52 protein-coding genes (1 of these 52 running past the window's edge) are annotated in these 57,671 nt (G+C 61.8%); 27 read left to right on the forward strand and 25 right to left on the reverse strand.

From position 1 onward, the window contains the following. Positions 1-138: 138 nt before the first annotated feature. The 8 genes from rfbF (at position 139) to D618_RS0112770 (ending at position 7,905) form a co-directional block, all read left to right on the forward strand. Entirely contained in the window at positions 139-1,125 is a 987-nt protein-coding gene (gene rfbF, locus D618_RS0112735; RefSeq protein ID WP_275450222.1) for a glucose-1-phosphate cytidylyltransferase, read from the forward strand. 76 nt (positions 1,126-1,201) lie between these two features. Then, positions 1,202-2,434, forward strand: a complete 1,233-nt coding sequence (locus D618_RS0112740) for a class I SAM-dependent methyltransferase (RefSeq protein WP_026091643.1) — start codon at positions 1,202-1,204, stop codon at positions 2,432-2,434. Continuing rightward, entirely contained in the window at positions 2,431-2,970 is a 540-nt protein-coding gene (rfbC, locus tag D618_RS0112745) for a dTDP-4-dehydrorhamnose 3,5-epimerase (RefSeq protein WP_017671912.1), read from the forward strand. Before D618_RS0112740 ends, rfbC begins: the two co-directional genes overlap by 4 nt. Next, positions 2,967-4,214, forward strand: coding sequence for a glycosyltransferase family 2 protein (locus tag D618_RS0112750; protein WP_017671913.1), 1,248 nt, complete (start codon positions 2,967-2,969; stop codon positions 4,212-4,214). Before rfbC ends, D618_RS0112750 begins: the two co-directional genes overlap by 4 nt. A gap of 67 nt (positions 4,215-4,281) precedes the next feature. Then, positions 4,282-5,331: an SDR family oxidoreductase gene (locus D618_RS0112755; RefSeq protein WP_017671914.1), complete on the forward strand. Its 1,050-nt coding sequence runs from the start codon at positions 4,282-4,284 to the stop codon at positions 5,329-5,331. Beyond that, positions 5,328-6,152, forward strand: a complete 825-nt coding sequence (locus D618_RS0112760; RefSeq protein ID WP_202949958.1) for an NAD(P)-dependent oxidoreductase — start codon at positions 5,328-5,330, stop codon at positions 6,150-6,152. The genes D618_RS0112755 and D618_RS0112760 overlap by 4 nt, the downstream gene beginning before the upstream one ends. A 17-nt stretch (positions 6,153-6,169) precedes the next feature. After that, on the forward strand, positions 6,170-7,237 hold the full coding sequence (locus D618_RS0112765; RefSeq protein ID WP_017671916.1) for a class I SAM-dependent methyltransferase: 1,068 nt from the start codon (positions 6,170-6,172) through the stop codon (positions 7,235-7,237). Beyond that, positions 7,234-7,905, forward strand: coding sequence for a hypothetical protein (locus tag D618_RS0112770; RefSeq protein WP_017671917.1), 672 nt, complete (start codon positions 7,234-7,236; stop codon positions 7,903-7,905). Before D618_RS0112765 ends, D618_RS0112770 begins: the two co-directional genes overlap by 4 nt. Positions 7,906-8,034: 129 nt before the next feature. On the opposite strand, the gene D618_RS0112775 is transcribed toward D618_RS0112770, so the two are convergent. The 5 genes from D618_RS0112775 to D618_RS0112795 form a co-directional block, all read right to left on the reverse strand. After that, positions 8,035-9,531 (reverse strand): PepSY-associated TM helix domain-containing protein, encoded by a 1,497-nt coding sequence (locus D618_RS0112775; RefSeq protein ID WP_017671918.1) that lies wholly within the window; start codon positions 9,529-9,531, stop codon positions 8,035-8,037. A gap of 1 nt (position 9,532) precedes the next feature. Further along, a complete protein-coding gene (locus D618_RS0112780; protein WP_017671919.1) occupies positions 9,533-10,114 on the reverse strand; it encodes a hypothetical protein in 582 nt (193 codons plus the stop codon). A 12-nt stretch (positions 10,115-10,126) separates the two neighbouring features. Further along, entirely contained in the window at positions 10,127-12,304 is a 2,178-nt protein-coding gene (locus tag D618_RS0112785) for a TonB-dependent siderophore receptor (RefSeq protein ID WP_017671920.1), read from the reverse strand. Between the two features lie 391 nt (positions 12,305-12,695). After that, positions 12,696-14,333, reverse strand: coding sequence for an NAD(P)/FAD-dependent oxidoreductase (locus D618_RS0112790; RefSeq protein ID WP_017671921.1), 1,638 nt, complete (start codon positions 14,331-14,333; stop codon positions 12,696-12,698). Positions 14,334-14,480: 147 nt separating this feature from the next. Then, complete coding sequence (locus D618_RS0112795) at positions 14,481-15,272, reverse strand: alpha/beta fold hydrolase (protein WP_017671922.1); 792 nt, start codon at positions 15,270-15,272, stop codon at positions 14,481-14,483. A gap of 242 nt (positions 15,273-15,514) precedes the next feature. Between D618_RS0112795 and D618_RS0112805 the strand changes: the two genes are divergently transcribed. Continuing rightward, positions 15,515-16,177 (forward strand): dienelactone hydrolase family protein, encoded by a 663-nt coding sequence (locus tag D618_RS0112805; RefSeq protein WP_026091645.1) that lies wholly within the window; start codon positions 15,515-15,517, stop codon positions 16,175-16,177. Positions 16,178-16,182: 5 nt separating this feature from the next. Here the strand turns inward: D618_RS0112805 and D618_RS0112810 are convergent, their stop codons facing one another. Genes D618_RS0112810 through D618_RS0112820 form a run of 3 tightly spaced genes read right to left on the reverse strand, consistent with a single transcriptional unit; the run spans position 16,183 to position 20,448 of the window. Beyond that, a complete protein-coding gene (locus D618_RS0112810; protein WP_017671925.1) occupies positions 16,183-17,259 on the reverse strand; it encodes a lipocalin-like domain-containing protein in 1,077 nt (358 codons plus the stop codon). Then, complete coding sequence (locus tag D618_RS0112815; RefSeq protein WP_017671926.1) at positions 17,256-19,781, reverse strand: FtsX-like permease family protein; 2,526 nt, start codon at positions 19,779-19,781, stop codon at positions 17,256-17,258. The genes D618_RS0112810 and D618_RS0112815 overlap by 4 nt, the downstream gene beginning before the upstream one ends. Then, on the reverse strand, positions 19,774-20,448 hold the full coding sequence (locus D618_RS0112820; RefSeq protein WP_238550672.1) for an ABC transporter ATP-binding protein: 675 nt from the start codon (positions 20,446-20,448) through the stop codon (positions 19,774-19,776). Before D618_RS0112820 ends, D618_RS0112815 begins: the two co-directional genes overlap by 8 nt. A gap of 442 nt (positions 20,449-20,890) precedes the next feature. Here D618_RS0112820 and D618_RS0112825 point away from each other — a divergent pair, with 442 nt between their 5' ends. Continuing rightward, positions 20,891-21,097 (forward strand): cold-shock protein, encoded by a 207-nt coding sequence (locus D618_RS0112825; RefSeq protein WP_017671928.1) that lies wholly within the window; start codon positions 20,891-20,893, stop codon positions 21,095-21,097. A gap of 78 nt (positions 21,098-21,175) precedes the next feature. After that, positions 21,176-21,385, forward strand: a complete 210-nt coding sequence (locus tag D618_RS0112830) for a hypothetical protein (RefSeq protein WP_017671929.1) — start codon at positions 21,176-21,178, stop codon at positions 21,383-21,385. A 58-nt stretch (positions 21,386-21,443) separates the two neighbouring features. Here D618_RS0112830 and D618_RS0112835 read toward each other — a convergent pair whose 3' ends face one another. Next, positions 21,444-22,400, reverse strand: a complete 957-nt coding sequence (locus D618_RS0112835) for a stealth family protein (RefSeq protein WP_193746723.1) — start codon at positions 22,398-22,400, stop codon at positions 21,444-21,446. Between the two features lie 601 nt (positions 22,401-23,001). On the opposite strand from D618_RS0112835, the gene D618_RS19895 reads away from it, so the two are divergent. Then, positions 23,002-23,157 carry a hypothetical protein gene (locus tag D618_RS19895; RefSeq protein WP_017671931.1) on the forward strand — a complete coding sequence of 52 codons (156 nt, stop codon included), beginning with the start codon at positions 23,002-23,004 and terminating at the stop codon, positions 23,155-23,157. 116 nt (positions 23,158-23,273) lie between these two features. Here D618_RS19895 and D618_RS0112845 read toward each other — a convergent pair whose 3' ends face one another. After that, entirely contained in the window at positions 23,274-25,394 is a 2,121-nt protein-coding gene (locus tag D618_RS0112845) for a peptidase domain-containing ABC transporter (protein ID WP_017671932.1), read from the reverse strand. Continuing rightward, positions 25,391-26,635: an HlyD family efflux transporter periplasmic adaptor subunit gene (locus D618_RS0112850; RefSeq protein WP_017671933.1), complete on the reverse strand. Its 1,245-nt coding sequence runs from the start codon at positions 26,633-26,635 to the stop codon at positions 25,391-25,393. The genes D618_RS0112845 and D618_RS0112850 overlap by 4 nt, the downstream gene beginning before the upstream one ends. 205 nt (positions 26,636-26,840) lie before the next feature. Between D618_RS0112850 and D618_RS0112855 the strand changes: the two genes are divergently transcribed. Next, entirely contained in the window at positions 26,841-28,178 is a 1,338-nt protein-coding gene (locus tag D618_RS0112855; RefSeq protein ID WP_017671934.1) for an efflux transporter outer membrane subunit, read from the forward strand. Positions 28,179-28,309: 131 nt separating this feature from the next. On the opposite strand, the gene D618_RS0112860 is transcribed toward D618_RS0112855, so the two are convergent. Both D618_RS0112860 and D618_RS0112865 read right to left on the reverse strand, forming a co-directional pair. Then, positions 28,310-28,597, reverse strand: a complete 288-nt coding sequence (locus tag D618_RS0112860) for a UvrB/UvrC motif-containing protein (RefSeq protein WP_017671935.1) — start codon at positions 28,595-28,597, stop codon at positions 28,310-28,312. Positions 28,598-28,599: 2 nt separating this feature from the next. Continuing rightward, on the reverse strand, positions 28,600-28,779 hold the full coding sequence (locus D618_RS0112865; RefSeq protein ID WP_026091647.1) for a hypothetical protein: 180 nt from the start codon (positions 28,777-28,779) through the stop codon (positions 28,600-28,602). A 99-nt stretch (positions 28,780-28,878) separates the two neighbouring features. Here D618_RS0112865 and D618_RS0112870 point away from each other — a divergent pair, with 99 nt between their 5' ends. Continuing rightward, positions 28,879-29,199 (forward strand): hypothetical protein, encoded by a 321-nt coding sequence (locus tag D618_RS0112870; RefSeq protein WP_017671937.1) that lies wholly within the window; start codon positions 28,879-28,881, stop codon positions 29,197-29,199. A gap of 32 nt (positions 29,200-29,231) precedes the next feature. Then, positions 29,232-29,591, forward strand: a complete 360-nt coding sequence (locus D618_RS0112875) for a hypothetical protein (RefSeq protein WP_017671938.1) — start codon at positions 29,232-29,234, stop codon at positions 29,589-29,591. A 481-nt stretch (positions 29,592-30,072) separates the two neighbouring features. Here the strand turns inward: D618_RS0112875 and D618_RS0112880 are convergent, their stop codons facing one another. Next, positions 30,073-30,345, reverse strand: coding sequence for a metal-sensitive transcriptional regulator (locus D618_RS0112880; protein WP_017671940.1), 273 nt, complete (start codon positions 30,343-30,345; stop codon positions 30,073-30,075). Between the two features lie 74 nt (positions 30,346-30,419). Here D618_RS0112880 and D618_RS0112885 point away from each other — a divergent pair, with 74 nt between their 5' ends. Genes D618_RS0112885 through copD form a run of 4 tightly spaced genes read left to right on the forward strand, consistent with a single transcriptional unit; the run spans position 30,420 to position 34,524 of the window. Further along, positions 30,420-32,213 (forward strand): copper resistance system multicopper oxidase, encoded by a 1,794-nt coding sequence (locus D618_RS0112885; RefSeq protein WP_026091648.1) that lies wholly within the window; start codon positions 30,420-30,422, stop codon positions 32,211-32,213. Positions 32,214-32,218: 5 nt separating this feature from the next. Continuing rightward, complete coding sequence (locus tag D618_RS0112890; protein WP_343207533.1) at positions 32,219-33,190, forward strand: copper resistance protein B; 972 nt, start codon at positions 32,219-32,221, stop codon at positions 33,188-33,190. Between the two features lie 17 nt (positions 33,191-33,207). Next, positions 33,208-33,597 carry a copper homeostasis periplasmic binding protein CopC gene (gene copC, locus D618_RS0112895; protein WP_017671943.1) on the forward strand — a complete coding sequence of 130 codons (390 nt, stop codon included), beginning with the start codon at positions 33,208-33,210 and terminating at the stop codon, positions 33,595-33,597. Positions 33,598-33,600: 3 nt separating this feature from the next. Continuing rightward, complete coding sequence (copD, locus tag D618_RS0112900; RefSeq protein ID WP_017671944.1) at positions 33,601-34,524, forward strand: copper homeostasis membrane protein CopD; 924 nt, start codon at positions 33,601-33,603, stop codon at positions 34,522-34,524. A 73-nt stretch (positions 34,525-34,597) separates the two neighbouring features. Here the strand turns inward: copD and D618_RS0112905 are convergent, their stop codons facing one another. Next, a complete protein-coding gene (locus tag D618_RS0112905) occupies positions 34,598-35,320 on the reverse strand; it encodes a glutaredoxin (RefSeq protein WP_275450223.1) in 723 nt (240 codons plus the stop codon). A gap of 154 nt (positions 35,321-35,474) precedes the next feature. Here D618_RS0112905 and D618_RS18350 point away from each other — a divergent pair, with 154 nt between their 5' ends. Beyond that, complete coding sequence (locus D618_RS18350; protein WP_017671946.1) at positions 35,475-35,909, forward strand: MerR family transcriptional regulator; 435 nt, start codon at positions 35,475-35,477, stop codon at positions 35,907-35,909. A 150-nt stretch (positions 35,910-36,059) separates the two neighbouring features. Here D618_RS18350 and D618_RS20055 read toward each other — a convergent pair whose 3' ends face one another. The 3 genes from D618_RS20055 to D618_RS19900 form a co-directional block, all read right to left on the reverse strand. Next, positions 36,060-36,287, reverse strand: a complete 228-nt coding sequence (locus D618_RS20055; RefSeq protein WP_017671947.1) for a hypothetical protein — start codon at positions 36,285-36,287, stop codon at positions 36,060-36,062. Then, positions 36,211-36,702 (reverse strand): Gfo/Idh/MocA family oxidoreductase, encoded by a 492-nt coding sequence (locus D618_RS20060; protein WP_081590513.1) that lies wholly within the window; start codon positions 36,700-36,702, stop codon positions 36,211-36,213. The genes D618_RS20055 and D618_RS20060 overlap by 77 nt, the downstream gene beginning before the upstream one ends. A 112-nt stretch (positions 36,703-36,814) precedes the next feature. Beyond that, the gene (locus D618_RS19900; protein ID WP_193746718.1) at positions 36,815-36,979 is read right to left on the reverse strand and encodes a hypothetical protein; all 165 of its coding nucleotides are present in this window, start codon (positions 36,977-36,979) and stop codon (positions 36,815-36,817) included. On the opposite strand from D618_RS19900, the gene D618_RS0112925 reads away from it, so the two are divergent. The 3 genes from D618_RS0112925 (at position 36,978) to D618_RS18355 (ending at position 39,840) form a co-directional block, all read left to right on the forward strand. After that, complete coding sequence (locus D618_RS0112925; protein WP_017671949.1) at positions 36,978-37,346, forward strand: hypothetical protein; 369 nt, start codon at positions 36,978-36,980, stop codon at positions 37,344-37,346. The genes D618_RS19900 and D618_RS0112925 overlap by 2 nt on opposite strands. Positions 37,347-37,442: 96 nt before the next feature. Next, the gene (locus D618_RS0112930) at positions 37,443-38,780 is read left to right on the forward strand and encodes a hypothetical protein (RefSeq protein ID WP_152414717.1); all 1,338 of its coding nucleotides are present in this window, start codon (positions 37,443-37,445) and stop codon (positions 38,778-38,780) included. Positions 38,781-39,033: 253 nt separating this feature from the next. After that, a complete protein-coding gene (locus D618_RS18355; RefSeq protein ID WP_017671952.1) occupies positions 39,034-39,840 on the forward strand; it encodes a hypothetical protein in 807 nt (268 codons plus the stop codon). Positions 39,841-40,198: 358 nt separating this feature from the next. Here D618_RS18355 and D618_RS0112945 read toward each other — a convergent pair whose 3' ends face one another. The 7 genes from D618_RS0112945 to D618_RS0112975 form a co-directional block, all read right to left on the reverse strand. Beyond that, on the reverse strand, positions 40,199-41,707 hold the full coding sequence (locus D618_RS0112945) for a tryptophan halogenase family protein (protein ID WP_017671953.1): 1,509 nt from the start codon (positions 41,705-41,707) through the stop codon (positions 40,199-40,201). Further along, entirely contained in the window at positions 41,707-43,743 is a 2,037-nt protein-coding gene (locus D618_RS0112950) for a glycoside hydrolase family 97 protein (protein ID WP_017671954.1), read from the reverse strand. Before D618_RS0112950 ends, D618_RS0112945 begins: the two co-directional genes overlap by 1 nt. Continuing rightward, entirely contained in the window at positions 43,740-45,362 is a 1,623-nt protein-coding gene (locus D618_RS0112955; protein ID WP_017671955.1) for an alpha-amylase family glycosyl hydrolase, read from the reverse strand. The genes D618_RS0112950 and D618_RS0112955 overlap by 4 nt, the downstream gene beginning before the upstream one ends. Beyond that, a complete protein-coding gene (locus D618_RS0112960; protein ID WP_017671956.1) occupies positions 45,359-47,179 on the reverse strand; it encodes an alpha-amylase family glycosyl hydrolase in 1,821 nt (606 codons plus the stop codon). The genes D618_RS0112955 and D618_RS0112960 overlap by 4 nt, the downstream gene beginning before the upstream one ends. Then, positions 47,176-48,660, reverse strand: a complete 1,485-nt coding sequence (locus tag D618_RS0112965) for a tryptophan halogenase family protein (RefSeq protein WP_017671957.1) — start codon at positions 48,658-48,660, stop codon at positions 47,176-47,178. Before D618_RS0112965 ends, D618_RS0112960 begins: the two co-directional genes overlap by 4 nt. 110 nt (positions 48,661-48,770) lie before the next feature. Beyond that, positions 48,771-51,572 (reverse strand): TonB-dependent receptor, encoded by a 2,802-nt coding sequence (locus D618_RS0112970; RefSeq protein ID WP_017671958.1) that lies wholly within the window; start codon positions 51,570-51,572, stop codon positions 48,771-48,773. Between the two features lie 225 nt (positions 51,573-51,797). Beyond that, a complete protein-coding gene (locus tag D618_RS0112975; protein WP_017671959.1) occupies positions 51,798-52,490 on the reverse strand; it encodes a DUF6445 family protein in 693 nt (230 codons plus the stop codon). Between the two features lie 101 nt (positions 52,491-52,591). On the opposite strand from D618_RS0112975, the gene D618_RS0112980 reads away from it, so the two are divergent. The 4 genes from D618_RS0112980 to D618_RS0112995 all read left to right on the forward strand — a co-directional run. Further along, a complete protein-coding gene (locus tag D618_RS0112980) occupies positions 52,592-53,620 on the forward strand; it encodes a LacI family DNA-binding transcriptional regulator (protein ID WP_026091652.1) in 1,029 nt (342 codons plus the stop codon). Positions 53,621-53,748: 128 nt separating this feature from the next. Beyond that, entirely contained in the window at positions 53,749-55,275 is a 1,527-nt protein-coding gene (locus tag D618_RS0112985; protein ID WP_017671961.1) for an MFS transporter, read from the forward strand. Continuing rightward, positions 55,268-56,653, forward strand: coding sequence for an alpha-amylase family glycosyl hydrolase (locus D618_RS0112990; protein WP_017671962.1), 1,386 nt, complete (start codon positions 55,268-55,270; stop codon positions 56,651-56,653). Before D618_RS0112985 ends, D618_RS0112990 begins: the two co-directional genes overlap by 8 nt. A gap of 18 nt (positions 56,654-56,671) precedes the next feature. Further along, positions 56,672-57,671, forward strand: partial view of a sugar porter family MFS transporter gene (locus tag D618_RS0112995; RefSeq protein WP_017671963.1) — the 5' portion only. Its footprint extends 368 nt past the window's final position; only the first 1,000 of its 1,368 coding nucleotides appear in the window; its start codon is at positions 56,672-56,674; its stop codon lies off the right edge, out of view.

Here is a 57,671-nt window from a genome sequence, read left to right on the forward strand (position 1 = left end):
GGGGGGGGGGGGGGGGCGGAAACGACAGGTCCTGGGGCTTGGATCATTGCGCGACCTGACGGGGCGGGCTGCAGCACGGATGGAATCAGCAGTTTCGCGAGGCTGGACGAACCCGGCAGCGCTAGCGTATATTTGCTCTTGTTCTCAGTACGCATCCGGAAGGGAGTCATCGCCGCCTTGCCAAGCATCGGCCCGCGTTCGCGCATGCTGGTGCCACCACTCATTCTCGCATGCCAAGGCACACCCTCCGCTGGAACAGCCCCTGCATCATGGCACCCGATCGTCATCGCTCAGACTAAAACGCAGCCTCACTGGAATTCCGCCAATCTTTCGAAAAAGGACATAAAAACAATGAAGGTTGTGATTCTGGCTGGCGGCGTTGGCTCCCGTCTTTCTGAAGAAACCACGCTTCGGCCCAAGCCGCTGGTGGAGATTGGCGGAAATCCGATGATCTGGCACATTATGAACATCTATGCCCACCATGGCATGACGGACTTCATCGTCTGCGCCGGATACAAGGGCTATATGCTCAAGGAGTATTTCGCGAACTTCGTCCTGCACAACAGCGACTTCACGGCGGACTTTTCAGACAACAGCCTGCAATTCCACAGCCGGACAGCGCCCAGATGGCGGGTTACGGTGATCGATACCGGACAAGGCTCGATGACGGGCGGCCGCCTGCGCAACATCCGCCACCATCTGGATGCGGACGAGAGTTTCTGCATGACCTATGGCGATGGCGTGGGCGACATCGACCTGACCGCCGAACTGGCGTTTCATCGCAGCCATGGCCTCAAGGCCACGATGTGCGCCGTGCACCCCCCAGCGCGCTTTGGCGCCATCATCACCGACGGCATCCACGTCACCGCCTTTTCGGAAAAAATGTCTGGCGAAGGCCCCCGGATCAACGGCGGGTTCTTCATCCTCGAGCCATCGGTGATCGATCTGATCGAAGGTGACGATACCATCTGGGAAGCAGGGCCGCTGGAGCAGCTGGCAAGCGAAGGGCAACTGGCTGCCTATGAGCATAACGGGTTCTGGCAGCCCATGGACACGCTTCGCGAACGTCATCAGCTGGAGGAGCTCTGGCGATCGGGCGCGGCACCGTGGAAAGTGTGGCGGTAACGGAGCCATCACCCATGGCGCCGGACTTCACGAAGCGTTAACCATAATTTTAAGATCGTTAAGGTAGGTTCTGGCCATGACACTGCCTTCATGCCGATTTTGCGACGCGCCGCTGGAGCATATGGTCGTTGACCTGGGCTCCACGCCGCTTGCCAACAACTATCTCTCGCACGATCAGCTGCGCGAGCCGGAGGCCGTATATCCTCTTCGTGCGATCGTGTGCACCCAATGCTGGCTGGTTCAGACCGATGCCATGGTGTCAGCGGAAAGCATATTCAGCCACTATGCCTATTTCTCGTCCTACAGCGCAAGCTGGGTCGAGCATGCACGGCAGTTCACCGTCATGGCGCGCGAGCGCTTCAGCCTGACGAACGCCTCGCAGGTTGTCGAAATTGCCAGCAACGATGGCTATCTGCTGCGCCATTTCATCGATGCCGGAATACCCGTACTGGGCATAGAACCTGCAACCAATGTCGCAGATGTCGCGCGCGCCGCCGGCGTTCCCACCGAGAACCGGTTCTTCGGTGCGGAAACGGCACGGGACCTCGTCTCGCGCGGGCTGGCGGCCGATCTGCTGGTCGGCAACAATGTGTTCGCCCATGTCCCCGACATCAACAATTTCGTGGCGGGCCTGAGCACCGCGCTGAAGCCCGATGGTGTGATCAGCCTCGAGTTTCCGCATCTGCTCCAGCTGATGGAGAACAAGCAGTTCGACACCATCTATCATGAGCATTTCTATTATTTCTCGCTGCTCGCGGTGGAGACGGTGTTTGCCAGACATGGCCTGAAACTGTTCGACGTCGAGGAGCTTGCCACCCATGGCGGCAGCCTTCGAATTCTGGGATGCCGTGCAGACAGTCAAGCGCACCCCATCGGACCCGGCCTTGCCAAGGTGCGCGCCGATGAGGCCGCAGCCGGATTGGACCGCCTCGAAAGCTATGCGGCCTTCCAGGCCAGCATCGAACCGATCCGGCGTGATCTGAACGCCTTTCTGCAACAGGCCAAGACCGACGGCAAAAGCGTGGCTGCCTATGGCGCTGCGGCCAAGGGCAACACGCTGCTCAACTTCTGCGGCGTGACAACCGATCTGATCGCGTATGTCGTGGACAGCAACCCGCACAAGCAGAACCATTATCTGCCAGGCAGCAAACTGCCGATCCACGCTCCGCAAAAGATGGCGGAGACCCGACCTGACTATGTCCTGATCCTGCCATGGAACATCAAGGACGAGATTGTCGCGGCCCATGACATCAAGGCATGGGGCGGGCAGTTTGTCGTTCCCGTTCCGGCGCTGGCAATCCTGTCATGAAACTGCTCCCCACTGCGATCACCGGCGCGATGGTCGTGGAGGTCGATGCTCATATGGACGAGCGCGGGCTGTTTGCTCGGACATTCTGCGCGGACGTCTTCGGCGCGCATGGCCTGGCGACCCATTTCCCCCAGTGCAACACATCCCAAAATCCCCAGCGGGGCACGCTGCGAGGCCTGCATTATCAGGCTGCGCCCAAAGAAGAGGCGAAACTGGTGCGGGCCACGCGCGGCCGCGCGTTCGATGTCGCAGTCGACCTTCGGCCCGCGTCGGACAGCTATCTGCAATGGGTGTCCGTCGAACTGGATGCCGACCGGCGCAACGCCTTCTACATTCCGGCGGGGTGCGCCCATGGCTTTCTGACGCTGAGCGACGATTGCGAGATCTTCTACATGATGTCCGAAAGCCATGCGCCCGATCTGGGCCGCAGCGTGCGGTGGGACGATCCGGCATTTTCCATTGATTGGCCATCCCCTCCCCTGATCATGAACGAGCGGGACGCGATGTGTGAAGATTACAAGGGTGTCCTTCCATGACCGACATAAAGCTCAGTTTTTGCATTCCGACGTATAATCGTTCGGAATTCCTGGAAAAGGCACTCACCTATTTTGCCGAGGAATATGATATTCCTTACAGCTACGAGATCGTTATTTCCGATAACGCCTCGTCAGACAATACGCGCGAAGTGGCGGACCGCTTCATAACGGCGGGTCTGCCTATCCGCTATTTTCGGCGATCCGAAAACGGCGGTTATGAACCGAACCTCGCCAGCGTCTTCCGCCGTGCACGGGGCGAATACAGCATCTATCTGGCCGATGACGACATGCTGGTCATTCCGGGCCTGATCGAGGCGGTCGGCTATCTGGATGCCAACCCCGACGTTTCGGCTGCCTACGCGCCCTGGTATCTCCACAACGAGATCGAGAAGGTGGATGCCGGAACCTTCTATTCGGTGGAGGCCGACACGAAGTTCGACCAGGGACATTTCCACGATGCCTTCGTCTTCCTGATGACCCATCATGTCTTCCCCGAAGTCGCCATCACCCGCACATCGGCGCTGCGTGTCGCGTGGGCGCCGCGGCATTTTGCGTATTGGGCGTTCTCGCACCTTGCCCATTATCTGGACCTTGGCGCCGTCTCATTCCTCAAGACGCCCTTCTATCGGGCCGTGACGGTGTCCAATATCGTCCGCGATCGTCCGCAGGCGGGCAACGAGGAGGTGATGACCGCCTGGGATCGCTATCGCGGCGGGCTGGAATATTTCCTCTATATCGGCATGAAAAAGGGCGACATCAGCGATCATCCCGACGATCTGATCGATTACGATCAGGTGATAAGGGAATTCACGCTGCGTCGCATGGCGGTGGCGCTGCGCTTCTGGGTCGCAAAACAGGATTATATCCGAAGCTACGAGTTATATGCGCGACTGGTTCAGGGCGGAATGCAAGACCATCCCGATGTGCTCAGCGTCAAGGACACGATGCTTCTGTGCGCGGCGTTGCAGACATTGTCCTGGATGGTCAATGCAACGGCGGAGGTCGACCGTCTGATCCTGCATGGCGCCATGGACTTCGACGGCCTGGTCAGCGTCCTTCGCGAGACTGGATTGAACCCGGGCATCGCAGTCAGCCGCGATCAGGACGATTTGACAGCCCATGCGATAGACAGGACGGCGGTGTTCATAATGAACAGCGACGACAGGCAGGCGTTTCTCGCACGCGGCTTCTCGCCCAACCTGATCTTCAGCGATTCCGATCTCACGCGGTTCATCCTGCCCTGAACGTTACGGGCGCTCTGATGCATTGTGCACATTTCCTTCCTCCGGCGCTGTAGCAAATGGGTGATCGATGAAAATTCTCATCACTGGAAACATGGGGTATGTCGGGTCGGAACTGGTCCGCTATCTGCGCGATAGTCTGCCCGGCGCACAGCTCCATGGCTATGACAGCGGATGGTTCGCGCATGCCCTGACTGGCTCTGCGCGTATGCCGGAAACGCTGCTGGACCGGCAATATTACGGCGATGTTCGCGACATTGACCCCGATATCCTTGAGGGCGTGCACGCCGTGGTCCATCTTGCCGCCGTGTCGAATGACCCGATGGGTCACAGCTTTGAACAGGCGACGCACGACATCAACCAGATGGCGACGCTGCGGCTTGCAGAAATGAGCGCAGCAGCCGGCGTTTCGAATTTCGTCTTCGCGTCGAGTTGCAGCATCTATGGCTATGCTGAAACAGGCGCGCGGTCGGAACAGGATGCGACCAACCCGCTGACCGCCTATGCCCGGTCAAAGATTGGCGCAGAGCAAGGGCTGGCCGCGCTCGGCAGCGACGCCATGGCGATTACCTGCCTGCGCTTCGCAACGGCGTGCGGCATGTCGGATCGGCTTCGTCTCGACCTTGTGCTCAATGATTTTGTCGCCAGTGCGCTTGCCACCGGCGAGATCGTGGTGCTGAGCGATGGGACGCCCTGGCGCCCCCTGATCGATGTCGCGGATATGGCCCGCGCGATCCATTGGGCGGCCTTGCGCGCCCCTTGCGAGCCCTCTCCCTTCCTCGTCGTGAACGCGGGACGACCGGAAAACAACTACCAGGTCCGCGATCTGGCCAGCGCCGTGGCGCGCCACGTGCCGGGCACGTCGGTGAGCATCAACACCGACGCCCCGCCAGACAAGCGCTCCTACAAGGTCGACTTTGCGCTTTTCGAGCGGTTTGCGCCCGAACACATGCCGCAGGTGTCGCTGGACCAGTCGATCGCCCGGCTGATCGACGGCGTGAAGCGAACGCCGCAGATCGATGCCGGCTTTCGCACATCTGCCTTTTTGCGCCTCAGGGTGCTGGAACACCATCTGGCCAGCAAGGCATTGGACTCCGACCTGCGATGGCGCGTGCCGTGACCCTGGCACTGCTCACCGGCGCAACCGGCTTTGTCGGACGCCAATTGCTTGCCCGGCTGGGTGAGCGGGGCATAGCTGTCCGCGCGGTCGTGCGCGAAGGCACGCAGGACCGGCTGAGCGCATGTGACACCCTGCAGAACGTGATCAGCACGCCCTCGCTGTTCCACGAAAGCGCGCAATGGTGGGAAGAGGTAAGCCAGGGCGTGGACCTTGTCATTCATGCCGCATGGTATGCGCAACCAGGCCAATATCTCGTAGCGCCAGAGAATATGGAATGCCTGACCGGCACCATCACCATGGCGCAAGGATGCCTGCAATCCGGAGTGAAGCGGTTCGTCGGGCTGGGCACCTGCTTCGAATATGACGTGTCTCACGGATTGCTCGGAATCGACACGCCCCTGCGTCCCACGTCGCCCTATGGCGATGCCAAGGCCGCGACCTATCTGGCGCTGTCGCACTGGCTGCCGCAGGCCGGGATGGAATTTCTGTGGTGCCGCCTCTTCTATCTTCACGGAGAGGGCGAAGACGAAAGGCGCTTCGTCCCCTATTTGCGGGCGAAGTTGCAAGCGGGCGAGACAGCCGACCTGACCAGCGGGCAGCAGGTGCGCGACTATCTGGATGTTCGCGATGCTGCGGCGATGATCGTCGATCGGGCGCTTGGCCGCGCACAGGGTGCCGTCAACATCTGCTCGGGCATCCCCATCACCATCCGGGCGATGGCAGAATCGATCGCCGACGAAAATGGTCGCCGCGACCTGCTGAACTTCGGTGCGCGCCCCGACAATCTCGTCGATCCGCCACATGTTGTGGGCCAACCCTGATGACGGAGCTTCGTTGCATGACCCAGATCGCGGAATGCCGGCTGCTGTACGAACAGACGCAGTTTCCGATCTTCCAGAACCGCATGTATTCCAGTGTGGCTGAGGCGCGGGATTGCCAGCGGGGCGACATCCGTCTGGTCGAGGACCAGCGCAGCGGTCTGATCTACAATGCCGCCTTTCGCGCCGACGTCATGGACTATGACGAGAATTATCAGAATGAACAGGCGGTCAGCGCCCATTTCCGCGCTCATCTCGATATCGTCGCGGACATTGTGGAACGCAACATGGGCCTCGACGGGCTGGTCGAGGTCGGCTGCGGCAAGGGCACTTTCCTGGAAATGCTTGCAGAGCGCGGCGCCCAGATCACCGGCTTTGACCCCACCTATGAAGGCGACAGCCCGCAGGTGAAGCGGGAGTATTTCCGCCCCGGCGTCGGCATTCAAGGGCGCGGCCTGATACTGCGGCATGTGCTGGAACATGTCATCGACCCGGTCGATTTCCTGCTGGACCTGCGCAAGGCGAACAATGGCGGCGGCCTTATCTATATCGAAGTACCGTGTTTCGACTGGATCTGCGACCATCATGCCTGGTTCGACATATTCTACGAGCATGTGAACTATTTCCGGCTGGGTGACTTTCAGCGGATGTTTGGCGCGCTGATCGACAGCGGCCATATCTTCGGTGATCAGTATATTTATGTGGTGGCGGACCTTTCCACCTTGCAGCGCCCGGTTTTCAACGCGGCGCAACGCGCGGAGCTTCCTGCAGGTCTGTGCGATATCCTAGGGGACGCACAGGAGCTGGAAAATGCGCCGGGCGTCATCTGGGGCGGCGCGTCGAAGGGCGTGATCTTTGCCCTGATGCGCGAACGGGCGGGCAAGCCGGTGCAGGCCGTGATCGACATCAATCCGGCCAAGCAGGGCAGATATCTGGCCGCAACCGGCCTTCAGGTCCGCGCGCCGGATGAGGTGCTGCCCGGCCTTGCCGATGGCACGGTGATCTTCGTGATGAACTCGAACTATCTGGAAGAGATCAAGGCCAGCGCCGGGCCTCGCTTCCGCTATTGCGTGGTGGACCAGGGATGAGCAGCGGCGAACCGATCACGATCCTCAACCTCGAGGCGAGCCGGCTTGCCGCCTATGTTCAGGAACAGATCCGCCGCCTGATCCCATTGTGCGACGAGAGTGATTTCGGGTTGATCGACCGCTACCTGCCCGAAGCTCTGGCACGGCTGGACCATTGCATCGCGGCAGTCCGCATCTGGACACCGGGCGAGTTCGACATCCTGCACTCGACGCAATATTGCACGTTTCTCTACTATCTCGCCAACACGATCTGGCGGCGCGAGCAGGCCAAGACCTTGTGCACGAAGCTGTTTCTGCTCAACAAGCAGCTCAACGCCATCGACATTTTCTATGACATAGCACTGCCCGACATTTTCCTGATCGGACATTCGGTCGGCATCGTGCTGTCCAAGGCCGACTATGGCAATCATCTCGTCCTGTTCCAGAACTCGACCGTGGGCCGTCATGGTGAGGACAGGCCGGTGATCGAGAACGGCGTCATCCTCTATCCCAACACCGCCGTGATCGGAAAATCGCTGATCAGGGAGCGTTCGGTCATCTCGCAAGGCGTGCGAGTCATCGGCCGCGAAACAGCGGCGCGTCAGATCGCCTACCAGGGCGCTGCAAATACGCTGATGTTCAAGGAAGACCGCAACAACACGCTCGGGCTGTATTTCAGGGGCGTGTGAGCCAGGAGCAGGGCCTGCAAGCGTGGCACCTGCCTCGCTCGGGAAGCGCACAAGGAGCCCTCCGATGCCGATGTTGCGATCTTGCCGGTCGAGATCATCGCGTCAGCGAAGGGACTGGCCGGTTCGCTGTTATTCCGCAGGCTGCATCGCGCTGGCCGCTGAGCCCTGCTTCACCCGCATTGCGGCGAACCATTCCCATCCGGACCAGATGAGCATCAGGACCGAAACACAAATCCCGATCAATGTCACCGTCATGCCAGCGTTCGAAAACGCATCGGCGCCATAGCCAGCCACATACAGCACGACCGCGCAGGCCAGAGCGAGGCCGAGCAGCACCTTGCCAGCGAGTGCCACCTGCGCCTTGCCGTGTCTGCTGGCGGCAGCAAGCGCCACCACGAGCCCGCCCCAGAACAACGCAACCAGCCCCATGCCCTCTATCCCCGAAAGCGCCGCGACCAGGGTGACCGCAAGCATTGCCGGCGTAGCCCAGACCAGGCCAGTCCACACCGCTGCCAGCTTTGGTGCGGGGCGGCCATTGGCCTCGCGCTTGGCGAAATAGATGCTGAGGCCGCTCGAAACGATCGAGCACAGCGCGGTGCCAAACACCAGATAGGCCAGCTTGACGATCAGCCCGCCCCAGTTGCCGAAATGGACGTTATAGACAGCGCCGGTCACCTGCTGGCCGACTGTGCCGTCGGATATGCCGACATTGCCCTTGAATTCGCCTGCGGCGGTGAAGTTGTAATAATCTCCGAAGATCAGGCGGTCGGGGTGCTCGGCGATGACGTTGATGTGCTGCCCTGCCGTGCCGGGATCGTGGAGAATGAAATAGGTGACGTTGAGATCAGGATATTCGCGGGCCATATAGCCCAGCGGGCCGGCAATATCCGCTGGCTCCGCCTTGCCTGCCGCCATCTCGGGCTCTGCGCCAAAGACTGGCGCGAACAGCGCTTCGGTATCGTTGTTGAATCCGGCTGCGGCAATCGCGAAGGCCAAAATCGACGCCAGGCCCAGGATCGATCCGGTCAGCGCATTGGATAAGTGGAACGGCAGCGTCCACACGCCGAGCCGGTTGTGCAGATCGACGGTGGTCAGACGTCCGGCCTTGCGGCGGAACGTGAAGGCATCGCGGAAGATGCGGGGGTGCGCCAGCAGGCCGGAGAACGACAGCGCAATCAGCATTGCGCCAAGCGCGCCGACCACGGTCAGCCCCAGGGTCTGCGGCATGTGCAGGTAATAATGCAGATCGAGCAGAAACTGCGTCCACGGGAATGTCTCGCGCGATGCGATGGTCCCATCGGCATTGGCGAAAAACGCCTGGGTATCGGTGGTGATGACGGTACGCGGCAGGTCGTCCTGCGGAAAGTTGATGTACAGATGCGTGGTCGGCTTTGCCTCGCTCCTGAACACTGCCAGCGCGGCGCGCTCGGCCGCCTCGGGAGCGATCGCTGTCATTTCCGGCGCGTCGGGTCGCTCCCATCGCTGGAACTCGTGGTTGAACACCGACAGCGTCCCGGTCACGGCGAGGATATAGATCAACCCGCCGAAAATCACCGCGATCAGGCTGTGCGCTTCGAGAGCCTTGGCGACCCTGATCGCCGATTTCTTGACATTCGCTTCGGCCAAATCACGTCACCTGCATGCTGCTGAAAATGATCACGCTCGACAGCGCGAGCGCACCTAGAACGACCCGGGCCCGGGTTTGAACGCAGCTCGAATAGCCGATATACGTGGCCAGCGCGGCCCAGGCCAACGGGAATGCGAACATCGTCAGCGACAGGTTGGCGGTGTGCTCCATGCCCAGCGAACGGGCGGCCATGAAGAACGCGGTACAGGCCGCTACCGAAGCCAGCAGCCCGAAAATCACGATGGCCAGAATGCTGGCGGTGCTGACCGCTAACGAATGCCGGACCCGGGCCTGCATGTCGGTAGCCACATTGCGCGTCCGCGCTTCGCGACGCTGCTTGACCGGCGTGCGCATCGCGACGACGAAAATCGCCAGCATGGCCATGATGGTGATCGAGATCAGCCCGAGCGCAGGTCCCTTGTCGACGCCGCTGGTGCGATCCCACGCCAGCAGCGAGCCCAGCAGCAGCGTCCAGCCCAGGCCGATCAGCCCCCAGTTGCGCTGCCGGGCTTTCCACGCAAGGTACAGCACGAATATCCCCGCGCCAGAAAGAGCCAGACCCGATAGCTGCCAAAGCACCATTGCCCATCTTCCCTAGAAGCGGAACGCCAAGCTTCCCAGGATCGTGCGCTGTTCGCCCGGGAAGCAGTCCCCGCGCGACAGGCAGGTGGCGTAATATTGCTTGTCTGCCAGGTTGCGTACGTTCAGCGACGCCTCGATCCCGCTGGCAAAGCGATAGGCAAGCAGCGCATCGAACACCGTATAGCCAGCGGTCACGATCCGGTTGGGTGTGGCGGCAAAGCCGTTGGCAGCGGGAAACGCCGTGCCGTTGCTTTCGTTCTGGCTGGCATAGCGAACGCCCGCGCCAACCCTCAGACCGTCGAGCGGCCCTGCGGACGGGACCCACATCGTCCACAACGAGGCGGTGGTGTCGGGCAGGCTCGCCCGGGGGAGGCTGACGCCAGCCGCGTTGACCTCTCTGGCATTCTGGTGACGGAAGTCGAAGTCGAACGAAACATCGCCCAGCCGGACCAGCGCCTCGACCTCGACACCTTCGGCCTCGATCGTCAGTCCGGGCTGCGTCTGGCCAGCGGCAACGAATTCGACGAGGTTGTTCTCTTCAAGCTTGTAATACGCGACCGAAAAATAGCTCGATCCGCCGGGCGGCTGATATTTGAAGCCGGCCTCGATCTGCTCGCCGCGACGGGGCAGCAAGGGCGTCGATGTCAGGACATCGGTTCCCACGGTCGCGCGGAAGGACTCGGCGTAGCTGACATAGGGGTTGAGGCCGATCGAGGTCTTGTAGAGAGCGCCTGCGGTGATCGGGTATTCCTCGTCCTTCTGGTCGTTCGCCGCATCGCGCGAATTAACCGAGGAATAACGGACGCCAAGGTCTAGGATCAGATTGCCGATGCTCATCCGGTCGATCAGATACAGGTCGGTCGATTCGGTCTGGTTTTCGGTCAGAAACCGCGCCGCATCAAACTGGGCAGAGGTCGGGAAACCCGCCAGGTCATAGACCGGCCTGAACACGTTGAACGTCGTCGGCAGATTGAAGAACGCCTGATTTTCGAAGGTGTCGACGTCCTGATAATTCACGCCTGCCAGCACCTCGTGACGGATCGGGCCGGTTTCGAAATTCGCCCGCAGACGGGCATCGAAGGCATATTGGGTCGACCCTGCAGGCCCGCCGAACACGCTGCGCCCGATCAGCGTCCCGTCGGGCAGAACGCGTGGGTTGCCATCGCCCAGAAACGCGGGCCATGCTTGGAGGTAGACCGCCTCGTTGTCGCGGTACCGTCCGGTCCCCTCGAACCGCAGGGCATCGCTGAAATCGTGCGTGAGAAATACGGTCGCGGTGACCGATTGCGTATCATAGCGGTTGAAGCCCGGGTCGCCCAGATAGGTGGAATTGTCGACACCCTGGGCAGGCGCGCCGGCGCAGAAACCGGGATCGGAAAATGTGACCTGGCTCGACTGGCAGGCGGTCACGTACAGCGGCAGAAACTGCGAGTCAGTATCACCTTTGCGCTCGGTATAGTTGAACAGCGCGGTCACGGCCGTGCGGCCGTTGTCATAGGTGACCGATGGCGCGATGACGATCGCGTCATCGTTGACGAAGTCGACTTCGGTGCCGCTGTTGCGCACGATGGCGACCAGGCGTCCGGTCAGGTTGCCGTTGCCACTCAGATCGAAACCGTAGTCGAGCGATGCCTGATAGCGGTCGAAGTTGCCCGCCGTGAACACCATCTCCTTGCCGAGCTTGTCCCGCCCGGCGATCTTGGAGACGGTGCTGACAATCCCGCCCGGTGCCGCCTGACCATAGAGCACGGACGCCGGGCCCTTCAGCACTTCGACCTGTTCCAGCGTGTAGATGTCGACGCGGGCGTTGTTGTAGAAACCGAACTGGACCTGAAGATTATCCTGATATTCCGGCGCATCGAGCCCGCGGATCGTCGCAAAGTCGCCACGCGTGGACAGGCCGAACGCATTGCTGGTGACACCCGCGGTGTAGTTGAGCGTGTTGCTGAGGGTCAGTGCGCCACGGTCCTGGAATTCGCGCGCCGTCACCACCGAAATGGAGCGCGGTGTTTCGACAATCGGAGCGTCGGACTTGGTGGCCCCGAACGTCGACACCTCACCGGTCACGACAATCTGTTCATCCGCATCATCGCGCGGCGCGCTGGCAGCTTCCTGCGCATGGGCCACAGTTCCCAGCGCGGACGAAACGATAAGCGCCGTTTTGAAAACGCACTTGGCATGACTGAACACTCAAAAAACCCCTTGCATAGCTTGAGCCTCCCCACTGAAGATAATGCTGTTGCAAGTCAATCGCAAATTGGGCTCATGCCAGCAAGTCTTGGTCGCCGTTACCCACAGGAGCATGGCTGCCGCCTCGCGCGAGAACGATATTCGCGCAATTCGGCCCCAGCTGTGCCCAAATAAAAAACAGGAGATTTCGCCTGCTGGCGCTGACACGCAGGACCAGTCACGCGTTCGCGCATGGCGACGGCTGGTCGGCGGGCTCAGCTGCAGGATGCTCGCCTGGCATCCGAAGCGCTGCACCCTTCGCACGGGCCGTGGCTTCAGGAAGGTGCGGTCGTTGCCATCGAACGGGTGCCTGGCAGGTCAGGCTGAACGCTGGATCGCCCTGCGATTGCGGTCACTGCCTGGCGCCAGCGGCCTTGCCCAGGCTCAGCGCCACGGCTTCGGCGATCTTGATCCCGTCGACCGCTGCCGACAGGATGCCGCCCGCATAGCCCGCCCCTTCTCCTGCAGGAAACAGCCCCGCAGTGTTGAGGCTTTGGAGATTGTCGCCCCGGGTGAAGCGGATCGGGGATGACGTGCGAGTCTCGACGCCGGTCATCAACACATCGGGGTGATCGTAGCCCGGAATCTGTCGGCCGAACACGGGCAGTGCCTCGCGCATCGCGGCGACCGCATAATCGGGCAGGCATTGCGCCAGGTCGGTCATGTGCACGCCGGGCTTGTAGGATGGGGTGACCGACCCGAGCGCCTCGGAGGGGCGTCCTGCCAGGAAGTCGCCCAGCCGTTGCGCCGGAGCCTTGTAGCTCGATCCACCCGCAACGTAAGCCATGGATTCCCAGTGGCGCTGCAGCGCAATCCCCGCGAGCGGATCGCCGGGAAAATCGCGTGCCGGATCGATCGCGACCACCAGCCCGGAGTTGGCGTTGCGCTCGTTGCGCGAATACTGGCTCATGCCGTTGGTGGCGACGCGGCCTTCCTCGGATGTCGCCGCGACGACGGTGCCGCCGGGGCACATGCAGAAGCTGTAGACGGTGCGGTCGTTGCTGCAGTGGTGCGAGATGTGATATTCGGCCGCACCAAGGATCGGATGGCCCGCATTGACGCCGAACCGCGCCTTGTCGATCCACGATTGCGGGTGCTCGATCCTGACCCCGATCGAAAACGGCTTGGCCTCGACATGGACGCCTGCGGCGTGGAGCATCGCGAATGTATCGCGCGCGCTGTGACCGACAGCGAGCACGACATGGTCGGCCTCCAGATATTCGCCCGTGCTCAAGTGGACACCGCGCACGCGGCGTTCGCCCTGGGCATCGGTGCTGATATCGATGCCATCGACGCGGTTCGAGAAGCGATATTCGCCGCCGAGTTCCTCGACGCTCCTGCGCATGCTCTCGACCATCGTCACCAGCCGGAACGTCCCGATATGCGGATGCGCCTCGGTCAGGATCTCGGCCGGAGCGCCGGCCTTGACGAATTCGGTCAGCACCTTGCGGTCGCGGTTGCACGGGTCCTTGATCCGGCTGTAAAGCTTTCCGTCGGAGAAGGTGCCTGCGCCGCCCTCACCGAACTGGGCGTTCGATTCCGGATTGAGCACCCCGCGCCGCCACAGCCCCCAGGTGTCCTTGGTCCGCTCGCGCACCACCTTGCCCCGGTCGAGAATGATCGGGCGGAAACCCATCTGCGCCAGGATCAGCCCGGCAAAAAGACCGCATGGCCCCGCGCCGATGACGACGGGTCGCTTTGATGGGCCGCTTTCCGGTGCCCTGGCGACGAGATGATAACGCGGGTCCGGCGCGCGCTGGACGTGGACATCCTTGCGAAAGCGCGCGAGCACCGCTGCCTCGTCCTTCACGTTCACATCGACCGAATAGACCAGCTGGATGTTGGCCTTGTTGCGCGCATCATGACCGCGACGCGCGACGACATGGCGCACCAGATCGCGCGGGCCGATCCGCAGCCGCTTGCAGATGGCCGCAGGCAGAGCCTCGTCGGGATGGTGAAGCGGCAGGGTGAGTTCAGTGATGCGCAGCATTGTGCGCCTTTAGTAGAGTGATAAACGGGAATGCCAATCGCTCATTGGCGGGTCGCCTCGCACACGGGCAAACAAAGCGCCAACGCCGCCGTCTGAGCCTCTGCTGCAAGAGTGGATGGCGCATCCGCAGGCAGACGCTTCCCAGCCTTACTGGGTCGGTGGTGTATCCGTGGCATTCAGGATCAACCGGATGGTGTCCTCGGGCTCATCCCACATCGGGAAATGTCCGCTGCGCTCAAACCAGTGGAGCGTCGCTGAGGGAAAGGCCGCCATGGCGCGGTCTGCCTGTTGCGGAAGGCACAGCCGATCCTTGCGTCCCCAGCCGATCGCAACCGGTGCGTTGGTACTGGCCGGGCCCTGCTGGTTTGCACCATCGGCAAGATCACTCACGAGCGCGTCAAACGTGCTTGTGTCCGCAAATGACCTGAGTTCGTGTGCGATCAGCGCCGGGTTCAATGCCCAGGGCCTGGCTGAAAGCTGAAGCATGAGAGCGCTGCGCCCTGCAATGTTTCTGGATATGGCAGGGAGTGTGGGTCGCAGGGCCCGGACCAGACGGATGGATGCCGAAATCGTCGTTTTGAAAAACGTGCGCTCCCAGCCTTGCCAGAAGCCACCAGGATCAAACGCGACGACAGCACCCGCGCGCCCGCGCCGTGCCATCTCAAGCACCAGGCGGGCACCCAGCGAGCTGCCGACCATATCGATTCCGGTGAGACCTTGCTCATCCAGCCACGCACCCAGGCTGCGCGCCAGCCCGTCAAACGTACCGCTGTCTGTCTGTGCGGCTGTTAGCCCATGGCCCGGCAGATCGAGCGCGATAACCTCTCTGGTCTGCGCAAGCGTCGGCGAAATGGTGCTCCACGAGTGGATGCTCCCTCCCAGGCCGTGGACCAGAAGGAGAGGTTTGCCGCGACCGATACGCGTGTGGTGGATGTTCATCAGCTTGCAACGCCGCTGGGAGCGTTAAGGTTCACCTCGCCCCGCAATTGGTCAACCTTTCGGAGAAGACCGCATCAACGGCGGAAATCTTGCTGCCGGCAGCCACCACGACCAGAATGTCTGTGGCCGGGTGGAAAACCGCCACCGGAGGTTCTACCTGTCGAATGGCGCGGATGATGTCTTTCGCGCCAGACGGCTGCCCACCGCCAGGCGGGTTTCCGCACATTTGAGGGACAATATCGGTGTCAAAGATCGTCAATGGCGCGAGCCTGAAACCGCGCACCGGAGCCCGGCCCAGGAGCATCGTCCTGCTGCTTCACGGCTTTGGTTCGAGCGGTACGGACATGATTGCGCTCGCGCCCCAATGGCAGGATGCGCTTCCCGATACGCTGTTCCTCGCGCCGCACGCCCCTCAGCGCTGCGGGATGATGGGGGCGGGCTATCAATGGTGGGGATTGTCAGGATTGGCACCCTCGGCGCTGGCAGCCGGCGCAGCATCGGCAGCTCCCGCCATCGATGCGTTTATCGACCGCAAGCTGGCCGAGTATGATCTGACCGAGGCAAGCCTGGCGCTGGTCGGCTTCAGCCAGGGCACGATGATGGCGCTGCATGTCGCCCTGCGCCGACCGCGCGCGGTCGCTGCCGTGGTCGGCTATTCGGGAATGCTGACTGAAACGCCGGGGCTGGCGCATTCCGACTTCGCCAAGCCGCAGGTGCTGCTGGTGCATGGAACGGCCGATCCGGTCGTGCCGATCGCAGCGCTGCACATAGCCGAAAGCGAGCTCAAGCAGCTGGGCGTCCCTGTCACGACGCACATATCGCACGGTGTAGCGCACAGCGTCGACCCTGTGGGCCTGCGACTAGGGCGGGACTTTGTCAGCAACGCCTTTGATCGGTCGTCCTGACCGCATCACATGGCCAGAGGCGCGGCATATCCTGTCAGCTCGAGATAACCCTGCCCGCCTTCGGTGCGGACCAGCCCTTCCCAATAGACCGGCAGACCGCTGGAACGCGCATCGAGTTCCTGGTCGGCAAACATCGGGGTCAGCATCAGGCGCTTGCGGCCCTCGGGCAGCCTGATCGTCAGGACTTGCGCCACCGGGTAGGTGGCCCCTGTCCGCTTCGATCGCCAATTGCGCGTGGGTGTGAAGGTGATATCGCTCGGCTTGAGTGTCACGATTGTGCCGTTTGCGCGGCGGAACGTGCCGCCCGCCCAGAGACTGCGGCCGTCCTTGCCCCGAACGCGGAACGCCATCAGCGCTGCGCCATCGTCGAAGTTCAGCCCCGTCCAGTCCCAGCCGACCGCCGCTCCGCCCAGCAAGCGCGACGACCATTCACGGTCGAGCCAACTGCGCCCGGTCACGGTCTGGGTTGATGTGCCGCGTGTCAGCGTTCCTGTCGTCGCCATCTGCGGCAGCGAATAATAATAGCTGGCAGATCGAGGTTCGGCGCCCTTGCGGCTGTAGCCGCCGGCGCCCTGCAGCAGCGGTCGCTGCGTGGGGGTAAATATCAGCTTCAGCGCAAAGCCGCGCGCGACAATCCTTGCAGAAAAGCGGCCATCGGCCAACCGGACCAATCGCCAGTCCTTGATGCGAACATCGGCGTCGCCAATCCTGGCCTCGGCAATGCCGAACCCGCTGCGCGCCGCGCGCTGATCGTGCAGAAGTTTGCCGATGGCTGGATCAGACACGGCAGCATGGGCAAAAAGCACCTGTCGGGCGGCAAACTTGCTGCGGTTGCGCGGGTCAACCCGGGGCCGGGTGCGAAAGAACGTGATCTGGAACCCCAGATCCTCGCCTTTCGCAGTCTTGACCGTCCCGGTGACATACCACCATTCCGTGCGAAAATCCGGGTGCGCGCCGTGATCGGCTGGAAAGGAAAAGGCGCGGCCCGGCGTGACGTCCGGATAGGAAAATCCGGGCGTCTGCGCGACACTGGCGCTGGCGAGGGCCCATGCGGCTAGACCGAGGGATGCTGCGCGGATCACCAGTCGGCCCTCACCGCGCGTACCGCATCGATGGAGACGGCCCGCCGCCCGGCGAGCATCGCCGTGATCGCTGATGCGACAACCAAAGCAGCAATGACCGAAAGCATCAGCGTCACCGGCAGCTGTGTCGTCATTGTCCAGTTGAACGATTGCGGATTGATCACATGGATCAGCACCTGGCTGATCGCGACGCCCAGCGTCACACCGACCAGGCCGCCGACCGCACCCAGCAAAGCCCCCTCGACGCCCAGCATCGCGACAATCTGACTGCGGCCAACGCCGATATGGCGCAGCATGCCGAACTCGCGGGTCCGCGCGCTGGCCTGCGCCGATGCGGTGGTCGCAACGCCCGCCAATCCGACAATGATGGCAATCACCTCGAGCACATAAGTGATCGCAAAACTGCGATCGAAGATCGAAAGCGCCAGGGTGCGCAGGCTGGCAGGTTCGGCCATGGTGAGGCGCGACTTGAGCGCCGGAGGCGCCGCGGCCCTGATCGCGCGCCGGACCGCCGCCATGTCCGCGCCGGGTTCGAGCAGAACCATGGCATCGTCGCGGGTCGTGTCACCGGTCAGCCGGTCATACTCCTTCGCGTCGATCACCATCGCGCCTTGCTGCCTTGAATAGTCGCGCCAGACGCCGGCTACGGCAAAGCGGGCGTTTTGGCCAATCGGCAAACGGATGGTGTCGCCGGGTTCTGCCGCCAGGATCCGGGCCGCAGGTTCGGAGAGCCAGACCGCAACGGTGCCAGGCGGCGGCATGGTTTCCTCCCCCAGCAGTTCCAGCGTCGCATCGCCTGTGCCGACCGGACGGGCGATCAGGCTCATCGGCGGCTCGCCAGGATCGAGCACGATCGGCACCTGCCGGCTGAACACCATGGAAGCGACACCGGGGATCGCCGCCATTCGGGCTTGCGATCCTTGATCGAATCCGCCCCAGCCCGGCTCTGACCGGACATACAGATCGCCCGACAGGATTTCGCCAAGCCATTGATCGACTGCGCCGCGAAAACTGGTCACCATGACGGCCATCGCGATCATCAGGGCGGTGCTCGCCACGATACCGCACAGCGCGGTGGCTGCCGCTCCCGGCGCGCCATGAAGATGCTGGATTGCCAGATCCATCGGCACATTGCGGTGCCATGCTCGTGCCAATGGCGAGAGAAGCGAGCGCGCAAGCCAGGGCATCGCCGTGATCCCGGCGGCCAGCAGAAGCGCCACCGAAAGATAGCCGAACAGCGGCAGCCGTCCCACCGCAGGAAGCAACGCGGCCCCCACCCCTGCCAACAGCAGTGTCAGCGGCAACCGGCCCGTCAGGCGATCGCGCGGGTCGATGCTGTCCCCGGCATTCTTGAGCGCGATCGCCGGGGCGGCGCGTGCGCCTTGCAACGCCGGGATCAGACTGCCCCCGACCGCCGCAGCAACGCCCAGAGCAAAAAACCCGGCAGCTGCCAGCGGCGCGAAGATGAGTGCCGGCGGTGCGCCGTCGAATATCCCGCTGCCAAGATCCCCGCCCAGGATATTGAGTGCGCCGACTGCGAGGCCAAAGCCCAGGAGCAAGCCCAGCGTCGCCCCGATCAACCCGGCAAGCGCGCCTTCGATCGTCACCAGCGCAACAATCCCGCCGCCCCGCATTCCCAGCGTGCGGAGCAACGCGAAACTTTGCAGACGCCGGGTCACCGAGAGGGATTGTGTCGAATAGACCAGGAACGTGCCGGTAAACAGCGCGACCAGCGCAAGCATCGTCAGGTTGACGCGGTACGCACGCGAGAGCCCATCGCTCTGTTGCGCGTCGTCATTCGCGTCGCTCACAATGGCATCAGCCGGGATCAAAGGCTTTAGCCGCGTCCGGACGTCGCCTGCCTGGGCATCGGGTTGCAGCTTGATGTCGATCCGGTCGATCTTCCCCAACCGCCCGAACAGCCACTGGGCGGCAGCAATATCGATCATGCCGACGCGTCGCCCCTCGGCAATTCCGGGCAGGATGCCCCGCACGGTCATGGATCGTGCTTGACCATTGGCATTGATCGTCACCCGGTCGCCAATGCGCAGCTCTCCTGCGATCAGTGCCGCGCGTGAGAGGAACAGCGCGTCGCTGGCAAACACATCATCGCCGTTGCCGCCGGGGCCGCGTGCGGGTGCAGCGATGAGACTGGGCGTCACCTCGGCCGCGCGGATGATGTCCAGCCCCAGCAATGTGAAGGACTGGCCCCGCGCCGTCACGGCCTTCAGCACAACGACCGGGCTCGCATCGGCCACGCCCTCGACGCTCAAGACCTTCGCATACAGTGCCTCGTCAACGCCAAGACGGCTGGCAGCCTCGATCTTCAGGTCAGCGGCACCGTTCACCGTGTTCACCGCCTGGCCAAACGCCGCGAGGGCCGATCCGTTGATCAGATGCACCGCAAAGCCCAGCGCCACGCCGATGGCAATGGCAAGCACGGCAATCGCGATGCGTCCGGGGTGTTGCCGCGCCTCGCCCGCGATCAGCCACGCCAGCGCCCGGGCCGGACTGCTAGCCATCGGCGGGGGCCAGCCCGTTCGTTGTCAGTACAAGCGTCCGGTCCGCCATGGCAGCGGCCGCTGCCGAGTGCGTGACCAACAAGCCTGCCGATCCCGACTTTCGCGTCGAATCAGCAAACAGCTGCAAGATGCGTGTGGCGGTTTCGCTATCAAGGTTACCCGTCGGCTCATCGGCGAGGATCAGCGCCGGTCGATGGATCAGCGCCCGGGCAATCGCGATGCGCTGCAATTCCCCGCCGGACAGGTCGCGCGCATAATCATCGCCCCGGCTGCCGAGGCCGACCACATCCAGCATCGCATCGGCGCGCGCCGCGATCTCGCGCCGGTCACCGCCCGCCAGCGCGAGCGGCAGCGCCACGTTTCTGCGCAGGGTCAGATAGGGCAGAATATGAAAGGCCTGGAACACGAAGCCGATCTGGCGGCGGCGCAAATCGGTCAGCCCGCCATCATCGAGGAGGCCCAGGTCTTCGCCGCCAATCAGGATCCGCCCCTCATCATGGACGTCGAGCCCCGCTGCGATGTTGAGCAACGTCGACTTGCCCGAGCCTGACTCGCCCACGATGGCGACAAGTTCGCCCGCCGCAACGCTCAACGAGAGATTGCGAAACAGGACGCGACCACCAGGAACGCTTTTGGTGAGCCCGCGCAATTCGAGTTGTGGGGTCAACGTACGTCTTTCGGCTCTGTCGGGCTGGCGCGCATGATAGCGCATGGCCGTCTCATCACGCCTTGTGGCATCAATCCCAGGCTCTGGCTAGAATGCCTTTCAGCGACTTTCTGCGCAATGATCACGTCAGAACATGTGATCGATACCGAGCACAATTCAGCTCAAAATCTGCCGCGCCCTGCAGCTGGCTGAAAGTCATGATGCAGACGCTTGATGAAAAAATCCAATAAATGTGTTTGAAATTTTCTTGGACCCGATTTTGGTGAATTTCAGAATTTGCTTCCATATTCTTGAAATGCTGCTAGGACAAAAGGGCTCACGTCGCATGCGACGGATAATCGGCAGCTTTATGCCTCCCCTTATCCCTTTCTAGCACTACTTGAAGCCGGGATGCGCCGCTGTTGGCGCATGCCCGTCATACTTGGGATAAAGGTTTATCCATATGACTACCGGAACCGTGAAATTTTTTAACGTCGACAAGGGTTATGGCTTCATTGCGCCGAATGATGGCGGCAACGACGCCTTCGTGCACATTTCAGCCGTTGAACGCGCTGGAATGCGCACCCTCGACAAGGACCAGTGCGTTTCTTACGAACTGGAAACCGATCAGCGGGGCAAGACCTCGGCAGTAAATCTTCAGGCTGCCTGATCTTTACGAGGCAGTGCGGCCATCGCGGTCGCACTGCCTTGTTTCCTGCGCTGACCTGAGTTTTACTGGAGTACAAGAATGACCGATCCGAAAAGCCGTCCGTTCCTGATCAACAAGGATGCCGACGGAAATGTCCGGCTGACAGTGCGCTCCACGCGGTACAACTCGCAAGGTTACCCGCTGGTGACCGTGCTTTTGCAGGACGAGTTGTTCAAGACTGCCGCTGCGGCGCGTGCGTTCGCACAGGAACATTTCGGCGCTCGCCCCGGCGACTACGCAGCAAAGTAACTGCTGACCACTCTGCCTCGCCCGCTTCGACAGGCGAGTGCAGCCCCCCTCCCCCGCCTCATGCCGCGATGGCGCGCTCGATCCATTGGCGGGTATCGGGTATGGCCGCTTCGACCTGCGGAAGGTCGTTCACACACAGAAACTTGAACTGCGGATTGAGCGCACGGGCAAGATAGGCTCGAACGTCCGGCAGCGGATAATCGTGCACCGCGCCGGTGCGCAGGTGGAGATGGTCTGCGCCAGTGTGCAGAACCGCGTCGCCCGCCGAGATACAGGCGTGGTTGTGGAAACCCTGTGGCAGGAACTGCGATACGCAGCGGAACCTGTGGCCTATGTTGGCCATGAACGCGTCGCGATGCTGATCGTAAAGCCTGGCCAGCACCGACCGGCGCATCGGATGAACCACGTGCGCAGCGCGAAACAGACGCTCGGGTCCAAAGCCAGCCAGCACCGCCGCATTGATCTGCGTCAGGGGGTTCAGCAGCGTCGGATCGTGCTTGCTGGCAGCGTCAGCCGCTATAGCGCAATGGTTTACCCAGTCCCCGCGCAACACGGGTGCATTGCCGCAAAACAGATCCCCCGGCACCAATGGCCCGGTCAAGAAGACGTCATCATTGAAATAGACAAAATGCTCGGCAAGCCCCGGAATACGCCACAGCATGGTTTCGATCACCAGCGAGTTGAAGGTCGGCAGGACGCTTTCATGCCCTGCAAACAGGGTCAGATGATCGACGATCGTGATGCGCGCGGTCAGATCGGCAGACAGCCGCGACAGGTCGGGCGATTGCGCATCCGTGACAATCCAGATCCGCCCGATCCACGGCGCGTGGTTGGCGATCGAGCGCAAGCAATAGCTCAGCTCGTCATTGCAGGCCCATCGATGAGGATTGGTGGCGTTGGCGTTGCGTGGTGAAGGGCCCTGGTAGCGCAGACGCCGCGCCATGTGCGCAGGGTCTGAGCCATCGACCCAGGTGATGACCGCGTCTATGCGCACGGCCGAACTGTTACTGTGCATCTGTCCCGTCCGGGCGAGTGTTTGGTCTGCCACGATAGAACAGGACGGCTGGGCCATTGGCCTGCACCGGCGCGCGAGTCAATGGCCAGCGGATTTCCGATCGCGGCGAGAGAACCTTTCCGGCGCCTGGCAATAGGCCAGAGCCCGAAGTCAGATCGGCAGTCGTGACCTTCCAGACAATGGAGGAGAGGCTAGAACCGCGCCGGGATTGTCGGAACGCTCGCACTCATGAGGCAATGAAGCCATCGCAAGCACAACGATGCACAGCGTCTGACCCATGGTTTGTGCCTGGGCTATGCACATGATCATGATCCACCAGGCCGAAGATCCGTCGCAGGTCAAAGGTGGCCTGGGGTGCCGACGGTGGCTGCCGTTCGCCCCATCGCGGGTGGGCGACCGTCAAGTCGCCATGATCGTTCGGCAGCACGCAACCCAAAATTTACGTCGCAGCGCAACCTCCGCAACGCTGATTTTACAACTCCACCCCGGCCTTGCACCATTTTGAAGCAGGCCAAATCGTGGACATTGACTCAAGTTAACAATTCATGAATCGATGCCCGTGCCCCCGGTCTTGCCGGGGGACCATGAGGGAGAAAATTCAATGCGTGAACTCACCCCTGCAGAAACCACCGAAGTTTCGGGCGGCCTGTTCTTTATCAAGCGGGTCATCCTGGGCCTTCTGCTCAAGCCGATCGTGAAGCACCCCGCTCCGCCTGTGAAGCACCCCGCTCCGCCGCGGCCGCCGAAGCATCATTGATTCTTTGATATCCACCAATGGCTTTGGAACGCTGGAGCCATTGGTGGATCATCACGCTTCGTGCGATGTCCCGCATGATATGGCCGCCGATAGCGCGGCTCTAAATGGGCCGTGGGTCATGAATGGACCAACGCACGGCTGTTCCGCACAATACTGATCTTTCCGTCCGCCAGGTGCAGGACGATATCGGCGCGCTCCACCAGCGCTGGCCGATGCGTGATCGCGACGCGGGTTATGGGCAGTTTTGTCAGCATATTGGCGATGGCAATTTCATTGCGTTCATCGAGATTGGCGGTGCCCTCATCCAGGAAAATGGCATCCGGGTCGCGGTACATGGCACGCGCCAGCAAGATCCGCTGCCGCTGACCGGCTGACAGGGCGTTGCCCATGTCTCCGATCAGGCTCTGATAGGCCATCGGCATTGCCATGATCGTGTCGTGAATCCGCGCAACTATGGCTGCTGCCTCTATGCGTTGCGGGTCCGGCTGCTCGGCAAAGAAACTGATATTGTCGGCCAACGTACCCGATAGCAGATAATCGTCCTGCATGACGGCACTGATGCGGTTGCGCCAGGCCTTGGTGGTCGCGGCCCCGATCGGCTGGCCATCGATCAGCAGGCGCCCGGACTGTGGCTGCATCAGTCCCAGCAGAATCCTCATCAAGGTCGATTTGCCCGCGCCGGATTCGCCGACGATGGCGACAAAGCTGCCCGGCGGAATGGTGAACGAGAGATTCTCGAATACCGGCTGCTTGTCGCTGTCATAAGCAAACGTCACATTCTCGAGCACAATCTCAGGCGGAGCTGCAGGTCGCGGGGCTGGCGCTGCGTGCACCAGCTCCTCCCGCTTTTCCGCAACGATATCCGACAGGCGTTCCAGATGGACGGACAGCAGACGCCAGCGCTCGGCATGGTCGACCAGGGATGTGGCGCTCTCCATGAAGCTGGTGCGATAGGCGATGAACGCAAGCATCACCCCCACGGTCATCTCGTTGGCGATGACCGCATTAGCCGCCATCAGCACAAGAATGAGCAACTGCCCATATGTGATGATGTCCTCGGCCAGTTCGCTCCAGATATGATAGGTGCCCGACCGGTAGCTCGCCGATATGACCTCGGCGTAGCGGTTGCGCCACCCGGCCTCGCGCATGCCTTCGCTGCCGTGCAGCTTGATGGCACGCATCGAACGCATGGTTTCCATGACATACGTATCTTCATGCGAAGACGCGATGATCTCTTCTTCGGTACGCTGTCTGATGGCGGGGTAGATGGCCAGCTTGAACCCGATATACAAAAGCGTTGTGCCCAGCGTGACGAACATCAGCGGCAGGCTGATCAGTCCCATTACGATCAGTGTGGTGATGGCCAGCACCGCATCGATCAGCGCATTGGCGATCCCTTGGGTCAGGAGGGTCTGGACAGGGCCGACCGATCCCAGCCGAGACATCAGATCGCCGACATGGCGGCTTTCGAAATAGCGTGTCGGCAGGTGCAGCATATGGCGCATGATGTTGCCGCCCAGCTGAAACGCCAGCATCTGGCCAAGGGTCAGCACCACCCAGGATCGCAACCCCTTGATCGCCGCGTTCACGGCGTACACCAGAGCGAAACCGACAGCCAGAAGCGTCAACAGGTTGTTATCGCTCTGCCCGATCGCCTCATCGATGGTCAACTGCATGAAGAACGGCAGCGCCAGGGTGGTCAGTTGCAGCAGCAGCGAAAGCAGCAGGAGCTGCAGGAATGCGCTGCGAAAATTGACGAGCCTGCCCCACAAGTCGGAGAGCTGCAGCTTGACCCGCGCATCGATGGGATTGAAATCGGCGGTCGGGGTGAGCTCGAGGGCTACGCCGGAGAAATGCTTGCCGACATCGTCCAGCGAGAGAACGCGGCGGCCGACGGCGGGATCGAGAATGACGGCCTGCCGCGCGTTCAGGCGTTCCAGCACCACAAAGTGGTTCAGATCCCAATGCAGGATCGCGGGGATCTTCAGCAGCGGCAGCTCGTCCAGTTCCAGCCTCAGCGGGCGCGGGGCAAGATGCAACTGGCCGGCAACGTCCATCAGCTGCGCAAGCGTTACGCCCTTCATCGATACCGGAAAACGTCGCCGCAACCCTCCGATGTTGACGCGGTGCCCGTGGTGGGCGGCCACCATTGCCAGGCAAGCAAGGCCGCATTCGGCGGCTTCGGCCTGCAACATCGGCTGCATTCCCTGCGCCCAGGGCCGATCGAAGCCGCTCATGACCGGATGGCTTTCAGGATCGGGTCTAGGAACACCTCCCACAGGCGGCGATCCTCCAGAATGAGGTTGGCCGACAAGGTCATGCCATCGCGCAACCGGCCCGCCTGCAAGGCTGGCCCCTGTGCCAGGCTGTCAATGCGGACCCTTACCCTGAACACCGGCTCCCGGGCGGTGTCCGTTGCCAAAAGGCCGCTCTGCACGCTGGGCACGGACGACACCCAGGTCACCGTGCCCGATCCCGTCCCGTATTTCTGAAACGGAAAGGCATCGAACATCAGGCGCACTCTTTGGCCTGGCTTGACGAAGCCGACCGCGCTCGACGGCGCAAAAAGCTGCACTTCCAGCGCGCTGTTGGCAGGCACAACGACCGCAAGCGCGGTTGTCGTGTTGACGCGCTGGCCCGATTGCACGCCAAGATCGCCGACGGTGCCACCAAATGGGGCGGACAACGTCAGCTTGTCCTGGCGCACCAGCCGCGCCCGCTGCTCGGCCACCAAAGCCATGCGTTCGGCCAGCTGTGAGCCCGATTGATCGGCCACGATGCTGCGGGCAGCGATCTGGGCTTCGAGCGACTTCAGCGCCTCGCGCTGCGAGATGATACGTTCGGCGAGCGCCTCGCGGTCCAGTTTTCTGGCCAGCAAGGTCGCCTGGCGCTCCTCAAGTTCGGCTTTCGTGCCTGCACCTTGTTTCATCAGCCGCTGCGACCGGGTGAGCTGCGCCTCGCTCAACCTGGCCTGCTCGGCCATCAGGCGTTCCTGCCTGATCAGCGAGTCCAGCGACTGGGCCATGCTTTTCTGCTGGTTCTGCAGCGAGACGGTTTCGTTGCCGGCAAGCGTGCCGACCAAAGCCTTCTGTCGCACGAGCTCGCTGTACTGGCGGTCCAGTTCGATCAGCTGGCTGGCAATCCCCTCACCGCTCGCATCGCGACCCTCGGTCAACGCCACCGTCATCACGGCGTCGCCTTTGCTGACCCGTTGGCCTTCGCGCACGTGCACTGTCTCGACCTTACCGTCGCCGGGCGACATGATCCGCGCCACGCCGGCGGAATAGGCAACGATACCGCGCACCTGCGCACGCTGAGCATAGGTGCCGAACATCAGCAGCAAGCCCAGTGCGGTCACAACAATCAGGATAAACGCGGTATAGAGTCGCGCGCTCGGCGGCACCGCCGCGATGACGGTGCCTGTCAGACGGTGGCGACCGGTCTCGATCGCTTCTTGCCGAAAAAGAGGACTGGTCATGAGGCGCGCATGTTTGCCATGCCGACGCCTCTAAGCGGCATTTCTCAAAACGTGATTAACGCCCGCGAAACCAGTGTTTTCGGCTTTTGTAACCAATTGCGGTTAGTCAGCGGGGCTGTGCCGGCGGCACATCTTCGCGCGCACTGAACTTCGGAAGCCTGAAATGCCCCTATCGAGCGTCAAATCTGGCATCTGCCTGTTGGGGATGGTTTCGCTGGCCGCGTGCGCACCGCACGTTCAGCTGTCCGTCGCACCTGCCGTGCTGTCGGCGGACTGGGACGCGGAATCGACCCTGGCATGGCCCGATGAAGCGACCGCGCCGCTCGATTGGGCCGCCTTTGGCTCTCCGCAGCTCGACGCGCTTCTGGTCAGGGCACGCGCGGCAAACGCGGACGTTGCGATCGCGTCGACGCGGATCAGGCTTGCATCGGCAGACCTGCGGATCGTCAGAGCCGAGGCGGGCCCTTCCCTCAATGCCCTGGGCCGCGCAGAATCGAATTCCCGCGGAGGCGCAGGTGATAACGCCTTTCGTGACAGCTACGTCACCGGCGAGCTCGATTTCAGTTATACGCTTGATCTGTCCGGCCAGTTGAAAGCCAGCAGGCGCGCAGCCTTTGCACGCTATCGCGCGTCTGGTCATGAGGCCGACGCGGTAAAGCTGACTGTCGAGGCCGCGGTTGCATCGGCCTATGTCGAATATGCAGCTTTGAGCGACCGGATTGCCATTGCGGACCAAAACCTGGCGCAGTCCCGGGAGTTCGAGCGCATCCTGAGCCTGCGTGAACAGGCTGGGGTGGTGAGCGAGCTCGATCTCTCCTTGCAGACCGCGCAAACCAACGCTCTTTTGGTGGGGCTTTCTCGGTTGAAGGAAAGCCGCAGCCGGGTCCGGAATGCCCTGGCTGTGCTGGTCGGCGAGGAAGCGCCGATCTTCACGCTGGACCCTGCCAGCCTGTCAGAATTCACTGCGCCGCGCTTCGCGCCCCTGCAACCTTCGGCATTGCTGATCCGCCGGCCCGACATGCTCGCAGCCAGCGCGCTGATCGAGGCAGCCAACGGCGATGTCGCGCGCGCGCGCGCGGCCTTTGTTCCCGATCTGCAGATTTCGGGCGGAAGTTTTGTCGACAGCGTGGCAGGTGGCGGTCTGCTCAATCCCGGATTTGCCCTCGCCTCAAGGTTCGCCGCGACGATATTCGACAGCGGCAGGCTGAAGGGGGCGGTGTTCCGGGCCAGCGCCGAACAGACGCAAGCGGTGGAGCAGTTTCGCAAAGCACTGCTAAAGGCGCTGGAAGACACGCAAAATGCCCTGGCGGCATCGCATCGAACGCAGGAGCGCCTGAGGGTGCTCGATCAGTCCCGCTATCTCGCCACGCGCAGTGCGGCCCTTGCCCGACAGCGCTTCCTGGAGGGGAGTGACGACTTTGGAGCGGTGCTCGATGCGGAGCGCAGAAAGCTGCAAGTCGAGGACGACCTCATCGTCTCGACCCAGGAAAGCCTCAATGCTGTCATTGCGCTTTACGCCGCAGTGGGCGGAAAGCCCTCGTAACCCCTGCGGCGAAGAGTGCTGTTGCCCAGGGCGAGCCTTCTATCGGCGCCCATGGTCTGATGGGTTGGCACTGGGCGTCATGTCCGCTGCTGGCCCGCGATCCCGGCGGCCTGGCTTCAGGGACTATAGCGTCATTTGCGTGGCTTGCGGGGAGCGGTTTGGCCGGACGTCATCGGATCGGGCTTTGGCGGTGGTCGCCAGCCTTTAGGGGGCGTCACGCGCTGCTGGCTGGTTCCCAAGCCCATGGCACCCGGTTGCTGGCGTTCCAAGCCCGACAAATCGGCCTTCTCGGCTTCTGATACCGTAGCGCCGCCGCGTATCAGGCTGATCTTGTCACGGCATCGCTTGGCTTCTTCAAAGTCCAGGGCGCTTGCCGCAGCATCCATTTTCAGCTGCAGATCATGGAGTGTTTCGCTCATTCTTATCTCAGCTTCTTGATGGGTAGCCCGTCTGCCTTGGCGCGGTCCTTCACCGATTCTTCGCTACGGGTGAGCGCTTTGGCGATGGCCTTCAACGGCATGCCCTTCTTCGCCAATGCGTGGAGTTTCTGGAGTTCAGCGCTGGTCCATGCTTGTCGATGTCGTTCGAATTTTTCTGCCATGCGCTATAGTTAGTGGATCGTGGCCTCAACCGCGAGCACTTCGTGCAATCACCCCGCTGCCCGATGGTTTATGGCCACAGACCTGCTAGGCATGCCAGCATGAGCAACAGCCACAGACTTTCCGGTATCGTCGACGTCGGCGGGCTTCAATATGCGTGGGAGGTGCGGAGCGAACCACAGTGGAGCGAGTTTGAAGGCTGGAAAGGCGTGACCATTGCGTTGCTGCAGAAGCATAGCCAGCGCGGAGCCTTGCTGGAATTGCCTCCGCCCAAGCGCTTGCTGAAAGGATTGCAGCGAGGCCGCCTTCAGATCAGCGACGCGATCATATCCCGGGGAATTCAGGCAGCGCTGGATGCCGGCTGGGAGCCGGCGTCTCGTGGAAAGCCGATGGTTTTCATGGTCGATGCCGATGGCAACTAGCCAAAGGTGCCCTGCTGGCGCAAGAGAACCTGATGAGCATTACGCCGAAAGCCTGGAACAGCGAACAAGTCCGCAAATGGCTCGAATGCCGCATTGACGCGGCGCGTCTTGATCAGGCGGCGGCCGACAAGCGGGGGTATGGGTCTCAGGACGACTATGACAAGGCTGCTGCCGAGGAATGGGTGTGCCGAAGCCTGATCGCCGTTGCCGACAAGGGTGATCAGGTCGCGCTTGCCGATCGGATCAAGCAATTGCTGGCCCAGGATGAGTATCAGGTCACGGGCATTTACGACGATCGGCGTTTCGAAAGATGTGTTCGCGCCAACCTCAGAAAGCTCGCCAAGATGACCAAGGCCAACGAGGGGTTCGAGAACACGTTGCGCTTCCAGTGAGCCCGGCGTCACGCTGAAGCATGGCGAGTGCCTGCGGGGCTGCGGCCAGGACCGCTCACCAGGCGCCGTCCTTGAAGTCCCAGCCCGAGCGATCCGTGCAGAGTTCGGTTCGGCTCTTTGCACTTGGTGGACCGCAGGATCTAATCCTCGGTCCCGGCGCCTAGGGCTGCGCCGTTTTTCATGTCCAAACAGGCCTTCTCACGTTCCTCATCCCCAAGCGAGAGGAGGTACCGGCTTGCCTCTTTGTAGGTCAAGAAAGGCCGCCCATCGACAATGATGGGAACGGTACGACCGTTATAGATCCGGCGGAGCAGCCGCCGCTGCGTCCTGCCTAGCGATTGAGGGCGTTCTTCAGTGATGGCAAAATCCTAGGCTAAAGAAGCTTCTGTGCCGCTACCACCGACACATCATGCAGGCGTTGCGACGGAATGGTCCTGTCACGTCCCTTGCCGGTTCAGGCACTCGCAGACATGCGCGCCCCTCATCGCTTCACCCGGTCGAAAAGGTCGATCAGTTCGTTGAACTTGGTGCGCTGTTCCGATGCATCGCCCGAAGCGATCGCCTCCGATACGCAGCAGGCGGCATGATCCTTCAGGATTTCGCTCTCGGCCCTGGCCAATGCCGCTTTGATCGCCTGCACTTGATGCAGGATATCGATACAATAGCGGTCGTCGGTGACCATCTGCGACACGCCGCGCACCTGCCCCTCTATTCGGCGCAAGCGGTTGAGGATGGCGGCTTTGTTCTTGGCCATGATCGTGCGGTCCCTTGGGCTTGCAATACCATAGGGGGGTATACTATCTGCCGTCGAAAGGATAGGCAATAGATATGCACGACACGTTTTCCAGGCGATCGGTTTTGGGCGGCCTTGGCCTTGGCGCATCCATGCTGGCGGCACCGGCCTGGGCGCAGGGACACAGTGTGCACGGCGGTGGCCATAGCCGCAGCGGTCCGCTCATTCCCGCCGGCTTTGACGAGGTACGCGGGCCAGTGGTCGATCTGTCGATCGGCAGCGGCCATCGCATCGTGCAGGGCAAGCGCGGTCCCGGCATTGCGGTCAACGGCAGCGTGCCGGGTCCGCTTATCCGGCTGACCGAGGGGCAGGATGTACGCCTCAACGTCACCAACAATCTGACCGTAGACAGCTCGGTGCACTGGCATGGGCTGTTGCTGCCGTTCCAGTATGACGGCGTTCCCGGGATCAGCTTTCCCGGGATCAAGCCCGGCGAGACCTTCACCTACAAGTTCCCGATCCGCCAGGCAGGCACCTATTGGTATCACAGCCACTCGGGTCTGCAGGAGCAGTCGGGCCATTACGGGCCGATGATCATCGAGCCGCGCGGTAGCGAACCGATCCCCGTCGATCGCGATTACATCCTGCTGGTCAGCGATTTCACCACGCTCGACCCGCATTTCATCATGAACCGGCTGCGCACCGGCGAGGGCTATTTCAACCGCCAGCAGAACACCTGGACCGACGACTATCCGATGTCCGCCGAAGAGCGCCGGATGTGGGCGCAAATGCGGATGATGCCCACCGACATCGCGGACATCGGCGGCAAGACCTACACCTTCCTCGCCAACGGGCGCGGCCCCAACGAGGGAATGGAATATCTGTTCAAGCCCGGCGAGCGCATCCGGCTGCGGATCATCAACGGCGCGGCGCAAAGCTTCTTCAACATCCGCATCCCCGGCCTGGCGATGAGCGTGATCGCCACCGATGGCCAGCCGGTACGCCCGGTCGAGGTCGACGAGCTGCAGATCGGCGCGGCCGAAACCTATGACGTGATCATCGAACCGGGCTTGGCGGCGGCCTACAGCATCGTGGCCGAATCGATGGACCGTTCGGGTATGGCGCTGGCGACTTTGGCGAGTGCACCCGGACTGCGCGCCGATGTTCCCGCGCTGCGCGATCCGCCGCTGCTGACCATGGCGGACATGGGGATGAACCATGGCGACGGCGGCATGGATCACGGGGCCATGGGGCATGGCGGGATGGATCATGGATCGATGCCGGATGCCGGAGCCACTCCTTCTGCCAGCATGAGCATGGACGGCATGAAGATGCGCGATACGTCGCTGCTGCCGCCCGATGTCGCGATCGGCCCGGGGATCGACATGGTCTCGATGGCGCCGGTCGACAAGATGGGCGACCCCGGGCTTGGCCTGCGCGATGTCGAGCACCGCGTGCTGAACTACCGGATGCTGGTCGCGCGCGATGCCAACAGCGATGTGCGCGAGCCGTCAAGGCTGCTCGAACTGCACCTCACTGGCAACATGGAACGCTATATGTGGTCATTCGACGGGCGGATGTATTCGGCGGTCAGCGACGTGCCGATCCGCTTTGCCTGGAACGAGCGGGTGCGGGTGAAGCTGGTCAACAACACGATGATGGCGCATCCGATCCATCTGCACGGCATGTTCTTCGAAATGGTCAACGGCCAGCCCGCCGAATTGCAGCCGCGCAAGAACACGATGATCGTGCAGCCGGGCGCCAGCGCGCAGTTCGACCTGACCGCCAACGAGCCGGGCGACTGGGCCTTCCATTGCCATCTGCTCTACCACATGCACGGCGGGATGATGCAGACCGTGGCCGTGATGGGCCCGGAGACGGCATCTTGATCCGCGTGACACTGGCCGCGCTGGCATTGGGCGCGCAGACCACTCCTGCATTGGCGCAGGATCACAGCGCGCATCAGGCCGAGCCGGACCCGCACGCCGGGCACGACATGTCAGCCGCCAGCCAGCCCGCTGCCGAGCCGGACACGACGGACGGCATGGATCACAGCAGCATGGATCATGGGACGATGGACCATGGTTCTGGCGCGGAAGCCTCTGCATCGCCCGGTCCCGAAATGGAGACCCCGCCGCCGCCCGAAGCCGGCAGCGGCCCACCGCGCGCGGCCGATGCCATCTGGGGGGCCGATGCGATGCGCGCCTCGCGGGCGGATCTCCAGAAGACGCACGGCGACTACAACCTGTTCTGGTTCCAGGCCGACCGCGCCGAGCTGCAGATGCGCGATGGTGCCGATGACTATCTGTGGGATCTGCAGGGCTATTACGGCGGCACGACCAGCCGTTTCTGGTTCAAGAGCGAGGGCGAAGGCAGCTTCGACCAGCGCATCGAGGATCTCGAAATCCAGGCATTGTATTCGCGCGCGATCGCTCCGTTCTTCGACCTTCAGGCGGGCATCCGGCAGGATCTGGCCGGGCCGGACACCACGCATGGCGTCATCGGCATTCAGGGTCTGGTGCCGTACATGTTCGAGGTCGATACCGCGCTGTTCCTCTCGCATCGCGGCGACCTGACCGCGCGGCTGGAGGCGGAGCTTGATCAGCGGATCACGCAGAGCATCCTCATCCAGCCGCGTGCCGAACTGAACCTCGCCGCGCAGGACGTGCCCGAACTCGGCATCGGTGCAGGCATCGACAGTTTCGAGCTCGGCGTGCGGTTGCGTTACGAGATCATCCGCGAGATCGCGCCCTATATCGGCGTCGAGCAGACCTGGCGCGCGGGCCGTAGCGCCGATTTTGCGCGGGCTGCGGGCGATGACCCCAGCGTGACCAATTTTGTCGTCGGCATCCGGCTCTGGTTCTGAACCTGAAGGAGAACACCATGCGCTTTCGCTCGATCCTCGCTTACATCTTGGCCGGTGCCGCCACCCTCGCCCTGCCTTCGATGGCCATGGCGCACACCAGGGTGGTCGCCTCTACGCCAGCGCAAGGCACGACCGTAGCCAAGCCCAAACAGGTAAAGCTGACTTTCAGCGAAGCGCTGCTGCCGCCGACCGTCGCGACCAGCATCGTCATGACCGCGATGCCGGGCGTCAAGAACCATGGCGAGATGGTGATCCGCAACTTCACCTCCAGCTGGTCCGACGGCAACAAGACGCTGACCCTCATGCTGCGCCAGCCGTTGCGCGCGGGCAGCTATGATGTCCGCTGGCAAGCCGCCGGGGCAGATGGCCACCGCATGACAGGCAAGGTCAGCTTCACCGTCAGCTGATCGATGCCCGCCGACTGGTTGCACCCGGCGCTGCGTTTCGCGCAATATGCCGCACTGCTCGGGCTGTTCGGGGCAACCGCATTTCACGCCTTGAGATTGCGACCGCTGGTGGGAGACACCGGCACGATGCGCCTGCGTCCAATCGCCATCGCTGCGGTGGCCGCTCCGGTGATCTCGCTGGCGGCCATGCTTGTCGGCATCGCCGCCATGATGGGCCAGCCGCTCCACGATCTGGACCTGGCAACCATCCAATCTCTGGTGCTCGCGACACAGCCCGGCTGGGCCTTTCTCGTCCGGTCAGCATTGCTGGTGCTGGCTCTGGCAGCGCTGCTGCTGATCAAGCCGATGGCGCCACGCCAGATCGCGGCGGCGTCATGTTACGCGCTGGCGCTATCGACCCTCGCCTGGACTGGTCATGCAGCCGCGACCGAAGGCGTGCTCGGACTGGTGCATCGCCTGAACGATGCCCTGCACCTGTGGGCTGCAGGGCTCTGGATTGGGGCAATCTGCTGGTTCACAACGCTGGTGTTCGCGGCGCATCGGAACCCTGATCGCGGCCAATCTGAACGTTTGCTCGTGGCGATGGAGGGTTTTGCGCCCCTGGGGATGACCCTGGTTGGCATCGTCGCCATGACCGGGATTCTCAACGCCCATTTCATCTTCGGACTGGAGAATGGCGTGGCGGTGCTGAATACGCCATATGGCCTGCTGCTGGCGGGCAAGATGCTGCTGGTCGCATCCATGCTGATGTGCGCAGCGCGGAACGCGGGCATCGTGAGGCCGAACGGCGGTATCCGGCGCGTGGGCGCGGTACGAAGCGATGGCACCCTCACGGCGCTGAGGACGAGCCTGGCTGCCGAACTGCTGCTGGCGATCTTGGTCCTGATGCTCGTCGCCCTCACAGGGCTGGCCTCACCGATGGAATGAAAACCACCGCGCAAGCCCTGCCAGGGCGCAGACCGTGTCGGCCCTGGCCAGCGTTATTGGACAGCCCGGCAGATTACATCGCATTCCCCATCACGCCCACTTTGAGCAGCATCCACAGGGCCATCGCGACCATCATCACATTTTCAGTCAGAGACACAAAGCCGAGCGGAACGTTGCTGTCTCCGCCGACACACGCGCATTTGATTTCGCGCTTGTCGACATAGACCGCCTGGACCACCGACACCGCGCCGATGCTGCCAATGAACAGTGCAAGCGGGATGGATAGCCAATGGAGCGCGCCTGCGACCATCAGCACCCCCGCCAGACCTTCTGCAAACGGGTAGATGCGGGCATAGGGAACCCAGCGTTGCGCAAGCAGATCATAATTCAGAAACATCGTCGCGAACTTGTCGACATTCTGGAGCTTCAGCATCGCCAGCACACACATGCTGAAGGCAATGAACCACTCGCCTGCCCGAGTGGTGAACGGCGAGCCATAGACCGCGAAACTTGCCGCAAGTGCCATCAGTGCGGTCATGGCAAACAGCGCCATCACCGGTTGATAGGTGGTCGCCTTGGGATCGACGACAGCAAGGCCCAGATAACGGCGAAGGTCGTCGTGCCCACCGATGCGCGCGCCGTCGATGAAAATCTGCGGGGTCGTCTGGACGCCATGTTGCGCCTTGAAAGCGTCAGTTTCCTCGCGGGTGGTCAGCCAGCGGTCTTCAACGATGTAGCCCTTGCGCTTGAGCAGATCGAGCGCCTTGAGCCCATGGGGGCAGATGTGTTTGGGCATGACCATGCGATGGATGACGGCTGTCTTCGCGCCCGCTACGTGGCGACCAGCGCCTGATAATGCCGCTTGAGTCATGGGTGTTCCTTCGTTGCAGATAACGTCACCCAGCCCATATAGGTTCCGTAGCATGGTACGGAGTCAAGCCTTGAATGCGATGACCATCGGAAAGCTGGCACAGGCGGGCGGCGTAGGCGTCGAGACTGTACGCTATTACCAGCGACGCGGCCTTTTGGCAGAGCCCGAACGAGCAGGCGGAGTTCGGCGCTACGGGAGCGAAGAGCTCAGCCGTCTTCGCTTTATCCGATCCGCCCAGGCGGCCGGGTTCACGCTCGAGGAAATCCGAGAACTTCTCGAGCTTGATGCAACCAGGGACCGGAAACGGGCTCTGGCTCTAGCCAACACGCGCATTGCGGCGCTGGACCGCCAGCTGGCCGCGCTGCAGCGCGCTCGCCAAGCACTGGCGCGTCTGGCGAGCGCGTGTGAAAGCACATCCTCCAAGCCGTGCCCCATCATTACCGCATTCGAGCCGCCCGGACGCGCTTCGTCCGACACTGAGCCAGATGAATGTGACGATCACCGGGTCGATTGAATCGGTGATCCGGACCACTTGGCCGCTCAGTGCAAGCGCACCGATGCCGTCCGGGCGTGACGCCGAAAACGGATTCAGCCGGTTCCGGGTACGGAACACCTTCGCAAATAGCCGCTGCCGACAATGCAGTGCACAGCCCGGCCAGCCGGATCAGCCGCGCAGCGTTCCATCCGGGTTCAGGCGCACAGTGCGCCGTTCGCGGGCGGAAAGGTTGATCGCGGTGATCGGCCGCACATCGCGCAAGCCCATCTCGCCGGGCCCGATGATCTTGCTGTCATTCCGGATGGCGTTCGCGAAATGGTCAAGCTCGCCTGCGAATTGCCGGTTCGGATCGCCGGGTGTCAGATTGCGCGGCTGCCCTCCCTTGCCGCTTTCCACCTTGAGCGTCTGACCTGAATATCGGGTTGCGGGCAGCGAAGACGCGCTCGGTCCATTCGGCGTGCAGGCCACTCGGCAGCACGATGCAACCGGCATCGACCGCATCATTCCGAGCGATCCGGTCGACCGTGTCGTGGGCATAGCGCGAACCGGATGGAACCCCATAGACCTCGCCGACACGGCACAGCTTATCGCGGTTGCCAGATACGAGCGCGGCAACATGGCCGCGCTCTGCCTGATCGAACCGCGGCATCATCTGTTTCAGCGCAAGGTCGCCGAGCCCGACGACCGCGATACCGACGCTGTCCCCGCGGCGCGGACGCGGAGGCGTTTCGGAAAAGGTCACACCCTCTGGCATCGGCTGGCCTTCAACTTGGACGCTGCTCGACTGCGCAAGATCGGGGGCACCAGCCATGACCGCAAGTAAAGCGGCGACACCACGCCCGCCCAGGGGATCAATTCTCCGCAGTCGAGGTCACAGCCACCATTCTATTCGGGCTGTGATCAGAGATTCCTATCAGCCTTTGTCATTGGAAGCCCTCACCAAAAACGCCTAAAATCCTGCCGGTGGGGTCGATTTGTCGGCGTTCAAATTCGGGGCGATAAATGCAAAAGCTTTCGCGTGTCATGATCTGCGCCGCCTTGATTACCGCAGCCAGCGGAGTTGCCCAAACACCGGGAGAGCGCAGCATGGCGGAAAAGACGAATGCTGCATACCAAACCTACGAAGGAAGCGGACTCAGCGCAATCATTGCGAGTGAAATGGCATCTTGCCATGCGATGTGGCAGCGATGGCAATTCGTAGTCGATAGCAGCAACGTGCCCGAGTTTACCCGCGCGTTGTTGCCTGATTTATCCTCGCAGAATGCAGCACGCAAAGCCGGGTACTGGCTAAAGAAAAGCAAGACGAGTGCTCGCGCGGAAAAATACGACCAGGGCGAAATCGTCGCCATGATGGCGGAAGCTCAAGAGGCAGCCGACGAGGAATATGCATGGTGGATCAACAACGATCCTGACAAGCAATTCAGCCTGCCTCGAAATCTGGGTACCTGCCGGTAGCTTTTAATCGAACAAGATAGTCTTCACTGGAAACATGGCACAGTCTGTCCAAGCGAGCCATCCAGCCTGATCACATGCCGAGAGGGAGAGTGAAAAATGAAAATCTACATGATGGCAGGCCTGCTCGCCGCAGCCATTATCCCCGCTCCGCTTGTGGCCAAAGAGGCTAAACCGCCAAGTGTGAAGCAGCTGGCAAACAACTGTAAAAAAGACGGAAATGCCTGTATCGCTGCAGCGCAAGCCTTGCTGTCCGACAATTCAACGCCCAAAAACTTCACGGAGGGCGTGCGGCTCGCCACGATTGGCTGCGAACAGTATAAACTGGCGGATGCCTGCCTGATTGGCGGCAAGGCTTTAATATCGTCTAACGTTCCAGAAAATCTGGACAAGGGCGTCGCTATGACAAACAAGATTTGCACGATGAGTGCGCCTGATCGTTGCATCCAAGCCAATCAGATCTACCTCGATTCGAATGCAAAACAAAAAACACTTAGTTTCTGGTATGGTGGGAGCAATCACCACAGTGATGTATACCGCCCGTTAAAGGCGTTGTGCGAACAGGGTAATGCTGCAGCCTGCAAAGCCAATGGCGATGTATTTTATCTGAAAAATACCGTCAACGACGGGGCGGCCTATCAAACAAACATGCTGGCCATTCAGTCATATCGCAGCGCCTGTGACAAGAGCGATGCCTATAGCTGCTCGCGCCTGGTGGAGCTGTATAGCAACGACATTCCAAAACAGCGGGTCACTCCTGATTTGCAATCAGCACGCGCCTTCGCCGCCAAAGCCTGCACACTCGGCCAGAAGCAGCATTGCAACAACGCGACGTCAGTCGCGGGCAGCTCCGCGAACGAAATTGATGCAAGCCTGCCCTATCAGGAGCAGATGCTGGTCGCCGAATTGGCTTTGCGAAATGGCAAGACCAAAATGGCGCTGGACGCACTCAACCGGATGGCAGCTGAGAAACGGGACGAGGCGAATTACCGCCTGGGTATATTGTATCTCACCGGCGATGCCGGGGTGAAGGCCAATCGTTCAACCGGCTATTATTATCTGGAACAATCGGGCTATCCAGAAGCCGCCTTACTGCGTGCCAAATTAGCGGTGCAGGACAATGATGCGACGGCATACAACAAATATATGGACAAAGCATATTGGGCGGGCAGCAAGGAGGCCGAGGTATGGTGGCTTAACAAGCAGCGGGCGTATCTGGATGCAGCAGAGGCCAGAAGCAAACGCATGATTGCCGATGCCAGGGAAAATGACCGGCAAAAGGCTGCTTATGAAGCAGAGCTCATCAACCGTGCCATGAACAATTATTATCAGCCGCGAGACAAAGAACCCATGGTGTGCGGGTTGTTCCGCGAAGGCGGCGGCATGGTAAACAAATGTCTATCGCGCGATTATTACACCAAAAAATATGGAGGCTGAGCATGTTTCACATGCTTGCCACATCAAGGCGCAAATCGCGCGCTTATAGGTCACGGGAAGCGCTGGATTATAACGCGCAGGCATGCAGCGCTTTTTTGTCATCATCCTTGTCCGGATGCAGGGAGATAGCGGCGGCATCCCGATCGTGAAGCGCCTCCACGCCAGGGGATTTTGCATCTCGGTGCTGATGATGTGGATCCGAAGGTTTCAATAGCCTCGCGAGTTTTCGATATGCAGGAAAAGGGCACCGTCGATGAAGACACCATTTTTGACTGTGCTCTTTTGCACGCTTGCTCTGGCCGGGTTCGCATCGGCAACGGACGTTCGCGCCGAAGATGAGGTTCAAAAAATCGCCGTTTGCCCGGACGGCGGCTATGAAAGCGGCTGCAAGCAAGAGGATGTCGATGCCGCGATCTCGCTTGCAGATGACTTTCTGATCACCCTGCCCCGGCGCTGCCTTTACCTGACAGATGCCCGGTGCTGGGTGGTGGCAAGCGGAACCTTTGCCAGCATGGAGCGCGGCGGCCCTGTGGTCTGGCAGCATCTGGAGCTCATGCCCAGCGATGGCCCGGTTGTCGAAATGATCATCATGGCCGAAAACGCCACCGGCAATGGCTATCGTCTGGTGCTGTCAGCGCAGACCGAGGGGTATTTCACGCCACCTGACTTGATCGAGAACAAGGACCAGGGCGTCGTATTCCATGTTCCAGGACGGATGGGCGGCACCGGATTTGGCAATGCCGATATCCTTCTGGTGCGGACGAAGCAGCAGTGGCACCGGGTTGATCTCGATGCATGGTTCGGTCAGGTAAATTCGCTGCTGCCCGATGGCTTTGAAATCCGTCAGGGGGTCCGCTTCGACTTTCGTGAAATGTTTGCAAGCTCGCCCGTCTGGCGTGCTGACGACGGAAATTGCTGCGGATCAGGCGGAACCGTTTTTATCGATTTCACGGTTGTAGATTGGAAGCTGTCTGTCGGCCGGTTGGCGTTCAACCAATCCAGTCCGGTTGGCAGCACCGTGTATGTCAGTGGCCCGGCAAGCGAAGATGCATTGAAGTGAGAATTCCCGGCAAACCTTGGCGTTCCCTTGGCCATTCCTACGATGCCGTGAGCCTCGCCGAAGGCTTGTCTCGGGGTTATGACAGGCCATTGACTGTCTCGGCCAAGCCCCTTCCGCGCGGAACCTCAGATCTGCCTTGTGAACAGGTGGGCTTACGGGACCCAATCATTCGCTTTCGGAAAAATGAATTCAACGACCTGATTGAGTTCAACCCCCAATTTTCTGCTAACCATCTGATCTCATGTGTGTTCTAGCCCAAAATTGTGACTGCCGCTTCCAGCAGTGCGCTTAGGTGCCGTTTACGCGGAAAATCGAAACTGAAGCAAATCTGAAACTTCGGTTTCAACGCACGGTTGAGTTACAGACTGCCGCCTCGTGGGTCGTACACCGTAAAATTGTTCGAGCAGGCTTCGAGCAATGCCGTGACTGCGTCCATATTTCCCGCCTTGGCGCCCAAAGGCAGCGGCTGGACCTTTGCGGGGGGCGGAAAAGTGCCATAGCCCGCAAACAGGCAATGCCAGCTCATCTCCGAATAATGCGGATCGCCATAAGCCGCCGCATTCGCCGACGCCATGTCCTGATGCGTGAACCAGGCTGTCATCATCGCCTTGAGGCCATCCGACAGCGTCTGATTGGTGGAATTGTCACGCCAGTATGGGGTGTCGGTGCGCTGGTTGACGCGATAGTGCGCAACAATATAGTCGCGGATGCCTTCATAGCGCGTGGCGGTCTGCTGGTTGAAGGCATCGCGAAACTGCGCGGTAAAACCACCCGCCTCGAAGGCACGGGCGAACTCCATCGCTGTCGAAATCACGATGTGGAGCGCAGTCGCCTCCAGTGGCTCGATAAAGCCCTGCGCCAGGCCGGCGGCAAGGCAGTTGCGGCTCCAACTGTCTTCCACGCGACCGACGTTCATCTGCAGGAAGCGCGCAGGCTGTTCGCTGTCGGTCATGCCGATCGCGGCGCGCAGCTCGGCCTCCGCCTCGCCATCACTGAGGTATTTCGATGCATAGACATAACCATTGCCGATGCGCGTCGTCAGCGGGATAGACCAGCGCCATCCGGCGCGCATCGCGATGCTGTCGGTCTGCGGCTTGACAGGACCATCATGCGGCGTCGGCATCACCACGGCACGATCGTTGAACAGATTGTCGCTGAACGACCGGAACGGCACGCCCAGTTTCTGCCGGATCAACAGGGCACGAAAGCCCGAGCAATCGACGAACACATCGCCTGCAACGCGCTCGTTATCCTCGCACAGCAGCGCGGCGATATCGCCACTGGGGCTCAGCTCTACATCCATTACCTTGCGCGGTAGGTGCGTAACGCCGCGTGGCACCGCCCAGTCGCGCAGAAAAGCGCCCAGCTTGAAGGCATCGAAATGATAGCCATAGCTTGGGCCGAACGGAAAATTGGGTGCAGCATGCGGCCCCCTGCCCTTATCGGCGAGCCGCGTGGCGAGAAACCACGGGTCAGGATGAGCAGGCACCGCAAAGCCGCGCCGAGCCAGCATCGCATTCAGCAGGAAGCCCGGCTCGCTGTGCAGATCGGTTGGCCCGGGAAAAGGGTGGAAATAGCTCTCGAAGCCCGGCCGCTCGCTCCACCCGGTAAAGCGGATTCCCAGCTTGAACGTGGCATCGCAGGCGGACATCCATGTGTCCTCTGCAATGTCCAGATGGTCGAACAGCGCCTTGAGCTGCGGCGTCGATCCTTCGCCCACCCCGATAATGCCGATCTCGGGGCTTTCGACCACGGTAACCCGGCCACCGCGCGCGCCCCATTCCTGATGCAGCAGGCAGGCGGTTATCCAGCCCGCACTGCCGCCGCCCAGCACGACGACATGCGGCGGGATGGGATCATGGCCCATTACTGCGCAACCGGTTCGATCGAGACCGCAAAGCCGCCCGCCCGGGCCATCAGCAGCGACAAGCTGTCTCCCTTTTTGACGTGCCGCGTTTCGTGCACGATCCGATGCTTGGCAGCTTGCGCGCCAAGGCCATCGGCTCCCTCACCGTCTCGGTGGATGGTGGCGACATAGGTCTGGCCCGGCTCGAGGAAGTCGAGTGCGAACATGGCTGTACGAGGTTCTGCATCGGTTACCCCGCCGACATACCAGCTTTGCGAATTGCGGTCCTTGCGCGCAATCACCGCATATTCGCCGACCGCACCATCGAGCAGCAGGCTTTCGGCCCAGTCGGCGGGCACTCTTGCTGTGAAGCTGAGCTCCTGAGGATATTTCACCAGATTCTCGGGCAGGTCGGCCACCATCTGGATGGGCGAATAGACGACGATGTAATAGGCCAGTTGCCGCGCCAGCGTTGACGGGATCGGCGTTCCGCCGCGGCCCTCCAGCGAAAATACGCCTGGCGTGAAATCCATCGGTCCAGCCAGCAGCCGCGTGAACACCATTTCGGGGACATGGTCGGGAGGGTTCCTCGGTTCGCCCCAGGCATCGTATTCGACGCCTCGCGCCGCCTCGCGAGCGACCCAATTGGGGTAGGTGCGGCGCAATCCGGTGTCCTTGATCGGCTCGTGCGCATTGACCGCAATGTGATGTTTTGCTGCCACCTGCACGACGTTGAGATGGTGCTGCGCCATGCGCTGGCCGTCATGCCATTCCATCACCGTACCTTCGCCAACGGGAGCGGGCGCAGTAATGCCACCAGCATCCGCAACATAGCCGGTCTTGACCAGATTAACCCCCAGCTTTGCGTAGAGCGCCATCGCCGCATCCAGCTGCGGCTCATAGTTGGCGATGTTGCCCGCCGTCTCATGATGGCCGATCAGGCGAACGCCCTTGCGCCGGGCATGGTCGGTGACCGCCCCGATGTCGAAATCGGGATAGCTCTGGGTGAAGCTGAAGTCCTTGCCATTGGCGAACCAGTTGCCGTCCCAGCCCTTGTTCCAGCCTTCCACCAGCACGCCTGCAAAGCCATGCTCAGCAGCAAAATCGATATGGCGCAGGGTGTTTGCGGTGGTGGCGCCATGCTTTGGGCCGCTGCCCCAGCTCGTCTTTTCCAGGTGCATTTCCCACCAGACGCCGATGTATTTCTGCGGCTTGAACCAGCTGACATCGCCCAGCACATTGGGCGCGTTAAGGTTCAGCTGCAGATCGTTGCGGAACAGCCCCGCCGGGCCATCGGCCATCAGGATGGTGCGCCAAGGCGTAGTGAATGCACCCTGGCGGGTTACCTTGGCCCCTTGCGACGATGGCGAGAGTTCGGAGCGGAAACGAAGCCCCTCGATCCGCCGCAGCCACATGCCCGAATAATCGACCAGCGCGGCTTCATGGAAGCTCAGATGGGTACCATCGGCGAGCCGCATGGTGATCGGCGTGTGCGCCGCCGACACGGCGCTGACCGCCGTGCGCTGATAGAGATATTCAAAGCGGTTGGAATCACCCGCCTGAATCCACCAGGCCTCGCCATCGCGGGCGAGTGCGAACTCGGTCAGCTCTTCGGCGATGTTGGCCACCGGCAGGCTTGCCTGCTCGGGAAACTCATAGCGAAAGCCGATGCCGCCATCGAACACCCGCACCCGCACAGTCAGGCGCCGGGCCGTCGGCTGAGCCTGAACGAAGGTCACCGCAAGCTCATTATGGGTATCGCGGATGAAGCGCCGCTCTCCCCAGGGCTGTTCCCACTGGCCATCATGGCTGGCGCGCGTTTCACTCTCCAGCACAAATCCGCGCCGCATGGGCGGGGCATCGGTGAAGTTGAACCCCAGCTGCGACTGCGCGATCAGCGGCTTGCCATCGCGCTTCACGGTGTAGAAGGGGACGCCTTCGCCATCGACGCCAAAGTCGACCGCGATGCGGCCATCGGGCGACAGCACCGGCTGGGCCTGAGCCAGCGCAGGAAGCAGGCACAGCGCCAACGCGAGGATCTTGGCGGACAGCCTCATAGTCTCGTCACCCTTGCAGAGTAAGGCGGCAGCAGGTCGGCCTCTGCCGCATTGATCGCGATGATCAGGTCGCCCTGCCGCAGGTCATCGGGCACGGCGACAGGGGAAGCGCCAAGGTTGAACAGGCAGCGCAAGGTCTGTCCGGGCGCGGACCGTTCGATCATCAGAAAGCTGCCCTCTGCCCGGCATTGCGCGACGCTGCCGATGGCGAGCGCCGGATGGGACTTGCGCAGCGCAATGAACCGCTGCGTAAAGGCGAGCAGCGACTGCGCATCGCCCTCCTGCCGGTCCACCGCGTGGGCAAGGTTTTCCAGCCCGACCGGCAGCCATGGCTGCGGCGATCCGAAGCCGGCATCGGGCGCATGCGAGGCCCAGGGCATCGGCGTGCGCGCGCCATCGCGCGACAGGGTGAGCGGCCAGTTGGCAATGGCTTCGGGGTCCTGCAACTGGTCGAAGGGGATATCGACCTGATCGAGCCCCAGCTCCTCCCCCTGATAGATGATCGCATTGCCACGCAGGCAAACCAGCAGCAATGCCTTGAGCCGGGCAAAGGCATCGCGGTGCTCAGGCGACACCCAGCGCGAGAGCGCGCGCGGAGCATCATGGTTCTCGAACGCCCAGCTTGGCCAGCCGGTGCCCGGGGTCGCGGGCCAGGCCGAGAGCGCTGCCTTGACCAGCCCCGGTGTCAGCTTTTCGGCATAGAGAAAGTCGAAGCCATAGGCCGAATTGAGATGCGTTTCGCTGTGCGTATAGGCTTTCATCTGAGCGTCCGCCTCATCGCCGCCGACTTCGGCCACGGTAAAGATGCCGTCATAGTTGTCGGTCAGCGCGCGGATGCGTTCGATGAACTTCTCGATGTCGGGGTGCGACTGGTTGTAGCGCTTGAGCTGAAAATCGAACGGGCGCGTACGCGGGCGGTCCGTCGCCGGGGCGGGCGGATTGTCGCGCAGCAGCGGATCGTGCATCGCGAAATTCAGCGCATCGATACGGAAGCCATCGACGCCGCGATCCAGCCAGAAGCGCGCAACGTCCAGCAGCGCATCCTGAACATCCCGGTTATGGCCATTGAGCTGCGGCTGGCTGGCAAGGAAATTGTGCAGATAATATTGCCCGCGCCGCGCATCCCAGCGCCAGGCGGGGCCGCCAAACACCGACTGCCAATTGGTCGGCGGCGTGCCATCTGGCCTGGCATCGGCCCAGACATACCAATCCGCCTTGGGATTGTCGCGCGAAGACCGGCTTTCGACGAACCAGCCATGCTCATCGGAAGTGTGCGAATAGACCTGATCGATCAGCACGCGCAGGCCCAGCGCGTGCGCACGTGCGACCAGCGCGTCAAAATCCGCCAGCGTGCCGAAAATCGGATCAACATTGCAATAGTCAGCGACGTCATAGCCAAAGTCCTTCATCGGCGAGGTGAAGAACGGCGAAATCCAGATCGCATCGACGCCCAGCCTTGCAACATGATCGAGCCGGGCGGTGATGCCGGCAAGATCACCGATGCCATCGCCATTGGCGTCCATGAAGCTGCGCGGATAAATCTGGTAGATCACCGCGCCGCGCCACCATGGCTGCAGCGCGGTCTCGCTGACCGGATCGAGTGAGGCCAAAATGCTCATGGCTGGAGACTTTCTTTTGTACGGCAGACCATCCAGCCAAAGGCAGGAAGCGCAACGCGCACAGAGCCTGGCGCGCCGGGTGTCGTGGGACAGGGGCCGAACAGGGCCTCGAGCGTGCGTGCGCTGGCCCCGATGGTGCTGTTGACCTCGATCGGATGATCGGCGGTGTTGAAGGCGATGAAATATTCCGCGCCGGTTTCGGGGTCGAAGCGCGAGACCGAAAACAGCCCCGGCGTCTGCGCGTAATCGCGCACGAGCTGCCGACCACGCATCAGAGCGGGGTGTGCGCGGCGCAAGGCGGCCAGGGCTGAAATCGTCCGGTACAGGGGATGGCCCTGATCGAAGTTGCTGTCCGCGGTGGTGGCGGTGGTTCCGATCAGCACATTGTCGTTGTACGAGGCAACGCGCGAAGGGAACATGTCTTCGCGTGCGGCCTGATCATTGCCATCGCCGACGAAACCCTGCTCGTCGCCATAATAGATGACCGGCGCGCCGCGCAGGGTCATCAGCATGGCATGGCCCAGCATCACCCGCGACAGCAACTCGTCTGGTGCAATGCCGGGGCGGTCCTCCTTCACCAGCGTGGAAAAGCGGCCCATGTCATGATTGCCAAGGAAGGTCGGCAACGACCGGGCAGCATCCTCGCCGCCTTCGTACAGCACGTCGCCATCGAACATCTCGGCCAGCACCACCGTGCCCCTGCCCTTGCCCAGCACTTCGCGCACCGCGGCCTGAAACGCGAAGTCGAGCACTGAAGGAAGCCCATCGCGCCGGGTATATTGCGCGATGTATCCGTTGTCAGGACTTGCCTTGAACACCTCACCGAACATCGTGAAATTGGGCAGACCCCTGGCCTTTGCAGTGCTCTGGATGGCAGGAACGAAGCTCTGCCAGAAGCCTGGGTCGACATGGCGCGCGGTATCGATGCGATAGCCGTCGATTTCATACCGGTCGATCCAGCCCTTGTAGATCTCGATCATCCCTTCGCGCACGCGCGGATGCTCTGTGAACAGGTCATCCAGACCCGAAAAATCGCCGAACCGCGAATCCTCCCCGGTGAAGGTGGAATCGCCTCGATTGTGATAGAAAAGCGGATCGTTGAGCCACCCGGGCACCTTCACGTTGCGCTCGGCCTCAGGGACATAGGGCGTATAGGCCGACGCCGGATCGGTGAGCTGCGCAAAATTCGCCGCGCTGCTGTCCTGATCCCCGGCAAAGCCCGGATTGATGGGTGATCCCGAAAGGCCGCCCTTGCGCGAATAAGGATACTCAGCGCGCGAACGATAGGCATAGCCGGTCGCATCACCCTCGCGATAGCGGATGACATCGGCGGTGTGATTGGTGATGATGTCGATATAGACCTTCATCCCCAGCGCATGCGCTGCAGATACAAGTTCCGCGAAATCCGCCTCTGTCCCCAGATGCGCATCGGGGCGAGTGAAATCGGTTACCCAATAGCCATGATAGCCCGCGCTTTCCTGTCCCGCTGGCCCCTGCACCGGTTTGTTCTGGAAAATCGGCGCGACCCAGAGTGCAGTGATGCCAAGGCCTTGCAGATAGGGCAGCCGCGACTTCAGCCCCTTCAGGTCACCGCCGTGGTAGAAGCCCTTGTCCGATGGATCAAAGCCAGTCTTCAGCCTGTCACCCTTCAAGCCGCCCTTGTCATTGCCCTTGTCGGCATTTTCAAATCGGTCGGGCAGCACGAAATAGATCACCTCGTCTGCAGCAGCACGCGCGCGATGATCGGCTGCGGGTTGCGCCAGCGCTGAGGCCGAGCACAGCATCGCCGCGCACAGGCTGATGACCATCCGCGTCATGCCGCGACCCCGCGCACCATCTGCTCGATCACCTCGATATGACGCGGCATCTGGCGCACCTCTTCAACCAGCTCTGCCTCGTGCCTGGCGAGTAGATCGCGCAGCACGTCTTCCGGCAGCAGATCGGCAATGGGGTTATAGCCCTGCGTCTCCACCCCTTGTCCGGCCAGCACCTGGAACCAGCCAACCTCCGTGAACAGCTCTTCGTGCTCGCGGTGGATGAATCCGGTCGCCTGCCATTGCGCCAGCTTGGCGCGCAGCGTTTCAGGCAGACCCATCGCACGCATGCCATCCCAGAAGGGCTGGCCGACGCGCTGGTTCGCCCAATAATGCAGCACGATGAAATCCCGGATGCGCGTCCATTCAAAGCGCGCCTGCGCATTGAAATGATCGACCATCGCAGGATCGGCCTTCCCCGCAGGCAGCATCGCCAGAAAACGACTGATCGCGCTTTGCACCAGATGGATGCTGGTCGATTCGAGCGGCTCCATGAAGCCTGCGGCAAGGCCAATGGCCAGGCAGTTGCGATTCCAGTGCTGGCGCCGCATGCCGGTGGTGAAGCGAAGCGGACGCGGATCAGCCAGCGGCTTGCCATCCAGATTGGCAAGCAGCACCGATGCGGCCTCATCGTCGGAGAGAAACGCGCTTGAATAGACATGGCCATTGCCGATGCGGTGTTGCAGCGGAATACGCCATTGCCAGCCCGCCACGCGCGCTGTCGAGCGGGTATAGGGCGTAAAGTCTCCGCCGCTGGCGCAGGGTACCGCCAGCGCCCGGTCACACGGCAGGTAATGCGTCCAGTCATCAAAGCCGGTGTCCAGCGCGCCTTCTATCAGCAGGCCGCGAAACCCCGTGCAGTCGATGAAAAAATCGCCTGCAATCCTTCGTTCGCCATCGAGCCGCAGCGCGGCAATATCGCCGGTCTGGCCGTCGCGCTCGACCGCGTCGATCAGGCCTTCATGCCGTACCACACCGCGCGCCTCGGCATGGCGGCGCAGATAGGCGGCGTACATTCCGGCATCGAAATGATAGGCATAAGGCATTTCTGGTGACTGAGCGGTACGGCGGCCGCGCTGCATCCGCATCGTGCGGGCGGCCAGTTCGTTCAGCGAATAGCGCTGGAGCGGCTTGGCCAAGCCCAGCCTCGCAGCGCGCAGCCAGTGATGCTGGAATGGCAGCAAACCCATCTGCCGGCCGATGTTGCCAAAGGCATGCATATAGCTGTGGCCTTCAGCCCGCCATCCGGCAAATTCGATGCCCAACTTGAATGAGCCTGAGGTCTCCTTCAGGAACTCTGCCTCATCCAGTCCCAGGGCGCCATTGAACAGATGGATCTGCGGTATCGTCGCCTCGCCAACACCGACGGTGCCGATGGCCTCGCTTTCCACCAGCACAATCTGCGTGCCCGGGGGCGCAAAGCGAGACAGCGCGGCAGCAGCCATCCAGCCGGCGGTGCCGCCGCCGGCGATGACATAGCGCATACCGCCTTGTGTGAAATCGCGCACCAACCTCTCCTGCCTGTCTGGGCTATCGTTGTCCGAAGCCGAACGCCGATCAAGCCTGCGTTTCGGCCCCGGACAGGGCGGCCCCATCAGAACCGATACGAGGCCCCGAGCAGGAAAGTCCGACCGTAGCTTTCATAGTCGATCACATTGGCCGGATTGTTGTCCGCAAAGTTGCGGAACGGTTCGTTGGTCAGGTTCAGCGCCTGCAGGCTGAAGGCCAGACCGTCGAATGTGCTCTCCTCGCCGAAGCGATAGCCGATCTGCGCGTCGAAGATCGATTCCGAGAAGGTCTGGCGGAAATCCCGGCTGGCCGAGATGCCGATGAATTCGGCCAGATAGCTGGAGCGATACCGGTGGCTGACGCGAGCCTCAAAGCCGGACTTTTCGAAATAGACGGTCGAGTTGACGACCCATTTCGACAGGCCGGGAACAGTGGCGGTGAACGTGGCCGCAGTCTGGCGATCGGTGATTGTCAGCTTGCTGTCGGTATAGGAGACGCTGGTCTGGAAGCCCAGGCCCTCCAGCGCCGGTGTGACCGAACGCAGCGGCAGCGCCAGACTGGCTTCTATGCCGAAGATATGGCCCTCTGCAGTGTTATCCGGACCGGAGACGAAGCCGGTGGTGTTGCTGCCGGTGGCAATAAACGCCTGACTCTGCGCAGCCGTCAGGCTAGGCACGAGATAGGCAAAGTCGCGCGTCACCGACGCATTCGGGTTCACAAAGTCCTTGAGCTGCTTGTAATATGTGGCGACCGACAGATAACCCTCGCCTCCGAAATACCATTCGTAGCTCAGGTCAATGCCATCCGCCAGATAGGGCCGCAGGCGAGGATTGCCGCCCGAGCCACTGAAGATGGTATTGAGCGGCAGCAGCGGCGAGTTTGATACCGACGCGTTCTGCGAGGCGTTGAGCTGATCCATGCGCGGACGGGCCAACGTCCGGGCGGCACCGAAACGCAGCTTCATCTCGTCGTTGAGCGCCAGGTTGAGGCTCACGCTCGGCAGCAGGTTGCTGTATTCCTCGCCTTCCGAAACCGGGGTCTGGACACTGCCGACACCGCCGGGGGAGTTGAAGCCGCTCGACGACTGGTCGGTAAACACTGCCTGGACACCGACATTCCCGGTCAACTCCATGCTGCCCAACATCGTCTTGATGTCAGCACGGGCATAGCCGGTCCACACCTTCTCGTTGACCACCCAGTCGCCGGGGAACGGCAGGCTGGAGCTTTCCACGCTGGTCCGGATATAGGTGCCATCATTAAGCAGGTCGAACGGGTTATAGGCGACCTGCGGACCAAAGCCCAGGAACGAGAGCGAGCTGACCGAGGGGAGCAGTGCATCCTGCGGGATCGGCAGGCGGGTCACGGCGCCCTGCGCGACAAAGGCTGAAGGCCCCCTGAGGCTCAGGAAGTTCTGCGTGATGTCGCGGCTCTTTGTGCGGTCCTGATAGGCGATGCCCACCACCAGCTTGTCAACAAACCCGTTATCGATCTTGCCGACGGCTTCCAGCTTGCCCGACCACAGTTCATCCTTGGTCTCGGTGTCATTGATGAAACCGGCCTGCGCGATATCGCCACCCCAGCCACGCGGGTCGGTGAGCTGGATGAGGTTGGTATCGGAATAGTTGATGCGGTTGGTGAAAGAATAGGGGAAGCCGCTGGCAGTGCGCGTGGCAGTGATCACATCGGACGGCGCCGCCGGATTGGCGGCATAGCTCAAGCCCGAATAGCTCTCGATCTGTTGCAGTCGGCGATCGGACATCGAATAGGCAATGTCGGCCGAGAGGATGACATCGTCATTTTCGTATTTCGTGTTCCAGCCTGCGGCAAATGTGGTGGTATCCTTGCGATCGAAATCATTGCGGACAACAGGCTGCACACCGCTGAACGTCACGGAATCAGGAAAGGCTCCGCCGGAATTGGCGCTGATCGTCGTGCCTGCGCCCCAGCCGGGATTGAACGGAAATTCGATACCGCGCTGCGGCTGCTTTTCCTTGTAGTCGGCATAGAACACATCGAGCGAGCTGTTCCATTCCGCGCTCGGCTGCCACTCCAGCGTGGTAAAGGCACCGATGCGGTCGAGCAGCACCGATTTGGCGAACGGCTTCATGCCACCCAGCACGGTGAACCCGGCGTCGTCGGGATAGCCCCAGGCGCGAAAACGCTCCACCTGGCTGGGGCTCGACTGATAGGAAAGGCCCATCGCAAGCCCCAAGGTGTCATCGGCAAACTGGTCGACATAGGTTGCGGTGGCGCGATAGCCATAGCCGCGGATGTCTGGGTTGAGCGACCCTTGCTCATTGACTTCGGCGCGGGCCGAAATCGCAATGATGCGGTCGTTGTTGGACAGCGGGCGGATGGTGCGCAGATCGACGGTGCCGGCCAGGCCCTGGCCGATCAGGCCCGCGTAGGGCGTCTTGTAGATGACGCCCTGGTTGATCAGTTCAGAGGGATACTGGTCATATTCGACCGCGCGGTTGTCACCGGAGGAGACCACTTCACGGCCGTTGAGCAGCGAGGTGGAATAGTCCGGGCCCAATCCGCGAATCGACAGGCTCTGCGCTCGGCCATCGATGCGCTGCACCGCAAGGCCCGGCAGACGGCCCAGCGTTTCGGCAATCGACACATCGGGCAGCTTGCCAATATCTTCTGCCGAAAACGCCTCGACGATTCCGCTCTGTTCCTTCTTCAGGTTAACCGCGGTTTGCAGCGCCTGACGGAAGCCGGTAACGACAATTGCCGGTTCATTGCTTTCGGGTGCGGGGGCTTCCTCTTCGGGCGCCTGCGGATTTGCGGTCTGGGCGACTGCCGTGCCCGGAATGCTTGCGGCCAGCGCAACGCCCAGCGTTGCATGGCTGATGCCGCCAAATAGGTTCTTACGATGCGCCATTGAAAAGCCCCTCCAAAGGTCGGGGCTGTAACCGCCTCCGACTTCATCCAATCCCTGCTGGGACGGCGTAAGGCGGCCTCGCCTCCCCATCCCTTGCATCGTCTTGGTAACCGCCAACGGGGCGGTGCGGGAAGTTGGTATACGTATACGCGAAAGTCAGCGACCTGCCCGATCGCACCATATCCCGGCAATCAAGTCACTGATAAAAAATGATTTTTAATCGCGTCAATGCAGGAATAAATTGAGCGTCAGACGGCCCGTTCCTGCCTGGTCGCTGCCCGTAAAGCCCTGGGGAATGTCGGCACAATGCAGCACATTGCCACGATATATGACCATGCGGTTGAAGCATCCGGCAATGCGATAGACGCGTTCGAACAGCGCTGAGTCCCCGCCGACATAGCCCGCATCGGGCAGACCATGCACGGCGACTTCGCTCTCCAGGCTGGTCCGATAGGCGTCGAACCGCCCTGCATCCACCGACTCGAACCCGGTTGCGCGTTGGCGGTAAAACCCTGTGCCGGTGGCTTCGCTGGCATCGAGATACAGCAGCACTGCCAGCCGCGAGTCCTCAACCCCGTCAAAATGCGGAAATCGCTGGATCGGAGTGAGTTCGGCTGACGACAGCGTCAGCAGACTGAGATAACATTCAAGGAATCGCGGCGACCGAGCCAGCCCAAAGGTCGATTCCAGCATCGCCGTCACCGGCTGAACCAGCGCCATCGCCACCCGCTCAGAAACAGCGGCGCGTACTCCGGGATAATGCGGCCCTATGCGACGAAACTCATGCTGCGCGGCGATCTGCACCACCATCGCCGGATCAGCCAGCGCGTGATCGACAATGACGATCGGCTGGCGTTCCGCACCGAACAGCTCGGTGCGGATTGCAGCCTCGGGCGAGAGCGAGAGCGGGCTGGTCATCAACTGGCCTTTGAGAACGATTGCGAAGGCTCGGCCGTTACACTAACCTTGGCGAAAGCAAAAAACAGGCTGAAAAAGTCAGGCGCACAGGGGAGCGGATCATGGGCAGGCATCGCTCGCAAAAACCGACGAGTTTTGACATCGCCCATCTCGCGGGCGTCTCGCAACCCACCGTAAGCCGGGCGCTACGCGGGGACCGAGCGATCAGCCAGACCACCCGCGAACGAATCCAGCGCATCGCCCACGATCTTCACTACACGGTAGACAAGCACGCCTCTGCGCTGCGATCCCAGCGCTCGAACACCATTGCGCTGTTGTTCTTTGAAGACCCCACGCCCGACGAGAGCATGATCAACCCGTTTTTTCTGGCCATGCTGGGGTCGATCACCCGCGCCTGTGCCAACCGGGGGCTGGACCTGCTGATCTCGTTTCAGAGGCTGGAAGATGACTGGCACGTCAACTACCAGGACAGCAACAAGGCTGATGGCATCATCCTGCTGGGCTATGGCGATTACACCGTCTACGCGCCGCGCCATGCGCAGCTGGTTGAGCAGGGCACGCATTTTGTGCGCTGGGGATCGGTCAGCGATGATACCAGCGGTGCGACGGTAGGGTCTGACAATGTCGGCGCAGGCCGGATGGCAGGCGCGCATCTGATCGAGCGGGGCCGGCGGCGCATTGCCTTTCTGGGCCATGGCGACGGCCATTATCCCGAATTTGCAGAACGCTATCAAGGCCTGTGCGCCATCATGCGCGAACATGGACTTGAGGTTGACCCGGCGCTGCAACGCAATGCGATTACCACCGAGCAGGCGGGCTATGACGCGATGTGCGAGCTGCTGCGCGAGGGCCACGGCTTTGATGCCGTGTTCGCCGCGAGCGACCTGATCGCCGTGGGGGCAATGCGCGCACTGGCAGAAGCCGGACGTGCGGTGCCGCAGGATGTCGCAATCATCGGATTTGATGACATTCCGGCGGCGGGGCAATGCTCGCCGCCGCTGACAACAATCATGCAGGATCTGAGCGCTGCGGGCGAGCGGCTGCTGGAGGCTATGGTTGCCAAGATCGAAGGCCGGGCGCTGCCCGCGCCGCTGCTGCCGACACGGCTGATCGTGCGCGCCAGCACCTGACCGGGTCGCCCCGCGCGGCGTTTAACGCCTGTATTCGTATACGTGTTGTTCGCTTCCGGCTTTCCTGCCAGCCTGTCGGCCACAAACCATAAGCCACGCACAAGATGGCGCAGGGAGAGCACCGTCAGATGGAAAAACCGCGCCAGGGCTTTTGGGGTCTTTGGAACATCAGCTTCGGCTTTTTCGGTATTCAGGTCGGATTTGCGTTGCAGAACGCGAACATGAGCCGGGTGTTCCAGACGCTGGGCGCGAGCATGGACGATCTGCCTGCATTGTGGATCGCTGCGCCACTGACCGGCCTGATCGTGCAGCCGATTATCGGGCATCTTTCAGACCGGACATGGTCACGCCTGGGCCGGCGGCGGCCCTATTTCCTCACCGGAGCGGTGCTCTCGGCGCTCGCCCTGTTCGCCATGCCACTGGCCCCGCATTGGGGCGCGGCGCTGTTCATTGCTGCAGCAATGCTGTGGCTGCTCGATGCTTCGCTCAACATTTCGATGGAGCCGTTTCGTGCCTTTGTCGGCGATATGCTGCATGCCGATCAGCACGCCGCAGGCTATGCGGTGCAGACCGCCTTTATAGGTGCAGGTGCAGTCGTCGGATCGATCTTTCCCTGGGTTCTCGAACAGCTTGGCATCGGCAATGTCGCTGCCGCCGGCACCCTGCCAGATACTGTGCGGTGGAGCTTCTGGGCGGGAGGCGCAGTACTGCTGGTGGCGGTCCTGTGGACGGTCGTGACCACGCGCGAATACAGCCCCGAACAACAGGCGGCCTTTGCTGGCGGCGATGCGCCAGCCGGGGACCTGCCGGTTCGGGCGCTGGCTGCCAAGTCCTATCTGTCGAGCGCACTCTGGGCGACGTTGGGCATCGTGGTGATCTGGCTTGTCTCCGCGCTGACGCTGGAGCAGGAGGTGTTCCTGCTTGGCGGGCTGCTGCTGCTTTATGGCGCGCTCAGCGCCGTTGCCATCTCGCTGGCGCGCCAGGGACGGACCAGCGGCATGCTGGCCAGCATTGTCGGCGATTTTGCGGGGATGCCAGAGGTGATGAAGCGGCTGGCGCTGGTCCAGTTCTTCACCTGGTCGGGCATGTTCATCATGTGGATCAACACCACGCCTGTGGTCACCCAATATGTCTTTGGCAACTCGGACCCTGCCAGCGCCGCCTATAATGCCGGGGCAAGCTGGGTGAACGTGCTGTTCACGGTCTACAACGGGGTCGCGGCGGTTGCCGCCCTGTTCCTGCTGCCGCTCATGGCCCGCCGCTTCGGCCAGATCATCACGCACGCCGTATGCCTTGGCCTGGGGGCCGCCGGGTTTCTCGGCTTCTTCCTGCTGCGTGATGCCAATGCCTTGATCGTGTGCGAGATCGGCATCGGCATTGCCTGGGCCTCTACGCTGGCCATGCCCTATGCAATCCTGGCATCGAACCTGCCGCAGGCGAAGCTCGGCATCTATATGGGGCTTTTCAACGTCTTCATCGTCATCCCGCAGTTGCTTGTCGCGACGGTGATGGGATCACTGATGAACGCCTTCTTCCCGGGTGAGCCGGTCTGGACGATGCTGTTCGCCGCTGCTGCCTGGATCATCGCTGCCGCCGCCATGCTGCGCGTTGCGGCTACTGTCCCTGCCCACCCACAGGAGCTTGCCCATGCTTAAATCCATCGTCCCGGCGCTCGCCATCGCACTGGCGGCTGCCAGCCCTGCCTTTGCCCAGACCGATCCATGGGCGGCCAAGCCCTATGTCGAGCTGACCCACCCTGAATGGAGCAAGGATGCGGTGCTCTACCAGATCAACACCCGCCAGTTCACTCCGGAGGGTACGTTTCGCGCAGCGGAGGCCCAATTGCCGCGCCTCAAAGCGCTTGGGGTCGATATCGTGTGGTTGATGCCGATCCATCCCATCGGCAAGGAAAACCGCAAGGGTGGCCTGGGATCGCCCTATTCGGTGCAGGACTATTTCGGGGTCAATCCCGAGTTTGGCACGCTCGCCGATCTCAAGCATTTTGTCGACGCCGCGCATGCGCAGGGCCTTCGCGTCATCCTCGATCTCGTTGCCAACCACACCGCTTGGGACAACCAGCTCGCGAAGCAGCATCCCGATTGGTATGAGAAGGACTGGCAGGGCAACTTTCGCCCGACGCCATGGTGGGATTGGTCCGATGTGATCGACCTCGACTGGCGTCAGCCTGGCGTACGCAAGCATGTGGGCGAAGCCATGGAATACTGGGTGCGCGAAGTCGGCATCGATGGCTACCGCGCCGATGTAGCAGGCTATGTCCCGCTCGATTTCTGGGAGACCGAGCGCGCCCGGCTTGAGGCAATCCGTCCTGTGTTCATGCTCGCCGAATGGAAATCCTCCGAACTCACCCGGCGCGCGTTCGACGGGGTCTATTCATGGGACTGGCACGTCCTGATCAAATCGATTGCAAAGGGCCAGGCGGACGCCACCGCGCTTTATGGATATTATGCCGAAAACGAGAGCGCCTGGCCAAGGGAGGCCATGCGGCTCACCTACATCGAAAACCATGACAGCAACGCCTGGGAAGGCACGACGAGTGAGAATTTCGGCCCCGCCCTGCCCGCCTTTGTAGCGTTGTCGTTCACCGGCGAAGGCTTGCCGATGATCCACAACGGCCAGGAAGCCTGCAACGAGCGGCGGCTCGCCTTTTTCGAGAAGGATCCCATCGATTGGTCGGGAGCCAAAGATTGCGCGATGGGCAGCCTGCTCCGCGACCTGATCGCTTTTCGCAAGGTCAACCCGGTGCTGGCCAACGGCCAATGGGGCGCGCGTATGACCAAGGTTGAAAACGACAAGCCGCAGCAGCTATTCGCCTGGGTGCGTCAGGACGGCAACAACAAGGTCGTCGGCCTGTTCAACCTTTCCGGTCAGCCGGTCACCGCCAAGCTCTCCGATGGGCTTGCGGCGGGCAGCTATCGCGAGTTCGGCAGCGGCAAGACCGTCGCAATCGGTGCAGGTGATACGGTGACCCTGCCCGCATGGGGATACCGCTTGCTCGCTCACGGCGGCAACTGAGCCGAACCGGGGGGCAAGATGACGGGAAAAGGCGGAAGCTGGGCGCTGATCGCGGCGCTTGCCGGGTTTCTCTTCGGGTTTGACACCGCAGTGATCTCGGGCGCTGAACAGGCTGTGCAGCAGGTCTGGTCGATGTCGGACGCGCTGCACGGGCTCGCCATTTCGTCGGCCTTGTGGGGCACTGTGGCCGGCGCACTGGTCGGGGGCTGGCCCTCAGACCGCTGGGGCCGTCGTCCTACATTGATCGCGATCGGCGTCTTCTATGCGATATCGGCCATCGGCTCGGCGCTGGCCTGGGGCCCGGCCTCGTTCATCGTCTTTCGTGTGCTCGGCGGCATCGCGATCGGTATCAGCTCAGTGACCGCGCCAGCCTATATCGCGGAAATTTCACCGCGCGAGCAGCGCGGGCGGCTGGTCGCGTTGTTCCAGGCAATGATCGTGTTCGGAATCCTTGTTGCATTTTTCAGCAACTATTTGCTCGGCGGCCTTGGTGCCCATGGCTGGCGATGGATGCTCGGTGTGGTGGCGCTACCCTCGCTCGCTTATCTGGTCGTTACCTTTAGCATACCGGAAAGCCCGCGCTGGCTGCTGGTTCAGGCCGGGCGCGAAGACAATGCGCGGACCATCCTGTCGCAGATCAACCCCGAAACAGTGGATGAAACGCTTGAAGCAATAGTCCAAGAGGCGGCGGGAGACAGCCAAACACTCACATGGCGGCAGTTCTTTTCGGGTGACCTGCGGCGGCCAATTCTGCTGGCTTTTATGATCGCCTTATTCAACCAGCTCTCAGGCATCAATGCGATCATCTATTACGCACCGCGCATCTTCGAGATGACAGGCATCGGCGTGTCGACCGCACTACTCGCCACCGTGGGGATTGGCGTGATCAACCTTGTCTTCACGCTGGCCGGAATGGCCCTGATCGACAGGGCGGGGCGCAAGTTCCTGATGTATGTCGGCAGCATCGGATATATTGTGTCGCTCAGCATGACCGCATGGGGCTTTGCGAGCGGACAAT

This window comes from Blastomonas sp. AAP53 (genome assembly GCF_000331245.1).
Taxonomy (GTDB): domain Bacteria; phylum Pseudomonadota; class Alphaproteobacteria; order Sphingomonadales; family Sphingomonadaceae; genus Blastomonas.

Coding starts and splice junctions, on each gene's coding strand:
- D618_RS0112950 (WP_017671954.1), bottom strand. CDS start 43,743: ATGAGGCTGTCCGCCAAGATCCTCGCGTTGGCGCTGTGCCTGCTTCCT.
- D618_RS0112930 (WP_152414717.1), top strand. CDS start 37,443: ATGAAAATCTACATGATGGCAGGCCTGCTCGCCGCAGCCATTATCCCC.
- D618_RS0112770 (WP_017671917.1), top strand. CDS start 7,234: ATGAGCAGCGGCGAACCGATCACGATCCTCAACCTCGAGGCGAGCCGG.
- D618_RS0112755 (WP_017671914.1), top strand. CDS start 4,282: ATGAAAATTCTCATCACTGGAAACATGGGGTATGTCGGGTCGGAACTG.
- D618_RS0112765 (WP_017671916.1), top strand. CDS start 6,170: ATGACCCAGATCGCGGAATGCCGGCTGCTGTACGAACAGACGCAGTTT.
- D618_RS19895 (WP_017671931.1), top strand. CDS start 23,002: ATGCGTGAACTCACCCCTGCAGAAACCACCGAAGTTTCGGGCGGCCTG.
- D618_RS0112875 (WP_017671938.1), top strand. CDS start 29,232: ATGAGCATTACGCCGAAAGCCTGGAACAGCGAACAAGTCCGCAAATGG.
- D618_RS0112970 (WP_017671958.1), bottom strand. CDS start 51,572: ATGGCGCATCGTAAGAACCTATTTGGCGGCATCAGCCATGCAACGCTG.
- D618_RS18350 (WP_017671946.1), top strand. CDS start 35,475: ATGACCATCGGAAAGCTGGCACAGGCGGGCGGCGTAGGCGTCGAGACT.
- D618_RS0112850 (WP_017671933.1), bottom strand. CDS start 26,635: ATGACCAGTCCTCTTTTTCGGCAAGAAGCGATCGAGACCGGTCGCCAC.
- D618_RS0112960 (WP_017671956.1), bottom strand. CDS start 47,179: ATGACGCGGATGGTCATCAGCCTGTGCGCGGCGATGCTGTGCTCGGCC.
- D618_RS0112855 (WP_017671934.1), top strand. CDS start 26,841: ATGGTTTCGCTGGCCGCGTGCGCACCGCACGTTCAGCTGTCCGTCGCA.
- D618_RS0112865 (WP_026091647.1), bottom strand. CDS start 28,779: ATGGCAGAAAAATTCGAACGACATCGACAAGCATGGACCAGCGCTGAA.
- copC (WP_017671943.1), top strand. CDS start 33,208: ATGCGCTTTCGCTCGATCCTCGCTTACATCTTGGCCGGTGCCGCCACC.
- D618_RS19900 (WP_193746718.1), bottom strand. CDS start 36,979: ATGCTGCGCTCTCCCGGTGTTTGGGCAACTCCGCTGGCTGCGGTAATC.
- D618_RS0112750 (WP_017671913.1), top strand. CDS start 2,967: ATGACCGACATAAAGCTCAGTTTTTGCATTCCGACGTATAATCGTTCG.
- D618_RS0112925 (WP_017671949.1), top strand. CDS start 36,978: ATGGCGGAAAAGACGAATGCTGCATACCAAACCTACGAAGGAAGCGGA.
- D618_RS18355 (WP_017671952.1), top strand. CDS start 39,034: ATGAAGACACCATTTTTGACTGTGCTCTTTTGCACGCTTGCTCTGGCC.
- D618_RS0112980 (WP_026091652.1), top strand. CDS start 52,592: ATGGGCAGGCATCGCTCGCAAAAACCGACGAGTTTTGACATCGCCCAT.
- D618_RS0112830 (WP_017671929.1), top strand. CDS start 21,176: ATGACCGATCCGAAAAGCCGTCCGTTCCTGATCAACAAGGATGCCGAC.
- D618_RS0112955 (WP_017671955.1), bottom strand. CDS start 45,362: ATGAGCATTTTGGCCTCACTCGATCCGGTCAGCGAGACCGCGCTGCAG.
- D618_RS0112880 (WP_017671940.1), bottom strand. CDS start 30,345: ATGGCCAAGAACAAAGCCGCCATCCTCAACCGCTTGCGCCGAATAGAG.
- D618_RS0112885 (WP_026091648.1), top strand. CDS start 30,420: ATGCACGACACGTTTTCCAGGCGATCGGTTTTGGGCGGCCTTGGCCTT.
- copD (WP_017671944.1), top strand. CDS start 33,601: ATGCCCGCCGACTGGTTGCACCCGGCGCTGCGTTTCGCGCAATATGCC.
- D618_RS0112825 (WP_017671928.1), top strand. CDS start 20,891: ATGACTACCGGAACCGTGAAATTTTTTAACGTCGACAAGGGTTATGGC.
- D618_RS0112985 (WP_017671961.1), top strand. CDS start 53,749: ATGGAAAAACCGCGCCAGGGCTTTTGGGGTCTTTGGAACATCAGCTTC.
- D618_RS0112860 (WP_017671935.1), bottom strand. CDS start 28,597: ATGAGCGAAACACTCCATGATCTGCAGCTGAAAATGGATGCTGCGGCA.
- D618_RS0112965 (WP_017671957.1), bottom strand. CDS start 48,660: ATGCGCTATGTCATCGCCGGCGGCGGCACCGCCGGCTGGATGGCTGCT.
- D618_RS0112740 (WP_026091643.1), top strand. CDS start 1,202: ATGACACTGCCTTCATGCCGATTTTGCGACGCGCCGCTGGAGCATATG.
- D618_RS0112780 (WP_017671919.1), bottom strand. CDS start 10,114: ATGGTGCTTTGGCAGCTATCGGGTCTGGCTCTTTCTGGCGCGGGGATA.
- D618_RS0112990 (WP_017671962.1), top strand. CDS start 55,268: ATGCTTAAATCCATCGTCCCGGCGCTCGCCATCGCACTGGCGGCTGCC.
- rfbC (WP_017671912.1), top strand. CDS start 2,431: ATGAAACTGCTCCCCACTGCGATCACCGGCGCGATGGTCGTGGAGGTC.
- D618_RS0112845 (WP_017671932.1), bottom strand. CDS start 25,394: ATGAGCGGCTTCGATCGGCCCTGGGCGCAGGGAATGCAGCCGATGTTG.
- D618_RS0112835 (WP_193746723.1), bottom strand. CDS start 22,400: ATGCACAGTAACAGTTCGGCCGTGCGCATAGACGCGGTCATCACCTGG.
- D618_RS20060 (WP_081590513.1), bottom strand. CDS start 36,702: ATGGCTGGTGCCCCCGATCTTGCGCAGTCGAGCAGCGTCCAAGTTGAA.
- D618_RS0112945 (WP_017671953.1), bottom strand. CDS start 41,707: ATGGGCCATGATCCCATCCCGCCGCATGTCGTCGTGCTGGGCGGCGGC.
- D618_RS0112795 (WP_017671922.1), bottom strand. CDS start 15,272: ATGAACATCCACCACACGCGTATCGGTCGCGGCAAACCTCTCCTTCTG.
- D618_RS0112815 (WP_017671926.1), bottom strand. CDS start 19,781: ATGGCTAGCAGTCCGGCCCGGGCGCTGGCGTGGCTGATCGCGGGCGAG.
- D618_RS0112975 (WP_017671959.1), bottom strand. CDS start 52,490: ATGACCAGCCCGCTCTCGCTCTCGCCCGAGGCTGCAATCCGCACCGAG.
- D618_RS0112905 (WP_275450223.1), bottom strand. CDS start 35,320: ATGCCCAAACACATCTGCCCCCATGGGCTCAAGGCGCTCGATCTGCTC.
- D618_RS0112870 (WP_017671937.1), top strand. CDS start 28,879: ATGAGCAACAGCCACAGACTTTCCGGTATCGTCGACGTCGGCGGGCTT.
- D618_RS0112790 (WP_017671921.1), bottom strand. CDS start 14,333: ATGCTGCGCATCACTGAACTCACCCTGCCGCTTCACCATCCCGACGAG.